The 56205-nt window shown below is 60.8% G+C and carries 54 protein-coding genes, 1 other RNA gene and 1 pseudogene (2 of these 56 running past the window's edge); 33 read left to right on the top strand and 23 right to left on the bottom strand.

Annotated elements, in window-relative coordinates; translation table 11 throughout:
• Together GOB85_RS06615 and GOB85_RS06610 are read left to right on the top strand one after the other, a co-directional pair.
• On the top strand, positions 1-239 hold the 3' end of the coding sequence (locus GOB85_RS06615) for a glutathione S-transferase N-terminal domain-containing protein (RefSeq protein WP_173576686.1). It extends 385 nt beyond the left edge of the window; only the last 239 of its 624 coding nucleotides appear in the window; its start codon lies off the left edge, out of view; the stop codon is at positions 237-239.
• Between the two features lie 88 nt (positions 240-327).
• Positions 328-1959 carry a M28 family metallopeptidase gene (locus GOB85_RS06610; RefSeq protein ID WP_242011330.1) on the top strand — a complete coding sequence of 544 codons (1632 nt, stop codon included), beginning with the start codon at positions 328-330 and terminating at the stop codon, positions 1957-1959.
• 28 nt (positions 1960-1987) lie between these two features.
• Here GOB85_RS06610 and GOB85_RS06605 read toward each other — a convergent pair whose 3' ends face one another.
• Both GOB85_RS06605 and GOB85_RS06600 read right to left on the bottom strand, forming a co-directional pair.
• Positions 1988-2776: a fumarylacetoacetate hydrolase family protein gene (locus tag GOB85_RS06605; RefSeq protein WP_242011323.1), complete on the bottom strand. Its 789-nt coding sequence runs from the start codon at positions 2774-2776 to the stop codon at positions 1988-1990.
• 153 nt (positions 2777-2929) lie between these two features.
• Positions 2930-3952: an AraC family transcriptional regulator gene (locus GOB85_RS06600; protein WP_242011322.1), complete on the bottom strand. Its 1023-nt coding sequence runs from the start codon at positions 3950-3952 to the stop codon at positions 2930-2932.
• A gap of 269 nt (positions 3953-4221) precedes the next feature.
• Between GOB85_RS06600 and GOB85_RS06595 the strand changes: the two genes are divergently transcribed.
• The 5 genes from GOB85_RS06595 to GOB85_RS06575 all read left to right on the top strand — a co-directional run bounded on the left by GOB85_RS06595 (position 4222) and on the right by GOB85_RS06575 (position 9355).
• The gene (locus GOB85_RS06595) at positions 4222-5277 is read left to right on the top strand and encodes an aldo/keto reductase (RefSeq protein WP_173576688.1); all 1056 of its coding nucleotides are present in this window, start codon (positions 4222-4224) and stop codon (positions 5275-5277) included.
• 23 nt (positions 5278-5300) lie between these two features.
• Entirely contained in the window at positions 5301-6356 is a 1056-nt protein-coding gene (locus GOB85_RS06590; protein WP_173576765.1) for an NAD(P)-dependent alcohol dehydrogenase, read from the top strand.
• 182 nt (positions 6357-6538) lie between these two features.
• Positions 6539-6970, top strand: a complete 432-nt coding sequence (locus GOB85_RS06585; protein ID WP_338421662.1) for an MGMT family protein — start codon at positions 6539-6541, stop codon at positions 6968-6970.
• A gap of 154 nt (positions 6971-7124) precedes the next feature.
• Complete coding sequence (locus GOB85_RS06580; RefSeq protein ID WP_173576689.1) at positions 7125-8378, top strand: hypothetical protein; 1254 nt, start codon at positions 7125-7127, stop codon at positions 8376-8378.
• A 71-nt stretch (positions 8379-8449) separates the two neighbouring features.
• A complete protein-coding gene (locus GOB85_RS06575; protein ID WP_173576690.1) occupies positions 8450-9355 on the top strand; it encodes a LysR substrate-binding domain-containing protein in 906 nt (301 codons plus the stop codon).
• A gap of 222 nt (positions 9356-9577) precedes the next feature.
• On the opposite strand, the gene GOB85_RS06570 is transcribed toward GOB85_RS06575, so the two are convergent.
• Genes GOB85_RS06570 through GOB85_RS06565 form a run of 3 tightly spaced genes read right to left on the bottom strand, consistent with a single transcriptional unit; the run spans position 9578 to position 11576 of the window.
• Positions 9578-10888 (bottom strand): DHA2 family efflux MFS transporter permease subunit, encoded by a 1311-nt coding sequence (locus tag GOB85_RS06570; RefSeq protein WP_198912198.1) that lies wholly within the window; start codon positions 10886-10888, stop codon positions 9578-9580.
• Positions 10849-11061, bottom strand: a complete 213-nt coding sequence (locus GOB85_RS19020; RefSeq protein WP_198912197.1) for a hypothetical protein — start codon at positions 11059-11061, stop codon at positions 10849-10851. Before GOB85_RS19020 ends, GOB85_RS06570 begins: the two co-directional genes overlap by 40 nt.
• Entirely contained in the window at positions 11058-11576 is a 519-nt protein-coding gene (locus GOB85_RS06565) for a MarR family winged helix-turn-helix transcriptional regulator (RefSeq protein WP_173576691.1), read from the bottom strand. Before GOB85_RS06565 ends, GOB85_RS19020 begins: the two co-directional genes overlap by 4 nt.
• Positions 11577-11962: 386 nt before the next feature.
• Here GOB85_RS06565 and GOB85_RS06560 point away from each other — a divergent pair, with 386 nt between their 5' ends.
• Positions 11963-13849, top strand: coding sequence for an FUSC family protein (locus GOB85_RS06560; protein ID WP_173576692.1), 1887 nt, complete (start codon positions 11963-11965; stop codon positions 13847-13849).
• 226 nt (positions 13850-14075) lie between these two features.
• Here GOB85_RS06560 and GOB85_RS06555 read toward each other — a convergent pair whose 3' ends face one another.
• Positions 14076-15134: an MIP/aquaporin family protein gene (locus tag GOB85_RS06555; protein WP_173576693.1), complete on the bottom strand. Its 1059-nt coding sequence runs from the start codon at positions 15132-15134 to the stop codon at positions 14076-14078.
• Positions 15135-15781: 647 nt separating this feature from the next.
• Between GOB85_RS06555 and GOB85_RS06550 the strand changes: the two genes are divergently transcribed.
• The gene (locus GOB85_RS06550) at positions 15782-16012 is read left to right on the top strand and encodes a hypothetical protein (RefSeq protein WP_173576694.1); all 231 of its coding nucleotides are present in this window, start codon (positions 15782-15784) and stop codon (positions 16010-16012) included.
• 654 nt (positions 16013-16666) lie between these two features.
• The gene (locus GOB85_RS06545; RefSeq protein ID WP_173576695.1) at positions 16667-17182 is read left to right on the top strand and encodes a phosphatase PAP2 family protein; all 516 of its coding nucleotides are present in this window, start codon (positions 16667-16669) and stop codon (positions 17180-17182) included.
• A 227-nt stretch (positions 17183-17409) separates the two neighbouring features.
• Here the strand turns inward: GOB85_RS06545 and exaC are convergent, their stop codons facing one another.
• On the bottom strand, positions 17410-18918 hold the full coding sequence (gene exaC, locus GOB85_RS06540) for an acetaldehyde dehydrogenase ExaC (RefSeq protein WP_173576696.1): 1509 nt from the start codon (positions 18916-18918) through the stop codon (positions 17410-17412).
• Between the two features lie 365 nt (positions 18919-19283).
• Here exaC and GOB85_RS06535 point away from each other — a divergent pair, with 365 nt between their 5' ends.
• The gene (locus GOB85_RS06535; RefSeq protein ID WP_173576697.1) at positions 19284-20171 is read left to right on the top strand and encodes an amidohydrolase family protein; all 888 of its coding nucleotides are present in this window, start codon (positions 19284-19286) and stop codon (positions 20169-20171) included.
• A gap of 195 nt (positions 20172-20366) precedes the next feature.
• On the opposite strand, the gene GOB85_RS06530 is transcribed toward GOB85_RS06535, so the two are convergent.
• The 10 genes and pseudogenes from GOB85_RS06530 to GOB85_RS06485 all read right to left on the bottom strand — a co-directional run bounded on the left by GOB85_RS06530 (position 20367) and on the right by GOB85_RS06485 (position 29370).
• Positions 20367-21542: an acyltransferase family protein gene (locus GOB85_RS06530; protein WP_173576698.1), complete on the bottom strand. Its 1176-nt coding sequence runs from the start codon at positions 21540-21542 to the stop codon at positions 20367-20369.
• A 508-nt stretch (positions 21543-22050) separates the two neighbouring features.
• A complete protein-coding gene (locus GOB85_RS06525; protein ID WP_173576699.1) occupies positions 22051-22506 on the bottom strand; it encodes a 23S rRNA (pseudouridine(1915)-N(3))-methyltransferase RlmH in 456 nt (151 codons plus the stop codon).
• A 179-nt stretch (positions 22507-22685) separates the two neighbouring features.
• Positions 22686-23264 (bottom strand): ribosome silencing factor, encoded by a 579-nt coding sequence (rsfS, locus tag GOB85_RS06520; RefSeq protein WP_173576767.1) that lies wholly within the window; start codon positions 23262-23264, stop codon positions 22686-22688.
• A gap of 49 nt (positions 23265-23313) precedes the next feature.
• Positions 23314-23994 (bottom strand): nicotinate-nucleotide adenylyltransferase, encoded by a 681-nt coding sequence (locus tag GOB85_RS06515; RefSeq protein ID WP_173576700.1) that lies wholly within the window; start codon positions 23992-23994, stop codon positions 23314-23316.
• A gap of 20 nt (positions 23995-24014) precedes the next feature.
• Positions 24015-25286 (bottom strand): glutamate-5-semialdehyde dehydrogenase, encoded by a 1272-nt coding sequence (locus tag GOB85_RS06510; RefSeq protein WP_173576701.1) that lies wholly within the window; start codon positions 25284-25286, stop codon positions 24015-24017.
• Between the two features lie 51 nt (positions 25287-25337).
• Complete coding sequence (gene ychF / locus GOB85_RS06505) at positions 25338-26432, bottom strand: redox-regulated ATPase YchF (RefSeq protein WP_173576702.1); 1095 nt, start codon at positions 26430-26432, stop codon at positions 25338-25340.
• Positions 26433-26542: 110 nt separating this feature from the next.
• A pseudogene (gene pth, locus GOB85_RS06500) lies at positions 26543-27106 on the bottom strand (aminoacyl-tRNA hydrolase); the annotation flags it as partial.
• Positions 27107-27172: 66 nt separating this feature from the next.
• Positions 27173-27799 carry a 50S ribosomal protein L25/general stress protein Ctc gene (locus GOB85_RS06495; protein WP_173576703.1) on the bottom strand — a complete coding sequence of 209 codons (627 nt, stop codon included), beginning with the start codon at positions 27797-27799 and terminating at the stop codon, positions 27173-27175.
• Between the two features lie 176 nt (positions 27800-27975).
• A complete protein-coding gene (locus tag GOB85_RS06490; RefSeq protein ID WP_173576704.1) occupies positions 27976-28446 on the bottom strand; it encodes a hypothetical protein in 471 nt (156 codons plus the stop codon).
• Positions 28447-29055: 609 nt separating this feature from the next.
• Positions 29056-29370 carry a hypothetical protein gene (locus GOB85_RS06485; protein WP_194298693.1) on the bottom strand — a complete coding sequence of 105 codons (315 nt, stop codon included), beginning with the start codon at positions 29368-29370 and terminating at the stop codon, positions 29056-29058.
• Between the two features lie 518 nt (positions 29371-29888).
• Here GOB85_RS06485 and GOB85_RS06480 point away from each other — a divergent pair.
• From GOB85_RS06480 to GOB85_RS06455, 7 genes are all read left to right on the top strand, one after another.
• Positions 29889-30935: a rod shape-determining protein gene (locus GOB85_RS06480; protein ID WP_173576705.1), complete on the top strand. Its 1047-nt coding sequence runs from the start codon at positions 29889-29891 to the stop codon at positions 30933-30935.
• Positions 30936-31245: 310 nt separating this feature from the next.
• Positions 31246-32376, top strand: coding sequence for a rod shape-determining protein MreC (gene mreC / locus GOB85_RS06475; RefSeq protein ID WP_173576706.1), 1131 nt, complete (start codon positions 31246-31248; stop codon positions 32374-32376).
• 12 nt (positions 32377-32388) lie between these two features.
• On the top strand, positions 32389-32955 hold the full coding sequence (locus GOB85_RS06470) for a rod shape-determining protein MreD (RefSeq protein WP_173576707.1): 567 nt from the start codon (positions 32389-32391) through the stop codon (positions 32953-32955).
• Positions 32952-33080, top strand: coding sequence for a hypothetical protein (locus tag GOB85_RS19580; RefSeq protein WP_277875867.1), 129 nt, complete (start codon positions 32952-32954; stop codon positions 33078-33080). The genes GOB85_RS06470 and GOB85_RS19580 overlap by 4 nt, the downstream gene beginning before the upstream one ends.
• Positions 33080-34990, top strand: coding sequence for a penicillin-binding protein 2 (gene mrdA, locus GOB85_RS06465; protein ID WP_173576770.1), 1911 nt, complete (start codon positions 33080-33082; stop codon positions 34988-34990). Before GOB85_RS19580 ends, mrdA begins: the two co-directional genes overlap by 1 nt.
• 106 nt (positions 34991-35096) lie before the next feature.
• Positions 35097-36287, top strand: coding sequence for a rod shape-determining protein RodA (rodA, locus tag GOB85_RS06460; RefSeq protein ID WP_173576708.1), 1191 nt, complete (start codon positions 35097-35099; stop codon positions 36285-36287).
• Positions 36288-36313: 26 nt separating this feature from the next.
• Positions 36314-36679 carry a DUF3293 domain-containing protein gene (locus GOB85_RS06455; RefSeq protein WP_338421663.1) on the top strand — a complete coding sequence of 122 codons (366 nt, stop codon included), beginning with the start codon at positions 36314-36316 and terminating at the stop codon, positions 36677-36679.
• 213 nt (positions 36680-36892) lie between these two features.
• Here GOB85_RS06455 and GOB85_RS06450 read toward each other — a convergent pair whose 3' ends face one another.
• Both GOB85_RS06450 and GOB85_RS06445 read right to left on the bottom strand, forming a co-directional pair.
• A complete protein-coding gene (locus tag GOB85_RS06450) occupies positions 36893-37270 on the bottom strand; it encodes a PRC-barrel domain-containing protein (RefSeq protein WP_173576709.1) in 378 nt (125 codons plus the stop codon).
• Positions 37271-37494: 224 nt separating this feature from the next.
• Entirely contained in the window at positions 37495-37662 is a 168-nt protein-coding gene (locus tag GOB85_RS06445; RefSeq protein WP_173576710.1) for a hypothetical protein, read from the bottom strand.
• A gap of 128 nt (positions 37663-37790) precedes the next feature.
• Between GOB85_RS06445 and GOB85_RS06440 the strand changes: the two genes are divergently transcribed.
• Positions 37791-38063 (top strand): putative hemolysin, encoded by a 273-nt coding sequence (locus GOB85_RS06440; protein ID WP_173576711.1) that lies wholly within the window; start codon positions 37791-37793, stop codon positions 38061-38063.
• 28 nt (positions 38064-38091) lie between these two features.
• Here the strand turns inward: GOB85_RS06440 and GOB85_RS06435 are convergent, their stop codons facing one another.
• Complete coding sequence (locus GOB85_RS06435) at positions 38092-38772, bottom strand: glutathione S-transferase (protein WP_173576712.1); 681 nt, start codon at positions 38770-38772, stop codon at positions 38092-38094.
• Between the two features lie 309 nt (positions 38773-39081).
• On the opposite strand from GOB85_RS06435, the gene GOB85_RS06430 reads away from it, so the two are divergent.
• Together GOB85_RS06430 and GOB85_RS06425 are read left to right on the top strand one after the other, a co-directional pair.
• Positions 39082-41325 carry a TonB-dependent receptor gene (locus GOB85_RS06430; protein WP_173576713.1) on the top strand — a complete coding sequence of 748 codons (2244 nt, stop codon included), beginning with the start codon at positions 39082-39084 and terminating at the stop codon, positions 41323-41325.
• Positions 41326-41436: 111 nt separating this feature from the next.
• Complete coding sequence (locus tag GOB85_RS06425; protein WP_173576714.1) at positions 41437-41637, top strand: hypothetical protein; 201 nt, start codon at positions 41437-41439, stop codon at positions 41635-41637.
• A 240-nt stretch (positions 41638-41877) separates the two neighbouring features.
• Here the strand turns inward: GOB85_RS06425 and GOB85_RS06420 are convergent, their stop codons facing one another.
• Positions 41878-42828, bottom strand: a complete 951-nt coding sequence (locus tag GOB85_RS06420) for a hypothetical protein (RefSeq protein ID WP_173576715.1) — start codon at positions 42826-42828, stop codon at positions 41878-41880.
• 474 nt (positions 42829-43302) lie between these two features.
• Between GOB85_RS06420 and GOB85_RS06415 the strand changes: the two genes are divergently transcribed.
• From GOB85_RS06415 to GOB85_RS06410, 3 genes are all read left to right on the top strand, one after another.
• Positions 43303-43941 carry a metallophosphoesterase family protein gene (locus GOB85_RS06415; protein ID WP_198912196.1) on the top strand — a complete coding sequence of 213 codons (639 nt, stop codon included), beginning with the start codon at positions 43303-43305 and terminating at the stop codon, positions 43939-43941.
• A 90-nt stretch (positions 43942-44031) separates the two neighbouring features.
• Positions 44032-44238, top strand: coding sequence for a hypothetical protein (locus tag GOB85_RS19015; protein ID WP_206752436.1), 207 nt, complete (start codon positions 44032-44034; stop codon positions 44236-44238).
• Between the two features lie 27 nt (positions 44239-44265).
• Positions 44266-44610: a cupredoxin domain-containing protein gene (locus GOB85_RS06410; RefSeq protein ID WP_198912194.1), complete on the top strand. Its 345-nt coding sequence runs from the start codon at positions 44266-44268 to the stop codon at positions 44608-44610.
• Positions 44611-44881: 271 nt separating this feature from the next.
• On the opposite strand, the gene GOB85_RS06405 is transcribed toward GOB85_RS06410, so the two are convergent.
• Positions 44882-45940, bottom strand: a complete 1059-nt coding sequence (locus GOB85_RS06405; protein ID WP_173576716.1) for an alpha/beta hydrolase — start codon at positions 45938-45940, stop codon at positions 44882-44884.
• A 153-nt stretch (positions 45941-46093) separates the two neighbouring features.
• Here GOB85_RS06405 and rnpB point away from each other — a divergent pair.
• Positions 46094-46491: RNase P RNA component class A (gene rnpB, locus GOB85_RS06400), an RNA gene on the top strand.
• A 356-nt stretch (positions 46492-46847) separates the two neighbouring features.
• Here the strand turns inward: rnpB and GOB85_RS06395 are convergent.
• On the bottom strand, positions 46848-47066 hold the full coding sequence (locus GOB85_RS06395; RefSeq protein ID WP_173576717.1) for a hypothetical protein: 219 nt from the start codon (positions 47064-47066) through the stop codon (positions 46848-46850).
• A 323-nt stretch (positions 47067-47389) separates the two neighbouring features.
• Here GOB85_RS06395 and mraZ point away from each other — a divergent pair, with 323 nt between their 5' ends.
• The 8 genes from mraZ to murD form a co-directional block, all read left to right on the top strand.
• Positions 47390-47881, top strand: coding sequence for a division/cell wall cluster transcriptional repressor MraZ (gene mraZ / locus GOB85_RS06390; RefSeq protein ID WP_173576718.1), 492 nt, complete (start codon positions 47390-47392; stop codon positions 47879-47881).
• A complete protein-coding gene (gene rsmH / locus GOB85_RS06385) occupies positions 47878-48966 on the top strand; it encodes a 16S rRNA (cytosine(1402)-N(4))-methyltransferase RsmH (protein WP_173576719.1) in 1089 nt (362 codons plus the stop codon). Before mraZ ends, rsmH begins: the two co-directional genes overlap by 4 nt.
• The gene (gene ftsL, locus GOB85_RS06380) at positions 48966-49892 is read left to right on the top strand and encodes a cell division protein FtsL (protein ID WP_173576720.1); all 927 of its coding nucleotides are present in this window, start codon (positions 48966-48968) and stop codon (positions 49890-49892) included. Before rsmH ends, ftsL begins: the two co-directional genes overlap by 1 nt.
• A gap of 202 nt (positions 49893-50094) precedes the next feature.
• Complete coding sequence (locus GOB85_RS06375; protein WP_242011327.1) at positions 50095-52116, top strand: peptidoglycan D,D-transpeptidase FtsI family protein; 2022 nt, start codon at positions 50095-50097, stop codon at positions 52114-52116.
• Positions 52117-52118: 2 nt separating this feature from the next.
• Complete coding sequence (locus GOB85_RS06370) at positions 52119-53597, top strand: UDP-N-acetylmuramoyl-L-alanyl-D-glutamate--2,6-diaminopimelate ligase (RefSeq protein ID WP_173576721.1); 1479 nt, start codon at positions 52119-52121, stop codon at positions 53595-53597.
• The gene (locus GOB85_RS06365; RefSeq protein ID WP_173576722.1) at positions 53594-55048 is read left to right on the top strand and encodes a UDP-N-acetylmuramoyl-tripeptide--D-alanyl-D-alanine ligase; all 1455 of its coding nucleotides are present in this window, start codon (positions 53594-53596) and stop codon (positions 55046-55048) included. The genes GOB85_RS06370 and GOB85_RS06365 overlap by 4 nt, the downstream gene beginning before the upstream one ends.
• The gene (gene mraY / locus GOB85_RS06360; protein WP_173576723.1) at positions 55048-56139 is read left to right on the top strand and encodes a phospho-N-acetylmuramoyl-pentapeptide-transferase; all 1092 of its coding nucleotides are present in this window, start codon (positions 55048-55050) and stop codon (positions 56137-56139) included. The genes GOB85_RS06365 and mraY overlap by 1 nt, the downstream gene beginning before the upstream one ends.
• Positions 56140-56152: 13 nt before the next feature.
• A protein-coding gene (gene murD / locus GOB85_RS06355; RefSeq protein WP_173576724.1) for a UDP-N-acetylmuramoyl-L-alanine--D-glutamate ligase crosses the window boundary here: on the top strand, positions 56153-56205 show its start. 1360 nt of this gene lie beyond the right edge of the window; 53 of the gene's 1413 nt are visible here — the first part of the coding sequence; its start codon is at positions 56153-56155; its stop codon lies beyond the right edge, outside the window.

Raw genomic sequence — 56205 nt, 5'->3', positions numbered from 1 at the left:
AACTGGAGGGGCGGTTTTCGGGTGGTTTTTTGTGTGGGGAGCGTTTTGGGCTGACGGATGCGGCGGTTGCGCCGTTTGTGCGGCAATTTGCGGCGGTGGAGCCGGAGTGGTTTGATGGGCTGGCTTTGCCTTGTGTACGAGGGTGGCTTGAGGGCTTTGTTGCGTCGTCATTATTTAGGCGGGCGATGAGGCGGTTTGAGCCGTGGCGGGCCGGGGATGTGCCGGTTTTACTGTGCTGATGCCGACGCTTTGGGGTGCGGCCCTGGCTGAGTGAGGAGAGGGTTTATGGTTTTTCGTCGTCCGCTGATGGCCGTGCTGCCGTTTGTGATGTGTGCGGTGCCGGGGGTTGTGCGGGCGGCGGAGCCGTGGGCGCCGATTGATCCGGCGCGGATGTCGGCGGCGATTAAGGTTCTGGCGTCGCCTGCTTTTGAGGGGCGATCGCCGGCGACGGCGGGCGAGGAGAAGTCGGTTGCGTGGATTATTGCGCAGTATCAGGCGATCGGGCTGGAGCCGGGCGGAGAGAACGGCGGCTGGACGCAGGCGGTTCCGTTACTGCGGACGCGGGTTGGGGCGCCGTCACGGCTTGAGGTGACCATGGATGGCTCATCGACGGCGCTGATTCCGGGGAAAGACATTTATCTTTCGACGCTTTTACCGAATGAGCGGATTCAGATCGAGGGAGTGCCGCTGGTATTTGTCGGGTATGGGGTTCATGCGCCGGAGCGGAAGTGGGATGACTATAAGGGCGTTGATCTGAAGGGAAAAGTTGCTGTTTTTCTCGTCAATGATCCGGATTTCGATGCTCAGCCGGGAGAGGCTGTCGCCGGTCGGTTTGGCGGCAGGACGATGACGTATTATGGCCGCTGGACCTATAAATATGAAGAGGCGGCGCGTCGGGGGGCGGTGGCGGCGCTGATTGTTCATGACACGCCGGGGGCGTCTTATCCGTGGTCGACGGTGATTGCGCCGGGTCAGGAGGCGTTTGACATTGTTCGCGATGATAGCGCGGAGAAACCGGTTTCGGTGCAGGGGTGGCTTGAGGGCGATGCGGCGGCGCGGCTGTTTGCCCGGGCGGGGCTTGATCTGGCTACGTTGCGGGTGAAGGCGCGTGATCCCGGATTTAAGCCTGTTGTGCTGAAGGGCATGGGGCTGACGGTGGATGTGCCGGTTTCGGTGGCCCGGTTGCAGAGTCATAACGTGATCGGGAAGATCACGGGTGCGAAATATCCTGATGAGACTGTGATGTATGGGGCGCACTGGGATGCGTTCGGGGTGAGCCGGGATGCGTCTGGCAGGACGGTGATGCGGCCGGGCGCGATTGATGACGGATCGGGGATTGCGGCGGTTCTGGAGATTGCGCGGGCGTATCGGGCGGGACCGGTGCCGGAGCGGACGGTGATGTTTGCGGCGTGGACGGCGGAGGAGCGCGGGCTACTGGGCTCGACGTGGTATGTGGCGCATCCGCTGGCGCCGCTTGCGAAAACGGCTGCCAATTTCACGATCGATGTGTTGCAGATGGCGGGACCGGCACATAATGCGTTTGTGATCGGGGCTGGCCAGGACACGTTACAGGATGATCTGGTGACCGGAGCGCGGGATCAGGGGCGCGTTATGCAGCCTGAGGCGAAGCCGGAGCGCGGGGCGTTTTACCGGGCGGATCATCTGCCGTTTGCACGGGCCGGGGTTCCGGTTGTGGCGGTGATGGACATGGCGGGGGCGTATGATCTTGTGACGGGCGGTGTTCCGGCGGGGGATGCGTGGTTGCAGGCTTACATGAAATGCTATCACCAGGCGTGTGATTCCTGGAGCGCGTCATGGGATCTGCGTGGAGCGGCCGAGGATGCGGCGCTGGTTTATGCGGTGGGACGCAGGATGGCGTTTTCGCATGACTGGCCGCAGTGGAAGACGGGATCGGAGTTTGCCGGGGTTCGGGCGGAGACGGAGCAGGAGCGGAAGTGATCCGATGGGATCATGATGTTTCGGGGGATCAGGACAGGATGCTGATCCGGAGGGAAGGCAGACCGTCGATATGGGCGGCCAGCTTATCGCCGGGGCTGACTTTTCCGACGGCGCGTGGGGTGCCGGTATAGATCAGGTCACCTGCCGCGATCTCAAATGCTGTGGAGAGGTGGGCGATGATCTCCGCCGGGCTCCAGATCATATCCTCCAGGTTGCCGTCGGCGGCGGTCTGTCCGTTCAGTTCAAGATGGATACGGCCTTTGTTCAGGTGACCTGACTTCGTCACGGGGACAATGCTGCCACATGGCGCGGCGTTGTCGAACGATTTTCCGGCTTCCCATGGCTGGCGCTTTTCCTGGGCCTGTTTCTGGAGATCGCGTCGGGTCATATCCAGGCCGACTGCGTAGCCATAGATGTGATTCTCCGCGTCTGATACGGGAATGTTCATTCCGCCGGATTTCATGGCGAGCACGAGTTCGATTTCGTGCTCGTAATCATGAGTGAGCGTCGGATATGGGATGGCGGCGTTATTCTGAACCAGCATGTCCCGTGCTTTCTGGAAGAAAAACGGGGGTTCTCGTGTGTCGTGATTCAGTTCTTTGATATGCGCGAGGTAGTTCCGCCCGACGCAGTAAACTCTCCGCACGGGGAAGATGGCGTTTTGTCCGGCTACAGGCAGGGCGGGCACGGGAAGCGGGGGGATGACGGATGCCGGCGAAGCGGCCTGTGCTGCCTGGAGGCGCCCGGAGCCCATTGCGAGACTGGTCAGTCCGGCTATGCCGAGACCGGAGGACAGGACAAAGCGTCGTGAGGTCATGACATGGTCCTTCAGGCTGTGTGCATCACCTTCCGGTTTGTGACGTGTGCCTGTTTGTTGTTTTTATAGTTTGAAGAACTACGTAATAATCAGGTTTTTTATCAATCATATTTCGCATCGGGTGTGTCGCAATTTTTTGTGATGCGCCGATGGTTACAGATCTGCCGGGATGCCTGACAGTTCCGGTGCTGTGGTTGCTCTCAGTCTGGCGGCATCACGGGCGGGAGGTGAGCCGAAGAGGCGGCGGTAATCGCGGCTGAACTGGGAGGGGCTTTCGTAGCCGACGGCGAAGCCGGCTTCGGCGGCGTCTTCTCCGTCTGTCAGCAGGCGTTTTCTGGCTTCCTGCAGACGGATTCGGGTTCGGTATTGCAGGGGGCTCATCATGGTGACGGCGCGGAAGTGGCGGTAGAAAGAGGGTGTGCTCATGCCAGCGATTTTTGCGACGGTGTCGATATCGAAGGCTCTGGCGTAGTGATCGCGTATCCAGGCGATGGCGCGGCTTATTTGTGAAAGATAGCTGTCGGCGAGAGCGATTTGTCGCAGCAGGGCGCCCTGTTCTCCCTGCAGGAGGCGGTAGGCCACTTCCTTTTTGATCAGAGGCGCGAGGACGGGGATGTCGTCCGGGGTATCAAGCAGGGTGGTTAGCCGGGCCATCGGGCAGAGGAGATCTTCCGTGAGGGTGCTGACGGCGAGACCGGGGGCTGTGTGGGTTTCCGGTGGTGTGGCACCTGTGGAGAGAAGGAGCGAGGCGATGTCGGCGGGATCGAGATCGAGGCTCAGGGAGAGGTAAGGGCTTTCGGGAGTTGCCTGGGTAACGCAGCCGGTGACGGGGAGATCAACGGTGGCGATCAGGTATTTTTCGGCATCGTAGGTGAAAATGCGATCACCGACGACGACCTGTTTGCTGCCCTGGACGATGATGCAGAGGCGGGGCTTGTAAATGCAGTCAACGGGCTGGGTCTGGCATTCGGTGCGAAACAGAGAGAGACCGGGGAGCGTGGTTTGTGTGTGCGCTTCACTGGCGTGGCGGAGGATGGTTTCGCGGAGGGTGGAGAGGGCTGACGGCATCTCGGGAGATCTCTCACTTGTGGCGCGAAAGGACGAGTGACAGGCAGGTCTCTGCGTCTTCGCGATTGTCGCGGAAATGACTGGCATCGGGTAGGCGCGACGGGGCATCGGGATGGAGCGCCCGGGGTTGTGTCCCTGTCTGTCTGGCGGGCTCTTTCATGGTCAGCAGGGAGACCATGTGTCCGGGCGGGTGTAAAGCATGGAACGGGCCTGTTATCGTCTCTGTGATTGAATCGGGCAAGAACGGGATTGGATTTCGCTACCCCGACCGAGGATATGGCGGCACTCTGTGGCAGGCAGAGTTGATTCGCTGTGATGTGTGCTGACCGGATTGTTCAGGTTCGCATGTCCGGCGATTTCTGACGGAGGAGCGATCCATGAAATACAATCCTTTAGGCCAGACGGGGCTGCTGGTTTCCGAGCTGTGTCTCGGCACCATGACGTTTGGCGGTGGCGCCGGCATCTGGGCGCAGATTGGTGATCTGCAGCAGCAGGCGGCGGATGATCTGGTTCGCACGGCGCTTGATGCGGGCATCAATTTTATTGACACGGCGAATGTTTATTCCGGCGGTCTGTCCGAGCAGATTACCGGGCAGGCTTTGCGGAATCTTGGTGTTGCACGCGACGATGTTGTTGTGGCGACGAAGGTTCTGGGGCCGATGGGCGACGGGGTGAATGCGCGGGGAGCGTCACGGGCGCATATTCTGGCGCAGGCGCGGGCCAGTCTGAAACGGTTGCAGCTTGACCACATCGATCTTTATCAGATTCACGGGGTTGATCCGCTGACACCGGTTGAGGAGACGATGGAAGCGCTTGATACACTCGTTCGCAGCGGGGACGTCCGGTATGTGGGCGTGTCGAACTGGGCGGCGTGGCAGATTGCGAAGGCACTCGGGATTGCGGAGAGGAAGAATCTGGCGCCGCTGCGGTCTTTGCAGGCGTATTACACGATTGCGGGACGGGATCTGGAGCGGGAGCTGGTGCCGATGCTGCTGTCCGAACAGGTCGGGCTGATGGTGTGGAGCCCGCTGGCGGGCGGGTTGCTGTCGGGGAAGTATCATCGGGACGGGACATCTGTTTCGGGAGACGGACGGCGGGCGAATTTCGATTTTCCACCGGTGGATCGCGATCGGGCGTTTGATGTGATTGAGGCAATGCGTCCGGTTGCGGAGGCGCATGGGTGCAGCGTGGCGCAGGTTGCTCTGGCGTGGCTGCTGCATCAGAAGGTTGTGACGAGTGTGATTGTCGGGGCGCGGAATCCTGAGCAGCTTTCTGATAATATCGCGGCGGCGACAGTGAGTTTATCGGATGACGAGATGGCGGCGCTGGATAAGGTCAGCGCTTTGCCCGCGGAATATCCGGGGTGGATGATTGAGCGTCAGACCGCTTATCGTGCCGGAGCCGTGGCGGGTGCCCCGCCGAAAACTTCCTGAACGGATTAAGAAGGAATCGAATGATGTTTTCATGTTCTGGTTATGCCGCGACGGCGGCTGATGCTTCTCTGAAACCGTTTTTTTTTGAGCGTCGGGATACTGGCCCGGAAGATGTGCGGATCGATATTCTCTATTGTGGCGTCTGTCATTCTGATCTGCATCAGGCGCGTAATGAGTGGCGGAACACGGTTTATCCCTGCGTGCCGGGGCACGAGATTGTTGGCCGGGTTGCCGGGGTCGGGTCTTCGGTGACGCGGTTTGGCAAGGGCGATCTGGTCGGGGTGGGGTGTCTGGTTGATTCCTGTCGCGACTGTGCGAGCTGTAAGGGCGGGTTGGAGCAATATTGCGAAGTCGGCTTTGTCGGCACGTATAACGGCGAGGACCGGCACGGGCGCGGGATCACGTTTGGCGGGTATTCGCAGGCAGTTGTTGTCGATCAGGGCTTTGTTCTGAAGGTTCCGGAGACGCTTGATCCGGCTGCTGCGGCACCGTTACTGTGTGCGGGGATTACGACGTGGTCACCGTTGCGGCACTGGAAGGTTGGGCCGGGGCAGCGGGTTGGTGTTGTCGGGCTGGGCGGTCTTGGCCATATGGGCGTGAAGTTTGCACGGGCGCTTGGGGCTGAGGTGGTGCTGTTCACGACGTCTCCTGGGAAGATTGCTGACGGAATCAGGCTGGGGGCGCATGAGGTTGTGCTCTCGAAAGACCCTGATGCGATGGCGAAGGAGCGCGGGCGGTTTGACTTTATTCTCGATGCTGTCGCGGCAAATCATGACATCAATGCGTATCTCGATCTGCTGAAGCTGGACGGGACGCTGGTGCAGGTCGGGGCGCCGGAGGATCCGCTGCCGGTTTCGGTGTTCAGTCTGCTGATGAAGCGGCGAAATTTTGCCGGATCGATTATCGGGGGGATTCCGGAAACGCAGGAGATGCTGGATTTCTGTGGGGAGCACGGGATTACGGCGGATATCGAGATGATCCGGATGGAGGAGATCGAGGGCGCTTACGAGCGGATGCTCCGGTCGGATGTGAAGTATCGGTTTGTGATCGATATGGCATCCATGCCGGCGGCTGCGTGAAGGGCCTGTGTTCGGTGTGTTTTTTGCTGGCAGCGCCGACGTTTTTTAGCACTGTCAGCCTCTTTTTCCCGGAATTTCATCCTGAAATCAGCGGAGGAACGCAGTTCCTCTGGCCCTGATTTGTTCACTTAAAGCGAGGCGCAGGAGGCCATGCCTCCTGCCGGGGGACGGGGCAGAGCCCCGTGAATGATCCGAACCGGTGGCATTCCCTGATTTTGAAAGAGATTCTAAACTCGGAAACGCCACAAAGCTCTGGGAACATTTCCATCATTCCACCTGGATATTCTCGTCACCGTGAAGAGGCCGCAGAGGCGATCCGCGCCGCTGTGGCCTGCATTCCTGCCGGCTGGGTGGCCACATACGGACAGATCGCCGCCATGGCCGGGCTGCCAGGTCGCGCCCGCCTGGTTGGTCATGTTCTTCGCAATACTGACCCCATGGCAAAAATCCCATGGCACCGCATCGTCAACGCGAAAGGTGAGGTGTCCTGTGCGTCATCAAGACAAGGTCAGGACGCCGTTCAGCGGCGCTTGCTGGAACAGGAAGGTGTGGTGTTCGACGATAAAAACCGCATCAGTCTGGATCGCTGCCGCTGGCCTGCGTCGCTGATCTGATAAGGTCGGCTGGCGAAAGGGCATGATCCGGGGCGACCGTTCACTACCGTATTTCCGTCGGGGGGATTATGGGTTGAAGACCGGCTTCGGGAATGAGGCGTCTGGCGGTCATGCATCTGGTTATGCACCGTGACGAGGTCGTGCCGGGTGTGTCATGATCTGGGAACGTTATTTCGGTTTCATCTTTGCTCTGAACTGCTCCGGGTTTGTTTTGATGTCCCCTCCCCTGTCTTCGCGTGCGCTTTATCTTTATCCATGGGATCTGGCTGAGCAGGCTGATCCGGCGGAGTTTGGCGCGTTTGCGCGTGATCTCGGGCTGAATGATCTGACGATTGCGGGGGCGTATCATACGGGGAAGTTTCTCCGTCCGCAGGCGCGCGGGGCGCGTGTGTATTTTCCTGAGGACGGGGTTGTTTATACGCGGGCGGATGCGAAAGCGTTTGGCCGGATCAGGCCTCTTATGAGCCGCCTGGCGGCTGAGACGGATGTGTTTGAGACATATGCCTCCGTCGGGCTGGATGTGACGGCGTGGATGGTGTTGCTGCACAATACGGCGCAGGGGGTGGCGCATCCTGAGGCGTGCTGCCGCAATCTTTTCGGCGACCGGTATCCTTACAGTCTGTGTCCGGCGAATCCGGATGTACGGGAGTATGCGATTGCACTTTGTCGGGACACGAGTTTTCGGTATCCGGTGAAGGGACTTGTGATTGAGACGCCGGGGTGGCTGCCTTATCAGCATGGGTATCATCATGAGATGGCGCTGATCGGATCGACGCAATGGCTGGATGCGCTGCTGGGGCTCTGTTTTTGTGAGTCGTGTCAGGTTTCGGCGCGGGAGGCCGGGGTTGATATTGAGGCGGTGCAGCGGCGGCTTCAGGGGCTTGTTTCGGGATATCTTGAGCGGCCCTGTGATGCGCCGGCGGGATCGGGTCTGTCGTGGCTCACGCTGATGCTTGTGCGGGATGACGATTTCCGGTCGTTCGTTCGCTGGCGGTGTGATGTTGTGACCGGACTGGTGGCGGAAATCCGGGCGGCGATGCGGGAGGATGCGTCGTTGCGGGTGATTCCTTCGGTGCAGGCTGATCCGGCGCTGTCCTGGCTTGAGGGGAGCGATTTCGCGGCATTCTCAGGTGTGTGTGACGGGCTGGAGGTCTGTTTGTATGACCGTGATCCGGCGGCGAATATCTCGACGGCCCTGTCAGTTATGGAGATGGCGGGCGGGGCTGAGCAGTTTGGTGGGGTTTTGCGGCCTGCGGGGATTGATTATGCCTCGGAGGGGGCGTTTTGCGGAATGGTGGCGGCGCTTGCGGAGCTTCGGCCGGAGCGGATCGGGTTTTACAATTACGGGCATTTGCGGCGGCGGAATCTGGAGTGGATCGGGGCGGCGCTGGCTGGTGTGGCTGCCTGATCTGATGGTTTTCCGCTATGAAGACGGAATGACCGGCCGGGATCGGTGGCGGGGTTCGGGAAGGGTCCGACGTGTTTTTACGGCAACTGACATATTTGATTGCGCTCGATCAGTACAGGCATTTTTCACGGGCGGCGGAGCATTGCGGGGTGTCGCAGCCAGCGTTGTCGGCGGCGATCCGGCAGCTGGAGCATGAGCTGGGAGTAACGATTGTGCGTCGTAACCGGCGGATGTTCGGTCTGACGCCGGAGGGGGAGCGGGTTCTGGCCTGGGCGCGGCAGACGGTGGCTGATCTGGACAGTCTGCGGCAGGAGGCGGCGTTTGCGCAGGATGTGGCGGGCGGGTCGATTTCGCTGGGGGTGATGCCGCCGGCGATTCAGGTTGTTCCGCTGTTGCTGGAGAGTTTGCGGGCGGCGATTCCGGCGCTGCATGTTGAGGTCACGGTTTTTGCGAGCGGGGATATTCTGCGGGATCTGCGGGAACATCGGGTTCAGCTCGGGCTGATGTATCTCGACCAGGTGCCGGTGGACGGGGCATTTGAGACGCGGGAAATGTATGCCGAGCAGCATGTTCTGGCGGCGGCGGGCGGGATGACGCTGCCGGGGCGCGGTGTCTGCGGGTGGGCGGAGGCGGCTTCGGTGCCGCTGTGTCTGCTGAGCCGGTCGATGCGGAGCCGGCAGATTGTTGATGCATGCTTTCGGGAGGCCGGGGTTTCGCCTTCGGTGATGCTGGAGACGAATGCGCTGGAGCTGCTTCATTCGGAGGTGTTGTCGGGGCGCCTGGCGACGATTTTACCGGTGGCGGCGCTGCCTGCGGAGTTGCCGGACGGGGGGCCGTTGCAGGTGCGGCGGCTGGAGCCCTCCCCTGCCCCGGGTGTGGGACTCGTGCGGGTGAAGCAGACTGTTGCGACGGCGCTGATGGTGCGTGCCTGGGAGATTGTGTCCGGGCTGTCGCTGACGGAGGCGTATCGGGTTTAGGGAGCGGGGCTGGTTGCGGTTAAGTTACGGACGGGTGGCGGCGGTGGACATTTGAAGAAGATGGGAAGGTGCTGCGTTGAGTCCGATCCTGAGCCGGCTGCCTGGGTTTTCCGGGCGGACGCGATCTGATGGTCCGCATGTTTATGGGCGGGGATCTGATCCCGGGCACTGGCTCTGGCGAATGGCTCGCCAGGCTGCCGGGGTGAGAGGCAGGGCCGGAGGTCATTCGGACGCAGGTCTGGACGGGGCTGTGCGGTGAGCGGGGGCGCTGTTTGTTCGTGGCAGGAACAGGGCGGCGCAGACGGCCAGCAGGGTGATGAGGAACGCCCAGAGAAAGGTGTTTCCGAAGGCGTGGCTGAGGTCTGAGAGGCGGGTTTGTTGCAGGGCGTCGGTGACGGCGGGGCCGGCTGGCAACGGGGCGACGCGGGACATCTGGTGGGTCAGCACGACGGCGAGCAGTGTGGTGCCGATTGAGCCTCCGACGCGCTGGACGACGTTTAGTCCGCTGGTGGCGCGGGCGACCTGGTGACGTTGCAGGGTGCGCATGGCGGCGCTCATGGCGGGCATCATGGTTGCGCCCATTCCGAGGCCGAGCAGGAACAGCATCGGTTCGATGATCACGAAGGGTGTTGTGCTTTCGATCCGGCTCAGGAACAGCGTTCCGACGGCGATACAGGCGAGGCCTGCGAGCACGACCTTCCCTGCCCCGATGCGGTCTGTCAGGCGGGCGGCCAGCGGCATGGAGATCATCGCGCCGAGGCCCTGGGCTGCCTGGAGGAGACCTGCGCCGAAGGCTGTTTCCCCGCGCACGAGCTGAAAATAGAGTGGCAGGAGCAGGGATATTCCGAAGAAGGCGCTTGCGAACAGGAAGGTTGTCAGGGCGGAGGCGCCGACGGTGCGGCCTGTGAACAGCCGCACGTCGATCAGCGGGTCATGGTGTCGGGCGGCATGGAAGAGGAAGGCTGCGGTCAGCAGGAGACCGGCGATGGCGCAGGCGTCTCCGCTCGTGGAGCTGAAGTTGCCGGCGGCGGCGATTCTGGCGAGGCCGAAGACGAAGATTGCGAGGCCTGGGGAGAGCAGGAGCAGGCCGGTCAGGTCGAGCCGGCGGTGGGGGCCTGGTTCGTCCCGTTCGAACACTTTCCAGGCAGCGGCGAGGGCGATGGCGCCGACGGGCAGGTTCACGAAGAAGATCCAGCGCCATGAGACGTTATCGACCAGCCAGCCGCCGAGGACGGGACCGCAGATCGGTGCGAGGAGCATGGGCACGCCGATGATGCCCATGAGTCTGCCGATGCGGCGGGGGCCTGCGGCGTGATTGAGGATGATCATTCCGGCGGGCATGATCATGCCGCCGCCGAGGCCCTGAATGATGCGGAACAGGATGAGCGAGGGCATCGACCAGGCGGCGCCGGAGAGGGCGGAGCCTGCGAGGAACAGGATGATGGATGTCATGTAGAGGCGTTTTGTGCCGAAGCGGTCGGCGGCCCATCCGGTCAGGGGAATGACGGTAGCATGTAGCCCGTTGAGATCCATTGTGTGGTGGCCAATGAGACATGGAAGTCTTTTGACAGTTCGCGGATGGCGACGTTGATGATTGTGGTGTCGAGGATTGACATGAAGGTGCCGAGGACGACGACGGCGGCGATGCGTAGCAGGCGTGGGTCGAGCTTGTCGGAGGCTGGGTGTGACTCGCTGATGGCGTTCATGCGCGGGGTTCCCGGAAAGAGGACATGCTGGTGTCAGGGTCTGCGGGCCAGCGGGTTGCGGTGAGGGTTGCGATCGTGTTCACGGCGGCGTCCAGCGCTGTGCGTTCATCGCTGCTGAGGGCGGCGATGAAGCGTTCGACGGAGCGACGTTTGATCTCCATGATTGCGCTGATGATGGCGCGGCCCTGGTTTGTGAGTCCGATCCTTTTGATGCGGCGGTCGGCTTCGTCTTCGCGGCGTGTGACCAGGCCGGATCTGTAGAGGGCATCGACTGCGCGCGTGGTGGCGGCCACAGAGAGTGTGATCCGGGTGGCGATGTCGGTATTCGCCAGATCTTCTTCCGCTTTTGAGAGTTCGAGGAGAATTCGTCCCTGAGAGAGGGTCAGGTCGAGTTCGGCTGTGAGGGCCATGATTTCGGCCTGGTTGTTTCTCACCAGGGGTTTGAGGGCATCCATCAGGCGGGTGGCGAGGGTCTCGTCGGGGGGCGCTGAGGGGCCAGGGGTCTCGTTTTTCATGGACGCAACAATAGCGCCTACGCGATGTTTGCATAGACGCAAATATTTTGTCTGTGAATTCCGGCAGTATTACGCCGAAGGGTCGCGTCTTTGATCTGCATGAAACAGGCGGGGCTCTGCCCTGAAATCCAGGCAAAGGCTTGCTTTGGCTGTTGATCAACAGATCGGGGTGCAGGAGCCAGCGGTCCCTGCCGGGTGCGCTCCTCTCATCCGTAGTTCGATCTTTACAGCCTCTGGTACCAGCAGGTGTGACGACAGCTTTTCCAGGCCGGCGCCTGAAAAATCGGGGGCGTCATAAGTTTTCTTTATGATGTGATCATGACAAACATTTGGACGGCAGCCGTGGCGTGGCTCAGCGTGTCTGCTCTTTCAAAAAGGGAGCGATAATGGGCACGGGGCAGCGTTCGGTGGGGCATTCTGTTCCGGGGGGGAGCGGTGCCTTGCCGTGGCTCGTGTGGTTTCGGCGTCCTGGCGGGGAGCGGCTGCGGTGGTTGCTGGCGCCTTCCGTCGGTGATCTGGCGTTTGCGGTGCGGTCTTCCCTGGCGGCGGCTTTGTCGCTGCTGATTGCGATGTGGATGGAGCTGGACAGTCCGCAATGGGCGCCGCTGACGGTATGGGTTGTGGCGCAGTCCTCGCGAGGAGAGTCTCTTTCGAAGGCCCGGTGGCGCATTGCGGGGACGGTTGCGGGGTGTTTCGCGGCGATTGCGCTGGTGGCGGCATTTCCGCAGGCATCAGGACTGTTTTTTGTTTCGCTGGCGCTGTGGATCGGCCTGTGCTGCGGCTTTGCGACATTTTTTGACGGTTATCGATCTTACGGGCTGCTGGTGGCGAGTTTTACGTCGACGATTGTGGCGACGGGAGCGATCATTCAGCCGGATGAGGTGTTTGACGTGGCGATGTCGCGCGGCACTTACATCATTCTTGGCATTGTGTGTGAGGCGACGCTGGCGATGCTGTTTATGCCGGGGTTGCAGGACAAGGCGCGGGCGCGGCTGCTGGGGCGACTGGAGGCTGTTTGTGCGTCGGTTTCCGTCGGGGTGACGCGGCTGGTTGACGGGCGGGCTGACCCGGAAGCGGACGGGCGGTTGCTGGCGGAGCTGATGGCGGCGAACGGGCGGATTGAGTTCGATGTGCTGGAGATGGCGCCTCAGACGCCGCGGCTTGCGGATCATGCACGGGCGGCGATTGCGGATCTGCTGATGATGCTGGCGCGGGCGCGGGGTGTGGCGGCGTCCGGGCGGCCTGCGGGGGTGGCGCTGGAGCGGGATTTTGAGGCGGCGCGGGTACATGTTCAGGCGTGTCTTGAGCCGGTTCGGGGAGATCGGTTCCGGTTTCGGTTGCGGTCGCGACGGCATGCTGTGGAAGCTGTTCAGAACGGATTGCGGGCCTGCGCGGGGATTATCGGAGCGTGGCTTGTGTGGGAGGTGACGGCGTGGCCGGCCGGGGTGACGTTCGTGTCGATGGTGTCGCTGGTTTACGGGCTGCTGGCGACGCGGGAGGTTCCGTTGCTGGCCTCGGCGCCGTTTTTTCGCGGAGCGGTATGGTGCGCTGTTGTGGCGGGGGTGTTTGCGTTCCTGGTGATTCCGGCTGTGACGGCGCCGGAATGTCTGGTTCTGGCGTTGCTGGTTCCGATGACGATTGGCGGGCTGGCGGCGCGGAATACGGCGACGGCGGGGTATGCTTTTTCGTTCAACATGTTTCTGCCGGTTCTGATCGGGCCTTCCAATATGGGACGGTTTGACGAGATTTCGTTTCTGAACGGGGCTTCGGCGTTTCTGGCGGCGGTGCTGTTTGCGCGGCTGACGTTCGGGATTGTGCTGCCGTTTCGGGCGGATGCGCATGTGCGGCGGACGCGGGTGTGGACGGAGACGCGGCTGCGGGCTGTTGCGGATTTAGGGAGCCGGGTTTCGGCGTATCAGTGGTTGTCGGACAACGCGGACAGCATGGTGCGGACGGTCCGGACGGCGCAGGGCGTTCCGCGGGAGGAACTGATCGTGGCGATGCGGCGGCATCTGGAGGCGATGACACTGGGGATGCAGGTGATCGCGGTTCGGCAGGCGGTGCAGGACGGGCGGGTGCCGGCGGGGTTTGAGGCGCGGGTGCGGGTGTTTTTGCGGGCGTGGGAGCGGGCCGGTGATGTCGGTGCGCGACCAGTGGCGCGGGCGTTGTTGCGGGGGCTGGAACGGCGCGGAGGTGCTGAGCCGGGGCTGGTGGGGGCGCTGGCGGGGATTGTGGGAAGCGGGGGTTCAGATCTGCCCTTCCATTCGGGATAGGCCTGCGAGCCGGCTTCAACGATGAATTCACCGTTTTCAGGCACGGCGCGAGCGTGGATATCGTGTTGAGGGTAGTTCAGGACGAAATGGGCGGTCGGGTTTGTGGCTTCGGGTGTATCGGGGATCTTTATTCCGGGATGGCTCCTGCTGTTCGTAGTTTTTGTGATTACAGCCAGTTTTCAGGGGCGCCTGCGCTGTGCGGGCCTCATGCACCTGTTCCGGAATATTACTCCGGGACCGACGCGGCGGGATTTGTCTGCAATCCGGCCTTGTTAACGATGTGATTTTCCAGGTGATCCCTGTAGGCGTCGTAATGTTCGGGGGCGGCGTGTTTGAAGTCGGGGTCTTCGAGGTGGGGGACGCGGCCGTGGTGGCCGAAATTGACGAGGCGGGCTTCGATGAGGTGGAGTTTGCCGAAGAGGTCAGCCTGGATGGCGAGCACGGCGAGGGATGAGCCGATGAAGGGGCCGAAGAGATAGATCCAGAGGCCGCTCCAGTTGCCGGCGAAGAGGTCTGGTCCGAAGGTTCGGGCGAAATTGGCGCTGTTTCCTGAGAGCCACGCTGTGATGGGGTTCATGATGAGGAAGAAGATGCCGCCGATCCAGGGGGTAATCCATTTGTGGCGCGGGTGGGCGGCGAGCCAGTAGAGGGTGACGATCAGCAGGCCGGTGACGAGGATTTCGGAAGCCAGGGCGTACCAGATTGAGATGTTGGTGTAGGGGATGGTCGCGCCGTAATTCACTTCTGTTGAGAACAGGTGCCAGGGCGCGAAGAGGTCACCGACGGCGTAGACGGCGGCGGTTCCGAGTATGGCGCCGAGGATTTGCGCGATGATGTAGCCGAGGGCGTCGATCCAGACGATTTTTTTCGACAGCATGAAGGCCAGGGTGACGGAGGGATTGAGGTGGGCGCCGCTGACTTTTCCGAATGGAGTCATGGCGGCGAGGGTTCCGGCAAGGCCGAAACAGAGGCCGCAGAGGGCGGTCTGGATGATCGGGTGGGGCGCGAGGAGGCTGGCGAAATATGTCCCCGGGGCCGAGAGGAGGATGACGCAGGTGAGACCGGCGATCATCAGCACGGCTGTGGCGAGGGCTTCGCACCAGTAGAGGCGCCAGTGGAAGGGACGATCGGGGTGGGGCTCGCCGGACAGGGGGCGATCATGGAAGTGGACGTGGAAATGGGGCCAGTGGATGTGGGGAATTTTGACGTGCGGGAGGTGGAAGTGAGGCAGATGAAGGTGACTGTGTTGCTGGTCTGTCTTCCGGGTGTTTTTTTGATCTGACATCGCCCTGCCCATTGTCTTCGCTGCGCGTTTGCGATCAGGACTTCACAATGGCCATTGGGGTCGGGATCGCGGATTAGTCTGTTAATGTAGGGTCGGACGGACGCGATGCGCATCACGAGAGCGCGAGTATGGGCTGGTATGTTGTGACCGGCCATTGCAGGGCTGGTGGGTGCCGGGGGCTATTTACATCTGGAAATTGTTGAAATGGTGGGGATGCGCCGGGTTTCAGGGGGGTGTGCGCATCGGGGCAGCGTGTGACGGGGTGGTGGATGGCACAGGGGATTCTGTTCGGCATGAATTTTGATATATACTTTTAATATCGATATAATTTCGTAGTCGTTTTATTTTTATGTGCTGCCTTATATTAACAACGATAATGTGTCGTATATTTTTTTGTCATACACCTGTCATAGTTGAATGGTTGACGGCGGCGCGTGGTTATGGCTTTCTCCGTCCTGTCCTGGCGCCGGTATGGCGCACTGATTTGAACAGGTTTCGATGACTGCCAGAGCAAAGCGAATGTGGAGCGTGACGCGATGTTGGTTTGCCTCGGCAAATTCCGTTGTGTGTGTTCTTCCCCACCAGACCCGCCGGCAGTGATTCTGCCGGCCAGACTCCGCTGATGCGGATCAGGTAAGGCAAAAATCATGTTTGCATCTCACGCTATTGATATTGATGGTATTTTTCTCGGTGCTGTGATCGTTGATCGTGACAGCAGGAAACACCGTTTTTATGCGGCTCATGACAGTGTCAGGTCTCTTCACAACCGGGTTGTGGCAGAGGCCGATGAGCTTCGCCGGCAGGCTGTGTCACAGTTTCGCAAGGGTCTGGCTGGCAAAACGAACGATGCGGTTACGCAGTTGTTCTCCTATACCTGATGGTGAATGACCGGGATAGTTCCCTGCCCTGCCGGCCTGCTTCCCTGTCGTTTCTGATCTCGCGTCCGCCTGTCATTGAACGGGCGGATCGCTGACGTTCGCGCACTGAAGAAGCTCCGGATAAAACCGTTCTTACTTCCGGGGGAATGCACGAGCCTCACACTTCATATATTTATACCAGAGGTTTCGGAGATTCATCTGTGGATGAGAACATCCGGAATGAGCCTGGATCTGGCAGAGGCAGCAAAACTTTCGGGTATTATTTAGTCCTGAGAAGAAATTCGGCCAATCCTGATACTCGCGATAGCCACAGAATCATCGGGCTATTACTCTCTGAATATCTGTCTTTCCGTACCTTACATGTCAGTCGCAGCCATTTCAAATAAGTAATTATCTGGATGAAGATTCAGGTTCATCTGATAAAAAACAGTATTTTGTGATATTTTTTGGAATAATTTTTGTTTATTAATATCATCACTTAATACAAGGTGGCTAGATTATTTTATATTAATATCTCTGGATAATTTTGCCAAAAAACATGAATTTCTCAATGCTGTATTTCATGAAATAATAGATCGGAATACTTTCTCAAATATTCTCCTGATTACAATCAGAGTCTTTTGCTGGTTCTGCACAAAAGATGCCACGAAAAAAATGACTCTTCTGGCCGGCATGGTTGCTGCTGTCGGGGCCAGTATCCTGAGCAGAGTTATGCAGCTTAGTCTGCCGATACATGTTCGACCACTGCATGATCCTGCGCTACATTTTCGTGTGCCATCAGGCATTGATCCTGAGGCGCTCAATCACTGGTCGTCGTTTCCAGGTGACCATGCCGCTATCCTTTTTGGTCTTGCCTGCGCGATCAGTGGTGTCTCGCCAGTCGCAGGACGGGCTGCCTATGCCGTGGCGATCGTTCTTAATTTCGGTCGGATCTATTCAGGCTATCACTCGCCATCCGATATCCTGTCGGGCGCCCTGCTCGGTATTCTGGCCGTGAAACTGTCACGTTCCTTAGCCTGCTCGGATCTGTCAAAAAATTTCTATGCCGTTCTGATGACGAAGAAGCCACTGTTCTACGCCTGCGCATTCTATCTCTCTGTCTGTATCGGCACGATGTTTGACGATTACAGAGCGGCTGCCGCTCACCTGGTCCATGCCCTGCGTCACTGATGTGCATGACAGCCCCCGACCGCTCTGCTCCGGAAAACTGACTTATGGAATACGGATTTTTCCTGATGTGGTCAGCATGATCGGGTGCCGGCCACGGGCTGCATTCTGAGGGCAGCCTCCTGGTTGTTCGTTGGGTTTACGGGTGTCGCCCTGAGATCCGGCAGGGGCCAGCGGCCCCTGCATCCTGATTTGTTAAGGAAAATGTCTTTGATTTTTACTTGTCTTTCTCAGAAGAAGCCGAGTTTCTTTTCACTGTAGCTGACAAGAAGGTTTTTGGTCTGCTGGTAGTGCTCCAGGACCATTTTGTGGGTTTCGCGGCCTATGCCGGATTTTTTGTAGCCGCCGAAAGCGGCATGGGCCGGATAGGCGTGGTAGCAATTGATCCAGACGCGACCGGCTTCCAGGCCACGGCCCATGCGGTAGCAGGTGTTGGCGTTGCGCGACCAGACGCCGGCGCCGAGGCCGTATTCGGTATCGTTGGCGATCGTGAGGGCTTCTTCTTCGGTTTTGAAGGTTGTGACCGCGAGGACCGGGCCGAAAATTTCCTCCTGGAAAATGCGCATGCGGTTGTCACCACGGAAGACGGTGGGCTGAATATAGAATCCTTCTCTGAAGGTCTCGCCGAGATCGGGTTTGCCGCCGCCGGTGAGGAGTTCGGCGCCTTCGTTTTTGCCGATGTCGATATAAGCCAGGATTTTATCTTCCTGCATCTGTGAGTTTTGTGCGCCCATCATGGTTTCCAGGTCGAGCGGATTTCCCTGGCGAATGGCTTTGACGCGCGGGAGGGCACGTTCCATGAAGGCTTCGTAGATGTCTTCGTGGATCAGGGCGCGGCTTGGACAGGAGCAGACCTGTCCCTGGTTGAGGGCGAAGAGAGCGAACCCTTCGATGGCTTTGTCGAGATAGTCGTCGTCATGATCCATGACGTCGGCGAAGAAAACATTGGGGGATTTGCCACCGAGTTCCAGGGTTGAGGGGATAAGGTTTTCGGCAGCGGCATGGGCGATGGTTTTGCCTGTCGCGGTGGAGCCGGTGAAGGCTATTTTTGCGATACGGGTGTTGCTGGCCAGCGCGGAGCCCACTTCACGGCCGAGGCCGTTGACGATGTTGAGGGTTCCGGGCGGGAAGAGGTCACCGATGATGTCCATCAGCACGAGGATGCTGGCGGGGGTGGTTTCGGCGGGTTTCATCACGATGCAGTTGCCGGCGGCCAGGGCTGGCGCGAGTTTCCAGGACGCCATGAGGATCGGGAAGTTCCACGGGATGATCTGGCCGACGACGCCGAGTGGTTCGTGGAAGTGGTAGGCGATGGTGCTGTCGGTGATTTCGCTGAGCGCGCCTTCCTGGGCACGGAGGCATCCGGCGAAATAGCGGAAATGGTCGATGGCCAGAGGGATGTCCGCGTTCAGGGTTTCGCGGACAGGCTTGCCGTTATCCCAGGTTTCGGCGCGGGCCAGGAGGTCGAGATTTGCCTCCATGCGGTCGGCTGCTTTGAGAAGGATGTTCGAGCGGGCTTCGACGGAGGTATGCGCCCAGCTTTTGAAGGCCTTGTGAGCGGCGTCGAGGGCGAGTTCGATATCTTCCGGGGAGGAGCGTGCCACTTCGCAAAGAGTTCGCCCGTCGATAGGGGACGGGTTTTTCATGTACTGGCCCTTTACGGGGGCTGTCCATTCACCGCCGATATAGTTTCCGTAGCGGGGTTTGAACGGGGGTTCCTGAGTGATCGTGGACGCCATTATTTTTATTCCTGCTGAGAGGTTTGTTGAGGCGATCGGTGAACGTGTGTTCGATGGTCAGGTTTAGCTGAGACAGGTCTTACGGTTTTGTTATTTTTTATGCCGTTCCGGCTGGTACCGATCCTGCTGGCGGTATCTTTTCATAGACAGCACGCGGGTTCAAGATGTCGGGGAGGAAGGGTCTGATCACTATGACCGGAGCTGGTTCACCGAAGACCGGGCACGGCAATCAGATTGGAACGAGATCGAAATTACTGTTTTGTTATCATTGCTTTTCAGCTTTCAGTTGACGGTTTCCGGTCGTGGCGCTCATGGTTCCTGCCCGGACACGAGGAAAACCGGTTTTCTCCTGAGGAACTGAAAGTATGTCATCTTTTCCGGCTGACTGCCCTGCTCCGCATGCTGTTGTGAGGCGCCCCGGGTTTGAGCTTCCCGTGGGAGCATGTGACACGCATGCGCATGTCATTTCCGATGATGTGGCGGCATATCCTTTTGTTTCCGACCGTAGTTACACTCCGCCTCCGGCGCCGGAGAGCGCGTATCTGGCGTTACTGGATGGGCTGGGGCTGACGCGGGGTGTTCTTGTGCAGCCGAGTATTTACGGGACGGATAATCGATACATGCTGGATGTGCTGTCCCGGCATGGGGGACGGCTGCGTGGTGTGGCGGTGGTTGATCCGGCGACGATCGGGGCGGATGCGCTGACGACGATGGATCAGGCCGGTGTCCGGGGTGTGCGGATTAATGTGCTGTTTCGGGGCGGGATCGGTCTGGAGCAGATTGAGGCACTGGCGCAGCATGTGGCGCATCTCGGCTGGCATATTCAGCTGCTGATTGATCTGACGAAAGTGCTGGATGTTCTGCCGTATCTGGGGCGGCTGAGTTGTCCGGTGGTGGTTGATCACATGGGGCGGGTGCCGGTTGTGCCGCATCCTGACGCACAGGCCGCTGATGCGCTGGAGCGGATGGCTGTCGAGTATGGCTGGTGGGTGAAACTGTCTGGCGCTTACAGGCTGGTTTCGGATTTATCGGAGATCGGTCATGTAGCGCCTCTGGCGCGGCGGCTGGTGGCGGCGCGGCCTGACCGGATGCTCTGGGGGAGTGACTGGCCACATGTTGCGGTGCGGGAGATGCCCGACACGTCCACGCTGCTTGATCTGCTGGCGGAGTGGGTTCCGGATGTTGTGATCCGCAATCATATTCTCGTGGAAAACCCGGCGCGGCTTTACGGGTTTGGATCGGCGACTGTCTGAGATTTCGGGGGATTGTCTGAAATGCAGGTAATGCGCGGACAGGGTGGTTGCTCCGCGAGCGGGAACGTTTCGGTGGCAGGCCACATGTGGCCTTGCCGGAGAAGATCATGCGGAGCAGGGATGCAGCTGAAGGAAAGAAACACCTGAAGCAGATCGCGATCTGAGCAACCAGCGTTCATCTGTCACAGGGCGTCATTACGTCCTGTTCCGTGCCATTTGCTCGATTGTGACGGGCATTTTGCTTTTGCGAGTTGTGAGAAACCGCCCCGCCTGCTGGCCTGGACGCTCGATCAGACGATGAAACTGCGGCGCGACGGCGAAACTGACAACGGCGCCCAGGAAGATGCTCGCGAACAAAGGCAGCCGGCCGAACGCCACAAATGCCGTGATGATCGGCACATGAATCAGATACAGGCTGAAAGAGATCTTCCCTGCCCACCGCGCTACAGGCAGCATCAGAAACCGGTTCAGTGGCCCTTCACTGATCGCTGCACAAATCAGGAACATCGAGCCGAGTCCAAGAGGCAGAAACGCTATCAGCGGGCGGTCAGACCAGGTCCTGGCCAATAAAAGGACGCCGATGATCCCGAGGGCGCTGCCAAACGAACGATGCAAGGCGAAAAATCCCTGCGCCCGGTCCGCAATGATGGCCAGGCCGGCTCCCATAAGGAAAAGCAGAATGTAGGCGCAGGCCGATCGTCCGACTTCGGCCGCTACCGGACCTGTTACGCGCAACACAAAGCCGATCAGGATGGCCAGGGCAGCACTTACGGCCAGACCTCTCGCTCCATAACGCGCCACAGGCATCATGAGCAGCGGAAAAACCAGTCCGATACCCAGCTCCCAGCTGACAGTCCAGACCGGGAAATCCATGAACGCATTACGTGTGTCCATCATGCCTATCGCCAGCAGACAGCGGCCATCGAAGGGACCGGACCAGATTTGAGAATACCAGTAACTTGTTTCGCCGACGGGCGGATGTCCTGCCAGAGCGAGCAGACCAAAAGACAGAATAATAGCTGCGATATAGGGCGGATAGATGCGGAAGAATCGCCGGATGACGAAAGTGGCATAAGTTTGCGATCTGCCACGCACCCATGGCAGGGACAGCACGAAGCCGCTGAGAACAAAGAACAGATAGACAGCGTTCACACCCTGAAACAGGACGGCCAGCGGTGTCCTGAACAAGAGCACGCCAGCAATCCCGGTTGGCTGTGCTCCGTGCCACCAGATGCGGTTACCCTGATCTGACATGATGAGCATGTGATTCGCGACTACTGTCAGCGCAGCAATGCCCCGGAGCGAATCGAGCGTGTAGTAATGTCTGGGCTCGCTTCCGAGCAACTCACCGGCCACATCACAGCGCACCATATCTTTGGCAACCCGTTAACAAAATCTGTTAGCAATCTGCCGGATCAGTATAATTATGTATATGAAAAATAAATTAATTATTCGCAATTCAGGCGAAAAATGAATAGTTACTATAGCTCTAAGATATGTTATCAATTAAGTAATAGGCGCTTTAGATTATGCTTGTCTAACCGTTTGTTTGTGGAGGCGTTACTTTGTCGTCACCAGGCCGACATCCCATAGCGTGACCTTCCGGCCCGTTCCGGTAACGGGAAAAATTGCGCCTGCGTCGCCGGGGTGAAAGTCGCGTGACTGAGAGATTTTTTCGTCATCTGGCGGATACTCGCCGGAGGGGCTGACCACCAACATTCATCTGCAAATATCGTGAAATCCTGTGGACTCGCCACTGGTCCGGGACAGGACGCGGACATCAGACGGGTGGGACCGATGCCGGGAAAATTGAGCCAGCGGGAGCTTTCTTGCCGACAAGGATGCCCGTAATATTAAACCAACATTCGGACGTCAGTTATCAGGGACGGCCGGAGCGATGATAGGGGTGGCCGGCGGCGATGGCGCGGGCGCGCCAGAGCTGTTCGGTGAGCATGATGCGGGCGAGCATGTGGGGCCAGGTGAATGTCCCCAGTGACAGGGTGACATCGGCGCGGGCGATGACGGGGGTATCGAGGCCTTCGGCGCCGCCAATGAGGAAGCAGAGCGGACGGGCGAGTTCGAGCCAGCCGGTGAGCATGGTGGCGAAGGTTTCGCTGGTGGGGGTTTTGCCGGCGAGGTCGAGGGCGGCGACGAAGGCGCGGTCTGGCAGGGCGCTGAGGAGAGCTTCGCCTTCGCGGCGTTTGATCTCGGCTGGCGAGCCTTTGCCGTCGGGGAGTTCGGTGATGGTGAGGGCGGGGCTGAGGCGCTTTGTATAGCGGTCGATGAGGGCGCGTTCGTGAGCGTCTTTCATGCGGCCTATGGCGATGAGGCGCATCCTGCGATCCTGCGGCTGTGTGGCGGGCGTTTCTGGCGCGGACGGCCGGGGATCGGGATCTGAGTCGTCTGATTGGTCAACTCAGCCGATCGGGGTGGCGGACTCTGCGCCCTTTGCCGGGTCTGGCAAAGGGCGCAGATCGCCGCGTCTCGTCTGTGGGAATCTCTCCCCTGCCCTTTTCAGAGCGAAGTGATGGAGGCTTCTTCGTCCGGCTCGTCGAGTTCGGCGCCCCACATGCGTTCGAGGCCGTAGAGCTCGCGGGCTTCAGCTTTGAAAAGGTGGATGACGATGTCGCCGGCGTCGATCAGCACCCAGTCGGAACCGTTGGCGCCTTCGACGAGGATGCGTTTGAGGCCTTCTTCACGGAGCTTGCGGTCGATGTGCTGTGCCATGGCGCTGATCTGGCGGTCGGCGACGCCGGTGGCGACGATCATGCGATCAGCAAAGGAGGCGCGGCCCGTGAGATCGATGACGACGATGTCTTCGCCTTTATCGTCATCGATACTTCCAGTGATGAGTTTCACATAGCGTTCGATGTCTTCCGCCGGGGCGTGGGGGCGTTTTTTCGCACCTTTGGCCGGACCGGCGGCGGCGGCTTTTTTGCGCGGCGTGCCGGGAGCTTTAGCGGCTTCGGCGAGGCGGGCATCGACAGGCTTTACGACGGCTTTTGCCTTCGCCGCGGGTTTGGTCGCGCCGGGCGTCGCGGCACTGGCGCTGCGGCGTTTTGGCTCCGTATCGGAGGGGGGCTTCCTGGCTATGACCGTATCTCCTGTCCGGGTGGTCGCCCGCACTATCTGGCTTTGGTGTTTATTGCTCCGCGTTACGCAGGGCTGTTGACGATATACCGTTCTGTGGGCCTGGAAGAAAAGCCCACACAGGAGGGGTTTTTTCGGGAAGTTGCCTGATTTTGCCGGTTGGGAGGCGATAATGTCTCAGAAAAGAGGCTGCCTGCCCCCGCAGAGCGGCGGCATTGCTGCCAGGACGGGGCATGACGGCGATCGGCACGGTCCGGATGACATCTTTCCAGCGTCGCCAGCGGGGAAGCTGTGTGAACACATCCGCGCCCATGATCCAGACGAAGCGGGCATTGGGAAAGCGGGTTTTCAGGGTTCTGATGGTATCGACGGTGTAGCGGGTACCGAGCCGGGTTTCGATGGTGGTCGGGATGAGCGTTCGACCTCTGACGAGGCGCCTGACGGAGGCGAGGCGCTGTGTGAGCGGGGCCATGCCGTGGCGGGGTTTGAGGGGGTTTCCCGGGGAGACCATGAGCCAGACCTGATCGAGGCTGAGGGCGCGGGCGGCGCGGCTGGCGATCAGGATATGGCCAGGATGGGCGGGATTGAAGGAGCCGCCAAGGAGGCCGATGCGGAGGCGGCGGTTGTCGCCTCTGGCCGGGAGCGGGTCTCCGGAGTGCGGTGCGGGGGCCTGTGGTTCCTGCCGGGTTCGGGCAGAGTCCGGGAGCCTCTGTCCGGTTACGATATCCGACATCCCGGAGCGAGCCGACCGGATCAGGGGCGGGTCTGGCCGCTGCCGAGCACCTCGTAGCGGAAGGTGGTGAGCTGTTCGAGGCCGATGGGGCCCCGGGCGTGGACACGGCCGGTGGCGATGCCGATTTCGGCACCGAAGCCAAACTCGCCGCCGTCACAGAACTGAGTGGAGGCATTCCACATCACCACGGCGCTGTCGGTGCCGTTGAGGAAGCGGGTGGCGATGACTTCGTCCGAGGTGACGATGGCTTCGGTGTGGCCGCTGCCGTAGCGGGCGATGTGTTCGAGAGCGCTGTCCACGCCATCGACTATGGCGATGGACAGGGTGGCGTCCAGCCATTCGGTGTCGAAATCCGCTGCTGTCGCGGGTTTCAGCCCCGGCACGATGGCGCGGGCGCGGTCATCGGCGCGGAAGTCGCAGCCGAGTTCTTTCAGGTCTGAGACGATGAGGGGCAGGAGTGACGGGGCGATGGCGGCGTCGATCAGCAGGGTTTCGGTGGCGCCGCAGATGCCGGGGCGGCGCATTTTGGCGTTGGCGATGATGCTGCGGGCCATTTTCGGCTCGGCGGCGGCGTGGATATAGGTGTGGCAGAGGCCTTCGGCATGCGCGAGGACGGGCACGCGGGCTTCGTTCTGCACGCGCTCGACGAGGGTGCGTCCGCCGCGGGGAATGATGAGGTCGATGAGACCGGCGGCGGTGAGCATGTCCGCGACGTGCTTGCGGTCGGTGCCGGGGGCGACCTGGACGGCTTCTTCGGGCAGGCCGGCGGCGCGGAGGCCGGCGGCCATGGCGGCGTGGATGGCCTGAGCGCTGTGGAAGCTCTCGGAGCCGCCGCGCAGGATGACGGCGTTACCCGATTTGATGCAGAGGCCGGCGGCGTCCGCGCCGACGTTGGGGCGGCTTTCGTAGATGACGCCGAGGACGCCGACGGGAGTGGCGACGCGACGGATTTTCAGGCCGTTGGGACGGGACCATTCGGCGAGGATACGACCGACGGGATCGGGGAGATCGGCCATATCCTCAAGCCCGGTCGCCATGGCTTCGATGCGCTCGGGCGTGAGGGTCAGGCGGTCACGGAAAGCGGGCGTGCCGGTGAAGGTTTCCAGGTCGCGGGCATTGGCGGCGAGGATATCGGCCCGTGTTTCGCGCAGGGCGCTGGCGGCGGCCCAGAGGGCTTTGTCGCGGACGGAGGTCGGGCTTTGCGCCAGAGTTCGGGATGCGACCCGTGCGGCGCGGGCCATCGTCCCGATCGCGCTGAGTCCGGTCGCTTCCGCCTGAATACTGGCGCTCATTATGGTTACCCCTGCCCTTTTCTTCTCGTGTTCAAACTGTTTTGTCGTTTGTCAGACGTTGAAGCGGAACAGGAGGACATCACCATCCTGCACCACGTAGTCACGGCCTTCGATGCGCATTTTGCCAGCTTCTTTGGCGCCTGCCTCACCGTTGTATTTCACATAATCGTCATACGCCACTGTTTCGCAGGCGATGAAACCGCGTTCGAAGTCATTATGGATGACGGCGGCGGCCTGCGGCGCTTTGGTTCCGGCTGTGATGGTCCAGGCGCGGGTCTCTTTCGGGCCGACGGTGAAATAGGTGCGCAGTCCGAGCAGGCCGTAACCGGCGGCGATGACGCGGTCGAGTCCGCTGTCTTCAAGACCGAGGCCATCGAGGAATTCCTTTGCGTCGGCGGCGTCGAGCTGGCTGACTTCGGCTTCGATGGCGGCGGAGACGACGACGCAGGCGGCGCCTTCAGCGTCAGCGCGGGCTTTCACCGCGTTTGAGAACGCGTTGCCGGTTGCGGCGGCGGCTTCCTCGACATTGCAGACATAGAGCACCGGCTTGGTGGTCATCAGTTGCAGGCGGGCGGCAGCGGCTTCGTCGCCTTTCGGCACGGCGGTGCGGCCTGGCCGGCCTTCGCGGAGGGCTTCGATCAGGGGCTCCATGAGCGCGACCTGTGCCTGGGCGTCGCGGTCGTTGCCACGGGCTTTTTTCTGCAGCGGGATGATGCGTTTTTCGAGCGAGTCGAGATCGGCGAGCATCAGTTCGGTTTCGATAATCTCGGCGTCGCGCACGGGATCGACGCCGCCTTCGACATGGGTGATGTCGTCATCCTCGAAGCAGCGGAGGACGTGGATGATGGCGTCCACTTCGCGGATGTTGGCGAGGAACTGGTTGCCCAGGCCTTCACCGCGTGAAGCGCCGCGCACGAGACCGGCGATATCGACGAACTCCAGGCTCGTCGGCACGATTTTCTGCGACTTGCCGGCTTTGGCCAGGACGCCGAGGCGTGGATCGGGCACGGCGACGCGGCCGACATTCGGCTCGATGGTGCAAAACGGATAATTGGCGGCCTGGGCTGACGCGGTGGCGGTCAGCGCGTTGAACAGGGTGGATTTGCCGACATTGGGCAGTCCGACGATGCCGCAGTTAAAGCCCATCAGTCTTTCACTCCTGTCTGGCCGGTCTTGTTCCCGTCGATCGGGCGGCCTGTTTTTGCGGGGTCTGATTTTGAAGCCTGTGGCTTCTCTGGTGGTTCTGGCTGGCTGCCCGTGAGCAGCGCGATTTTTGACATGAACGGCGCGGGTGTCTGAGCCGCGAGCAGCGGGGCGGCATCTGACACGGCGGCGAGGAGGTCTTCGAGCCAGGGCTGGTCGGCTTTGGCGAAATCACCGAGCACCCAGCCGTGGACGCGCTCTTTTGAGCCGGGGTGGTCGATGCCGAGGCGGACGCGCCAGTAATCGGGCGTGCCGAGTTGCCGATTTGTCGAGCGCAGGCCGTTATGGCCGGCGGCGCCTCCGCCTTTTTTCACGCGAACCTTGCCGGGGGCGAGATCGAGTTCATCGTGAAAGACGGTGATGGCGTCGGGAGGAATCTTGTAGAACGTTGCGGCTTCGCGGATGGAATCGCCGGAGGCGTTCATATAGGTCATGGGTTTGAGCAGCAGGATTTTCGAACTGCCGATGCGACCTTCGGCGACTTCTCCGCGAAAGCGCTTCCGCCAGGGCGAGAAGCCATGGCGGTGCGCGATGGCGTCGACAGCCATGAAACCGATATTGTGACGCTGGCGGCTCATGGAAGGCTCGGGGTTTCCGAGGCCCGCCCAGAGCTGGATCGCCGGTTGCATGGCTGTCTGTCCCAAAGTCCGGAGAACCGGAGTTCCCCGAACTGTCGGGCCTCCTTACTTCTCTGCGACTGCTGCGACGATGGCTTCGTCGGTCGTCTCTGTTTCCTCAACGTCCACAGTTGGCGCGGCAACCGTGACGATGACGAAATTCGGGGTCTGCAGCACGGGGGTGACTTTCTCCGTGCCCTTCAGGTCATCCCAGCGAACATTGTCATGGATGTCGAGGGCGGACACATCGGCCGTGAAGAATTCAGGGATGCTTTCCGGGTCGGCTGTGACTTCGACCGTGTGACGGACGACGTTCAGAACACCACCGCGCTTGATTCCCGGGGAAGCATCTTCACCCGCGATGTGCACCGAGATCTCCACATGGATGCGTTCGCCGGCCTTGAGGCGCTGGAAATCCACATGGATCGGCGCATCGCTGACCGGATGGAACTGGATATCACGCAGCAGAGCACGCTCAGTGACACCTTCCGCCTTGATTTCGTAGACGCGCGAGCGCCAGCCGGACTTCGTCAGTTCGCGCGTGATGATGCGCGGGTCGAGCGCGATGAGGGTTGCGTCCTTGCCTGCGCCGTAGACTACGGCCGGCACGAGTCCGCCGCGTCGGGTTGCGCGCGCTGCCCCCTTACCAGCCTTCGCGCGCAGTGACGCTTCGATCGGGTTAATTTTAGCCACGTTAAAGCTCCTGAAATACGAATGCGCGCCAGCCTCCAGGGGTGCCGGCGCGAAGGCGGGCTCTTTAGCGGAAAAGGGCGGCAGAGGCAATCAGGAAGTCGTGACGCCCGCCGTGGCGGGCGTGGGGCCGAAGTTTCCCGGCTGCAACCAGGCCGGCTGTAACCAGGTATGAGGGATCAGTAGCCCTGATAACCCTGCTGCGACTGTTGCTGCGGATAATAGTTTCCCTGCTGGGTGTAGCCTGGCGGGTAGCAGTTTGTCTGGCCCTGCTGTGAGCAGACGGGCATGCGCTGCGGGACGTTGCCCTGCTGGTAATTTCCCTGCTGATAGTTGCCTTGCGGATAATTTCCCTGAGGGTAATTGCCCTGATAGTAATTTCCCTGCGGGTAACCGTTATAGCCCTGAGCCGGGCGGGCGGGTGTTGTCAGGGCGCCGGTTCCGGCTCCGAGGAGGCCACCGGCGAGAGCGCCGATGGCGGCGCCCCGTCCACCGCCTGCGAGGGCACCGATGGCGGCACCGGTGCCGCCGCCGATCAGAGCGCCGCTGCCGGCACGGGTGCCCGGATTGTAGGGATCGCCACATCCTGAAAGGAGAGTCAGCAGCCCGAGGGCTGCGAAGGCGGGAGCGTGTCGGGGCGAAAGCTTCATAGGGTCACCGTATCAGGTCTGTCATCGGCTGGCGACAGAGCCGGAGCGCCGGTTCTGTCGCCGGAGCATGAACCATCGGCACAGGCTGATGGTCCGTAAACTCCTTGTTTTTCAGGCGTCTTTACCTGTTCATCTGAACAGGGTCCGGGATTGATATGGGCGTCCTCTCCGGTTCGCGGGAGGGGGCCGTGCGTGGTTTATGGTCACGGGGACATGGCGGAAAAATGTCCGCTACGGTTACGGAATGTGGTTGGTTCTTTTTCCGGCGCCTGAGGCGACGGCGGGCAGGTAGATCTGACGGATACCTTAAATACCAGAGGGTCTGGCCTTACGACCTGCGTGATGCTGGCCGGATATGAGCCTGGAACCCGGCAGGGACCGCAGGCCCCTGCACCCCTATTGATTAATAATAAAATGGTTTCCAAAGGTCTGTGGCCTTTGGTGGGTTCCAGGGCAAAGCCCTGAGAAGGAGCCAGCACTTAATGACAACAGAGCTTTTGCAAACCGTTTATCTGTCAGCAAACCGGAGTGCAGGGGTTTGTGGTCCCTGCCGGGTCCGGGCGAGCCCGGATTCTCTCATCTACAGGTCAGCCTTCACTGCTGCGGGTGTTAATATCCGTTGCGTACTCCGCTTCGGCTTGCGGGACGGCTGGGTGTGGTCGCGGCGCCGACGGCAGCTCCGGTGGCACCTCCCGCGAGGGCGCCGATCGCGGCTCCCCCGCCACCGCCTGCGATAGCTCCGATGGCGGCGCCTCCGCCTGCTCCGATCAGAGCGCCGCTGCCGGCACGGGAGCCTGCGTTATAGGGACTGCCGCACCCTGCGAGCAGCAATACCGGGAGAAAGCCGATTGCCAGCATGAGACGCGGCGTGGCGGAGGAAAGGCGGCGCGGCGTGGCATGGGTCCGGGATACGTCTGACAGCATAACCTTAAAGTCCTGTTTGTTGCTCCTGTCCGGCAAGTGGGGGCGACTCTACCCGGTTTTTATCGGGCGGACGCTGACCGGCAGGCGGGGCGGCTTCTTATGAGCACGCGTTTTACAAACGCCAGACGGGTGCGGCGGGTTTTGTGACGAAGGTTGCGGCGGCGACCGCTTTCCGGTCGGGGCGGGTTATGTTGCCGGACTCGCGGAAGGGTTTGTTCCGTTTGGGTATCTTTAACCCGCAGAGTGTATCGTCAGGGCTGGCGGGCACAGACTGCCCGGAAGTGCCGGAGAGATCGGGGAAAGCGATCAACCGGCGAAAAATTCGCGGCAGGAGGCCGTTTCCCGTTCATGGGCCTTGCGGTCGGGGGGCTGCGTCGGTAAGCCCTCGGTCCAGCGTTCGGGCGGAGAAGATCGCTGGCCTTTGCCATGCGCTCTGGCCCCGACTGGGCTGAACGGCGCCTTACGCGTCTGTTTCCGTGTGTTTTGTGCACGTTTTTGAAGCTGGCCAGGAGTTGTGGATGTTTTCTCGCCTGCTGGGTCTCATGTCGGCTGACATGGCAATCGACCTCGGCACCGCCAATACGCTGGTGTATGTCAAGGGACGCGGCATCGTGCTCAACGAGCCGTCTGTTGTCGCGATTGCGGAGACGCGCGGTAAGAAGCAGGTTCTTGCGGTTGGCGAGGAAGCGAAGCAGATGGTCGGGCGCACGCCTGGCAATATCACGGCTATTCGTCCGATGCGCGATGGCGTGATTGCTGACTTTGAAGTTGCTGAAGAGATGATCAAGCACTTCATTCGCCGGGTTCATAACCGGCGGGCGTTTGCGAGTCCGCAGGTGATCATCTGCGTGCCGTCCGGCTCGACGGCGGTTGAGCGGCGGGCGATTCAGGAGAGCGCCGAGAGTGCCGGGGCGCGGCGGGTGTTTCTGATCGAGGAGCCGATGGCGGCGGCGATCGGGGCCGGGCTGCCGGTGACGGAGCCTTCGGGCAGCATGATCGTCGATATTGGCGGCGGCACGACCGAGGTTGCGGTGATCTCGCTGGGCGGCATTGTTTATGCGCGCTCGGTTCGTGTTGGCGGCGACAAGATGGATGAGGCGATCATCTCCTACATCCGGCGGATGCATAATCTGCTGATTGGTGAGAGTTCGGCGGAGCGGATCAAGATTTCTCTGGGTTCGGCGATGATGCCGGATGATCCGAACGATCCGGGGCCGTTGCAGAATGTGAAGGGGCGTGACCTGATTACCGGGGCGCCGCGTGAGATTATCGTGTCTCAGGCGCAGATTGCCGAAAGTCTGGCTGAGCCGATTTCGCAGATTATCGAAGCGGTGAAGACGACGCTGGAGAACACGCCGCCTGAGCTGGCGGCGGACATTGTTGACAAGGGAATCGTGCTGACGGGTGGTGGAGCGCTGCTGTACCGGCTGGACGAGGTTTTGCGGTATTCGACAGGATTACCGGTGACGGTCGCGGAAGACCCGCTCTCCTGCGTGGCGCTGGGCACGGGCCGGGCGCTTGAGGAGATGAAGCGTCTGCGCGATGTGCTGACAACGATGTATTAACGAAAAAGATCAATGCATTCGGTGACTTTCTTTGGCAATATACCGTTACTTTCTGCCTGAGAACTTTGCCTCAATTTTCAGGGGCCAGTATGAGGACGGCGTGAGCCGGAACAACGGGAGGTCCGGCACGACGCGGACTCTCCCGGTTTGAGGATGACGCCATGAGAACGGGCCTGGGTGCCGGAATGAGACGAGCGGCTGGCAGGGCTGCTGGTTTCGGCATGATCTCCGGCCTGGTCTGTGCTCCCCTCACTTCCCCTGCTTTTTCTCCTGCTGTTTTTGCGTCTGTCTGCGAACGGGGGCGCGCTGCGTGATTCCTGTTTCGATTCAGATCCGGCAGGCCCTGGAGCGGGTCTGGCTGCCTGCGATGCTGCTGCTTTCCATTGCGACGATTCTGCTGGGCTGGGCGAATCAGCGGCTGACGAATGCGGCACGGATGGCGGTGGCGGATGTTCTGTCGCCGGTCTGGGCGGTGATCGCGGAGCCGGGCGAGCAGCTTTCGGCGGCGCTGTCGGAGTTGCGCGGCATCGGGCATCTGGCGCAGGAGAATGCGCGGCTGCGGAGTGAGAACGAAACTCTGCGCGGCTGGTATGATGTTGCTGTCTCTCTGACCGAGGAAAACCAGACTCTGAAAACCAACCTGCACTGGATGCCTGATCCGGTGCCGTCCTTTGTGACGGGTCGGGTCGTGGGGGATGTGGGGGGGCTGTATTCGCATGCGGTGCTGATCGGGGCCGGGCCTCAGAGCGGTGTGCGGGTGGGCAATGTGGCGCTGGCGGCGAGCGGATTTGTCGGGCGCGTGACGGAGACCGGAGTTCATTCGGCCCGGATTCTGCTGATTGACGATGTGGCCAGCCGGATTCCGGTCACGCTGGAGACGAGTCATGGCACCGCGATCATGGCGGGCGATAATTCCATGATACCGCGCCTTATGTATTATGCGCAGGACAATCATCCGATCGAGGGCGAGCGCGTGGTGACATCCGGGCAGGCCGAGCTGCTGCCGGCGGGCCTGCCGGTGGGGACGGTTCACTACGTCCGGGCGTCGACGCCGGCGGTTGTGCCTTATGCGCGCCTTGATCACCTGACACTGCTGCGGGTGTTCGATTTCGACTCCGGGACGATCGACTCGCCGGATGCGCCGGGACGCGTGCCCGTCGCGCCGCTTCGTATGCCGGATGCGGCGTCGGGGCGTGGCAATCCGATGGACGGGATGACGCTGGGGGGCGTTGTGGATGGCATTAGCGGGCATATGTCATCGGGGGCGAACGGCGGGAACGGGAAAGGGCAGTCCCCTTCGGCTTCCGAAGGGACAAACGGAGACGCGGATAAAAAGCGGGAGGATGGCGACGGGCAATCCGGGATGTCTGATGAGGGTTCCGCCGGAGGAACACCGGGAGGAACACCGGCGATCGCGCAGCCTGTTCCGGGTCGCGGGTGAGAAAGCATTCTGATGTCTGTCGATCCTTATTCCCACTGGCGTCCGGACCAGTCCTCCGGGCCTGCGCTGGCGCAGCGGCTCGACCGGCTGGCGCGCCGGCTGCTGCCGGGTGGCGTAACGGCGCTGGTGATTGTGATTCTGGCGGCGCCGAGCGGAATTCCTGGCGCGACGGCGCTGTTGCCAGGGCTGGTGATGGCGTCGGTGTTTTTCTGGTCTGTGTGGCGACCGGCCTCGATGTCCGCGCCGGTGGTGTTTCTGGTCGGATTGCTGATGGACCTGATCGGCTTTGCGCCGCCGGGAGTGGATGCGTTTGTGCTTCTGCTTCTGCACGGGATTGCGGCCCATACGCGCTTTGGCCTGATGGGGCTAAGCTTTCTGATGGTCTGGGTGGTGTTTTCGGTGCTTGCGACGGCAGCGTGCTGGTTGTTGTGGCTGCTGATTTCCGTCTTGTCGCTGAATGCGATGCCGATGGCGCCGACGGTGTTCGAGGTTCTGCTGGCGGTGGGTATTTATCCTCCGCTGGCGGCTGCCGGGACGTGGGCGCACCGGCGGATTTCGAACCCGGAGCCGCAGTCATGAGCGGGTCTTTCGACAGTGGCCGGCGTATCCGGGCTCAGGGTGTGGCGGCGCGGACGCGGCAGGGGCTGATGACGGATCGGGCAGCGGGATGCCGTGGCGCCGTGCGGACGGGGATGCGGGGCTGATGCGGTTCCGTCGCAAAAGGGAAAAGATCAGGCGGCTGATGCCCGCGCGGGAGCAGAAAGACCCCGGACGCGGCGTCTTTACGCGGCGGGCGCTTCTGCTGATGGCTGTGCAGACGGCAGCGCTGGGCACTCTGGGGCGGCGGCTTTATGATCTGCAGATCAGCAATGGCGATCATTTTGCGAAGCTGGCGGATCGGAACCGGACGAGCAAACGTCTGCTGGCGCCCCCACGCGGGCTGATTGTCGATCGGTTCGGCGTGGTGGTGGCGGCGAACAAGACGAACTGGCGGGCGTTGCTGCTGCCGGAAGAAACGACGGATGTGCAGGGGACGATCGAGCGGTTTTCGGCGATTGTTCCGCTGGATGACCGGGACCGCTCGCGGCTGGGGCGGGAGATCCGTCACAAGCGGAAGTTTGTTCCGGTAATGCTGCGTGAGTTTCTGTCCTGGGACGAGATGGCGCGGATTGAGGTGAACGCCCCGTCTCTTCCTGGTGTGCTGATTGATGTGGGCACGACGCGGTCTTATCCGTTCGGGCCGTTGCTGGCGCATTCGGTGGGCTATGTGGCGCCGTCGAATGAGCAGGATGTCGCGAAATCGACCTTGCTGGCGCTGCCTGGGATGCGGATCGGGCGTGCGGGGCTTGAGCAGAGTCAGGACGTGCTGCTGCGCGGGCAGGCCGGATCTGTTGAGATGGAGGTCAACGCGGTCGGGCGTGTGATGGCGGAGCTGGATCGCCAGGAGGGCACGCCGGGTGACGAGATCGGGCTGACGCTGGACGTTGGTTTGCAGCAGACGATCCAGAACCGGATCGGGGATATGGCGGCCTCGGCTGTTGTGATGGACTGTCGCAACGGCGAGGTGCTGGCGATGTGCAGCACGCCGTCTTTCGACCCGTCGCTGTTTGACAGCGGTGTGAGCCGGGCGCAGTGGGCGGAGTGGACGAATGACCAGCGGACGCCGCTGATCGACAAGACGGTGGCGGGTGTTTATCCGCCGGGATCGACGTTCAAGCCGGCGGTGGCGATGGCGGCGCTGAATTCCGGGCTGATTTCAGCGACGGACCGGTTTTTCTGTCCGGGGCATTTCGATCTTGGCGGGGCGCGGTTCCATTGCTGGGCGAAGCATGGGCATGGGTCGGTCGATCTGCATCTGGCGCTGAAATATTCCTGCGACGTGTATTTCTATGAGGCGGCGTTGCGGATCGGGATGGACCGGATTGCCGAGGCGTCTCATGCGCTGGGTCTGGGCACGGATCTCGGGATTGAGCTGCCGCATCAGCGACCGGGGCTGATTCCGACGCCGGAATGGCGACAGAAGCATAAGCATCACTGGAATGGTGGTGACACGGTGGTGAGTGGCATCGGGCAGGGTTTCGTTCAGGTGACACCGTTGCAGCTTGCGACCTATGCATCCCGCATCGCGACGGGGCGGGCGGTTGATCCGCATCTCGTCCGGGCGGTGAATGGTGACATTGGTGGTCAGGTTGATCCGCAGCACTCGCCTGAGATACCGATGGACCCGAAATATTTTCAGGCGCTCCGCGAAGGGATGTTCGCGGTTGTTAACGAAAAGCACGGGACGGCGCCAAAAGCGCAGCTGACCATTCCTGGCGTGCAGATGGCGGGCAAGACGGGATCGGCGCAGGTTCGGCGTGTGTCACGGGCGATGCGTGAAAGCGGGCATTTCAATTCGGCCCAGCTTCCCTGGGAGTACCGGCCGCATGCGCTGTTTATCTGTTTTGCGCCATATGACGCGCCGCGTTATGCGGTATCGCTGGTGATTGAGCATGGCAATGCGGGTGCGGATGTGGCGGCGCCACTGGCGCGGGACATCATGACGGACACATTGCTGCGTGATCCGGTCAATCATCGGACGCTGCCTGGGCAGACGGTGGCGGACGCGGGGTAATCTCGCGGAGGGGCTTTCCCTGGAGGGGAACCTGGGGGGCCACTTTCCCGGGGCATCTCCCCTGCCCTGCGCTGGGGACGCGGGCATTTGTGAGCGGGATTTTCTGATGGAGGGTTTGGCTTTGGACTCGCGCAAGCCGTTGAGGCGTTTCCGCAAGCGGTTGCTGCGGGCCGAGCCGAGTTTCCGCATTCTGTCGAAGCTGTGGCGGGTGAGCTGGATATATGTCCTGCTGATCTGCGGGCTCGCCGGCGTTGGATATATCGCGCTTTATTCTGCGGGTGGCGGGTCGGCGAAGCCGTTCGCGGGACCGCAGGCGATGCGGTTTGGCTTTGGTCTGGTGCTGATGATTACGGTGGCGATGCTGCCGCCGAAGGCGCTGGTCCGGATTTCGGTGCCGCTTTATGTGGTCTCTCTGGCCTTGCTGGTTGTGGTGTTGCGGGCCGGGCATGTTGGCAAGGGTGCGGAACGCTGGGTGATGATCGGGGGGACGCAGGTTCAGCCCTCGGAATATGCCAAGGTGGCGCTGGCGCTGATGCTGGCGACGTGGTTTTCGCGGGTTTCCTATGCGCGGATGAGCAATCCGCTGTGGCTGATTCCGCCGGCGGTGATGGTGCTGGTTCCCGTCGGGCTTGTGCTGAAGGAGCCCAATCTGGGGACGGCGGTGATTATTGGCGGGATCGGGGCGGCGATCTTTTTCGCGGCCGGGATGCGGCTCTGGCAGATCGCGCTGCTGGTGCTGCCTCTGCCGATGCTGGCGAAGATCGCTTACGCGCATCTGCATGACTATCAGAAAGCCCGGATCACGACCTTTCTGCATCCGGAGAGCGATCCGCTTGGCGCCGGTTACAACATCATTCAGTCGAAGATCGCGCTTGGATCGGGTGGGATGTGGGGTCAGGGCTATCTGCACGGGACGCAGGGGCAACTGAACTTTCTGCCTGAAAAGCAGACGGATTTTATCTTCACGACGATTGCCGAGGAGTGGGGCTATGTCGGCGGGGCGGCGGTGATTGTTCTGCTGCTGATTCTGATTCTGGGCGGAATGATGATGGCGATCCGCAGCCGGAACCGTTTCGGGCGGCTGCTGGCGCTGGGGATTTCGGTGAATTTCTTTCTCTACTGTCTGGTCAATCTGTCGATGGTGATGGGGGCCATCCCCGTGGGTGGGGTACCGCTGCCGCTGGTGTCTTATGGCGGGTCGGCGATGCTGAATGTGATGCTGGGGTTTGGCCTGCTGATGTCTGTGTGGGTGCATCGGAACTCGCGGTTTGGCGAGGAGCCGGACGAGCAGGCGTGACGGTTATGTGCACCGGATTGAGGCCTGTGACGCCGCAGGTGTTGCGGGCGTATCGGCTGAGTGTTTATCGCGCGGGTAGCCTGGTGGTGCGGGTCGGGGAGCGGGTTTCGGGTGTGACCGGGCGTGGGGATATTGTGCTTGTCAGTGCCTGTAATCCGGGCGGGCGGCGGTATCCCGACGGGTGGAACGCGCGGATGATGGAGCGACTGTTCGGGCAACTGCACGGGATTTCGTTCAGTGCTGGTGAAGGACGGCTGGGGCGCTGGGGAGAGCCACTGGTGGCGGCGCGGATGCCGTTGGCACGGGGACTTCGTCTGGCGCGGCTGTACCGGCAGAATGCCGTGGTTCTGGTGCGACGGGATCAGGTTGCACGCCTGGTGCTGGTCCGGTGATGCGGGGCCAGGACGTGTTTTCTTGCTGTTGTGATGCCGGACAAGAGGGCGGCTTTTCAGGATCTTTCGGGTGATGGGACTAACGCCCCGGCCTGCGACGGTATCAGGGTCGTGAGACGAGGCGTGTGCCAGAGGAACGTGCCAGAAGAACATGCCAGAGGAACGTTTCGCCGACGGGGCGCCTGATAGCGGCCCGCCGGTTCCGCGGTGCGGTCAGAGTGGGGGCATCCGGCTGTAGTAATCGTCTATTCCCGCTCTGTAACTGGGGTTTGTCCAGTTAGGGAGATCGTCATCGCTGTAGGCCGGAGCAGATTCGAGTTGTTCGGGGGTAACGTCGACGACGTAGCCTCCGCGTTCCTGATCGTAGGTCAGGGTTTTCCATGGCAGAGGGTGGTATTTATTCCCCATACCGAGGAAGCCTCCGAAGCTCATGACGGCGTAACTGACCTGGCCTGTGAGCTTGTTGACCATGAAGTTTGCTATTGTTCCGAGCCGCTCTCCTGAGTGTGAGTAAACGGCTGTTCCTTCGACCTTATCGGAGGCGATGAGGCCGGAGGTTTCTTTGACGTGGGTTGTCATTGTATCGGACATGATGATCTCCGCATGACAGGAAAAATGTGAGGCCCGGGATATGCCTCGGTCGCGGCTCCCATGAGAATGGAATTTAAACCTTTTTATTCGTTTTAGGCATTTCATTTATTTAATTCGTTAGACACGTCGTGATGGAAGAAGCCCGGCGCCGGATCAGGGATAGTGAACAGGCGGTTTTGATGACCGAAATCTTCCATGGTTCGGGGGCTGGATGTCGGCAATGCTCATTTCCCGATGTCGCGTGCATCGGAAGGGTCATTGATCAGGGCCTGAGCCGCGCGTCTGATCCGGGGATCGCGTGGCAAAGGGGGGCCGAAAACCTCCGCAGGGAGCGTTGAGATTTCGTCGAGGGTTATGCGCGCCTGACGGGCTGTCGGGGAGGTGTCGCGCATGGTGCTTCCGGCGGGCCGGATCATGACGGTGCGGACGGGTGTGGAGTGAGCGTTATTTTGACGCAGGCGGGCCGATCCGGTTGATAGTGTTTCCGACGTCATCGACGAATGGTGACGAGGAGAAAGCGATGATGAGAAAGCCGGCTGTTCTGGGTACGTTGTGTTTGCTGTTGCCTGCCTGTTCAGGGAGTGCGGCGGTGTCGCCTTCGGGAGACGGGGCTCCTCCGCACAGGATCGGGATGCCGAACCCGGCTTCGGCGTATTGCATCAAAGTGGGCGGGACGCTGGAGATTCGCAAGGAGGCTGATGGCAGCCGGGGCTATTGCCATCTGCCGGACGGGCGCGTGATTGAGGAATGGACGCTTTACCGGAGTGCGGCGAAGGCTGGTCAGGGAAACTGATCTGAACTGACGGATGGCGGGAGGTGTTTCACTTCCCGCCGGTTGCGGAATAGGCGTAGGTGCCGCCTTTTTCGATTGCCCGCCGGTAGGCTGGTCTTGCGTGGATGCGCTGCAGGAAGGCGCTGATATTGGGCTGGCTTTGCATCGATTTTGAGCGGGCGGACATTGCTTCCAGCGGGAAGCTCATCTGGATATCGGCTGCGGTAAATTCGGGGGCGGCGAACCATCCGGTTGAGTCGAGACTTTGTTCCCAGTAATCGACATGCCTTTTGAGTTCCGGGTTGATCAGGCTCGTCTCCACGCCCTTTGAGATCAGCGCGGCGAAGGGGCGAAGGAAAAATGGCACGCGGGACGGCAGCATTCCGAAGATGAGTTTGAGCACGATCGGGGGCATGGCCGATCCTTCGGCGTAATGCAGCCAGTAGACGAAGCTGCGGTATTCCAGGGTTCCCTGTGGCGGCCGGAGCCGTCCTTCTCCGTACTGATCGAGAATGTATTCGATGATGGCGCCGCTTTCGGCGAGCGTGACATCTCCGTCGGTGATGATGGGTGATTTTCCGAGCGGGTGGATTTTGCGGAGTGCTGGCGGGGCCAGCATGGTTTTGGGATCGCGCTGATAGAACCGGATCTCGTAAGGCAGGCCGAGTTCTTCGAGCAGCCAGAGCACCCGTTGTGAGCGGGAATTATTGAGATGATGCACGATGATCATGGTCTGGCGTCCTTACTCTCCGATCGGAGCTTCGATGCGGTAGTCATGTAACGTCCGGGAAGGGGATTTCGTTTTGCCCGGGAGTGTTGCCTGTGACACTTCCGGAGCGACGCGGGAAGTGGCTCCTGTTTCTTCTGGTCATATTTTTGTTCAGGCATATTTATATAGCATATTGCATATTTTTATCTGATACAGTTTGATGGCTGCGAAGACGGATTGCTGTCGGGATATGCTGGAGGGCTGAAAGCTCATGTTTTATGGCGACGCTCTATATAGCATTTGCTATATTTCTTTGCTTTTACGATGACAATGTCAGGGCGACGGATCATCCTGTGCGCCGGACTGGTCGCCGCGTTTGAAGCACAGGGTGCGCGGGCCGCTGATGATCAATGTGACAGGGTTGCGGCGCGTGGCGGGGGCCATGCCATTCCGTGCGGCAGCGGGATCGGCCATCGGTCGGGAAAAGAGACGGGCGGACCGGAACGACGGCGTGCGCAGCGGGGTGCGGCGGCCGTGAAGCCCGGAGACGGGACCGAACATGTGCGGGTTATTGCCCGTCTGGACCAGGAACGGGCGCGGATTTTCCCCGGACTTGGGGCTGTATCTTACGGAATTGACCAGCGACAGATTCAGGCGACACCGGGAGGAGAGAACGCGACGTTCAGTCAGATCATGTTACGGATGCCGGGTGTTGTGCAGGACAGCTATGGCGAAGTTCATGTTCGCGGCGAGCACGGGGGTCTGACGTATCGGGTGAACGGCGTGTTGCTTCCGGAGGGGCTGAACGGGTTTGGGCAGGAGCTGGATACGCGGATTATCCGGTCGGTCAATCTGCTGACGGGCACCCTGCCCGCGCAGTTCGGGTTCCGGACCGCTGGTGTGGTCGATGTGAACACGAAATCCGGAGACAGCCTGAAACATAACCAGTTTTCGCTTTATGGCGGCAGTTACAACACGTTTGCGCCATCATTGCAGGTTGGCGGGCAGAAGGGAAAGTTTGAGTATTTCACGACGCTTTCATTCAACAGAAACAATATCGGAATTGAGAATCCGACGAACTCTTTTCGTCCTGTGCATGATGTGACCGAACAGGAGAAGGCGTTTGGATATTTTTCGTGGCGACTCAATGATGCGAACAGGCTTTCTTTACTGACGAGTGCGTCTTATTCCTCATTCGAACTGCCGAACACGCCTGGTCTGGAGCCGGCTTACCGGCTGGCCGGAGCGGAGTGGACTGACCCGTCTGTCCGGTCCCGTCTTCTGGATGACAGTCAGACGGAGCAGAATTATTACGCTGTCATTTCTTATCAGTACAGTCAGGATAAGCTTAATTTTCAGGTCTCGCCCTATTTCCGGTATGGCCGGATCGACTATACGCCCGATCCTGCCCGTGATCTGGTCTTTCAGGGGGTGGCTGAACACGAGGTCAATGATTTTACGACCGGGGGCATCCAGTACGATCTTTCATGGGATATAGCGCGACATCATACCCTGCGCGCGGGGCTTCTCGGGCAATATACGGAGGAGCGGCTCGATACGAATTCGCTGGCGTTTCCTGTCGACGACAATGACGCACAGATTTCAGACCGTGCACGACGGCTGATTGATAATACCGGGAACTGGTCTGTTGAGGCGGGGGCCTATCTTCAGGACGAATACAAAATCACAAGGAATCTGACTTTTAATTACGGTATTCGCTATGACCGGTTTGCGTCATCTTTCGATAATGAAGGGCAGTTGAGCCCGCGGGCGAATATGGTGTGGAAACCGACGCGGACGACGACACTCCATATCGGGTATTCGCGGTATTTCGCGCCGCCTTCGCCGCAGAATATTTATGCGTCCACGCTGGAGCATTTCGCAGGGACGACGAACGCGGCGGCGTCGCCATCAGGCGATGCGACGAAGGTGGAGACGTCGAATTATGCTGATATTGGCATTTTGCAGAAGGTGACACCGGATTTTCAGGTTACTGTTGATGCGTTCAGCAAATGGGCACATCACCTGACGGATCTGGGGCAGTTTGGACGGGCGGTTATTCTGGCCCCATTCAGCTATCGGCGGGGGCATGTGTATGGTGCGGAGTTTGGCAGTTCCTGGCGAACGAAACACTGGTCTGTGTTTGGTAATTTTTCATATGTGAAGACATCGGCACGTGAGATCGATTCGGCGCAGTATCAGTTTGATCAGACGGAGCTGAATTACATTGCGCGGCATGACATTCAGCTTGATCATCAGGGGGAATACACCGCGAGTGCGGGGGTATCGTGGCATAATATTCATCACATGGGGTATATTGACTTCATTTACGGCAACGGGCTTCGCAGCGGGTTTGCAAACCTGACGAAGGAGCCGCAATACGACGTCTTTAATATTGGCTATCAATATACGCTTACTGAAGTTCCGTTCGGGCAGGATGTGAAATTTCGGGCGGATGTCGTGAATCTGTTCGACAAGCGCTATCAGTTACGGGATGGCAGCGGGGTTGGCGTCTATCAGGCACAGTTCGGACAACGCCGTGGCACTTATTTTGCGATGGTTCTGGATTTCTGACGCAACCGATATTTGCTGCGCGGCGGTTTTGCTGTTCTTTCTTTGTCACACTGTTGCCGTGCCGGAATCGTGATTCCGGTGGTAATCCTGTCTTCAGGGTCAATGGAGGATATGATGCGAAAAGTTCTTGCGCTGTGTCTGGTGATCGGGCTGGGGGCGTCGCTGTCGGCCTGCTCTCATGACCACTATCACCATCGGATGCACAACGGAGCCGGATGGGGTGGGCCTGGAAAGCCGCATTATATGGACAGTCCGAGTAATCCGGGCTGGCAGTATCGTGGCGGGCGCGGGCCGACGGGGCCGTCTGATTGAGAGTGACGGGCGGGTGCTGTGACTGCGACCCGCCCGGGCGTGATGATCGTCCGTTCGTATGAGACGGCCGGCCATTTCGGGGCGTTATACCGACCTGCATAAAGACTGACCGTTATAACGAAAGCCCGGACCAGGAAGGGGCCGCAGGTGTTTCACCCGATTAGTGGAGTAACAAAACCGGAGTCCGGAGGTCTGCGGCCTTTGGCACGGGGCGAAAGCCCCGAAGCCATTTTGCAGTGATTACTGGAATTGCGGAGCCTGACCATCCCAGGTCGCCACTTTTCCGGGGCCGCACACGGCGCCCTGCGTTCCGCCGAACCCGTAAAGGGTTGCCGGGACCAGAACACGGTTCCACGCAAGTTTTGTGTCGACGTAGCAGGGCTGCTGCGGGGATGAAGCATCCCACCCGTCCACGGTAATGGTGGAGCCTGCGCTCATGTAAATGGAACCGGCCGGAACGCCCACAAGTGCATTCAGAACGATTTCAGGCTTCCCTGTCTGGCGGTTTTCGATATGGCCTGTGAATGAAGTCGGGCCGTTGAGAAGCATCTGCTGTTCGTTGAAGTCGAAACTGGTGCCTTCGAAATCGATTTCAGCGCTGGATTCCTCATCAATCCCCGCGATAGCGTTGTTGTAGATGGTCCCTCCGACAAAAGAAGAGCGTTCGCCAGCATCCTGCGTGCCAGGAGGCACGTAAATGCCGGTGTTGCCATTACCGATAAGGACGTTGACCATGTCTGCGCCCCAGACGCCACTGCCAAGCGTGATCCCATGGTTGAAGCCCTGAATGGAGACATTGAACAGGGGCATGGCGGCGTTTGTGACGTAATCGTTGGGGACGGCATAATTCATGGTGATGCCGTCGATGGATTTATTGCCGAAAAGCGTGACTCTTTCGAGACGGGTGATGCTTGTGTTGTCCCGATGGCCGTATCCTTCTTCTGAAACATAGAGACAGGTGCCTGATGTCATCTGACATTCAAACGTCACATTGCGGATAGTCACGAGTTCGGGATCGATTTTCAGAGATGTGCCGAGAACCTTGTGAGCGCCCTGAAAATCGATATCGCAGGTTTGCTGACCGGCGTAGCACGCGTCGAGCATGGTCTGGATGGGCGCGCTGTCATCCGCAGAGGCACCCTGAATGAAAGTCATCAGTCCAAGAACGGACAGGAGGGAGGTATATTTCAAGATCTCTTTTCGTCCGTATGATTTTTCCGGCTTGCCGGATTTTCGGGTTTAAGAGGGCCAGTCGGGGCGCCTCTGACGAGATGGCTCATATCGTATCTGTTTCGTAACGGTCTGGCCGGTGCATATCGGGTATTTTCAGAGAACCCGTCATGACCATGGCAGCCGTGTGATCGCTTTATGCCTGTCTCCGGGGATTGCCGGGAAAGAGAGTTTTTTTCAAAAGTCCGGCACCTTTGAGGTGCTCAGGGCTCTGCGATGAAGACTCGGGAACCAGTACCGGCGTGGTGCGTAATCAGTGCCCAATGGACGGCGCCTGATCTTCCGTGCGTTGCCCGGTGTCAGCGGGTGATACGCTGAACAGCGACTGACGAATGACTTCATTCTTTTTGTTTTTTTATTACCAGGCATCTGCCTGGAATTCAGAAATCCTGTCTTTGCGTCTGGCGGTTATCGGTGGATCAGGAGGAATTTCTTATGAAATCAGCGGATGATGACGGCCTGATGCGCCGGCCGTTTCTTAAATGCATGCTCTGGGCGGGCACGGGTGTCGTCTGGACCATGGCTGGCGGAGTGCCGCGATCGTCAATACCGGGCGTGAACGAAGCGGAAGCAGCGAGCGGTAATCTGACTTTTGTTCAGATCAGTGACAGCCATATCGGATTTTCCTCATCTCCCAACACGGACGCCACGGGCACGCTCAGCGAGGCGGTTGCTAATGTGAAGAAGCTCGCGTCAGAGTCATCTCTTCTGATTCATACCGGAGATGTCAGTCATCTTTCACGGTCCGGTCAGTTCGACTCAGCTGAGCAGATCATTCAGGGAGCAGGGCTTGATACGCATTATGTTCCTGGTGAGCATGATGTGCCTGAGGATGATGGCAAGGCATTTTTTGCCCGTTTCACGAAGGGTTCTGCCTCCGGATATTACTGTTTCGATCAGCAGGGAGTGCATTTCGTCGGGCTGAACAATGTGCAGGATCTTCGCGCGGGCGGGATGGGCACGCTTGGGAGTACGCAGCTTGAATGGCTGCGAAAGGATCTGCTCGGTCGTCCGGCCAGTCAGCCGATTGTCGTGTTCGCGCATATTCCGCTGTGGACGGTTTATGAGGCGTAGGGCTGGGGTACGCAGGATTCGGCTCAGGCGCTTTCATATCTTGCCCGGTTTGGATCGGTCACCGTTCTGAACGGGCATATTCATCAGGTGATGCAGAAGGTTGAGGGCAACGTGGCGTTTCATACGGCCATGTCCACGGCGTTTCCCCAGCCGGCTCCGGGAACAGCACCAGGTCCAGGGCCGATTAAAGATCTGCCGGCGGGAAAGCTGCGCTCCGTCCTGGGCATTACGAGTGTCAGGCAGGTTCGTGGCAGCGCGCGTCTGGCGATTGTGGATACAGCGCTCGCCGCTGTCTGAACGAGCCCGGCGAAAAGGACAGGCATCATGCACAGACGCGAAATAATGATGAGTCTTGCCGGATTAGCGATGTTTTGCATCGGATCCGGCGCACATGCGGGGGAACCCGCATCTTCGGAGGGGAAGACTGTCACGATCGATAACTTTACGTTTTCGCCGGCGGTGCTGACAATTTCCGCCGGGACGAAGGTCACCTGGACCAATCGCGATGATATTCCTCATACGGTGACGGATGCGGCGAGACCTCCGGGATTCAAATCCGCGGCGCTTGATACGGGAGACATGTTCTCATGGGTTTTTCCGGGGCCGGGAATGTATCATTATTTCTGCTCGCTGCATCCGCGCATGGAGGGGACGGTGGTTGTTAAGTGATGACAGAAGGTGATCGGAGTTGCTGTCCGCTATGAGACAGCACGGAACGTTCCAGGCCGTGCCGGTGTCGGCTGTTCCCCGCTTCCAGTGAAAGCCTTCGATTAAAAAAGCTTTGCTGGCGAGTGAGCGCACGTCGCGAGGGGCTGCCGGCGTGTGTTTTTAAGCATCGAAGCTGAGCGGCCATGAGTTGCGGAGGCTGAAAGACTGGAAGGCTGGCGTCAAGGCACAGGCGGATCGGCTGGCACAGGGACTTCCGAAACAGTTTCCGCTCTTAATGGGCGAAAGCTTTCCGCAGGGCTTGTCCCGCGAGGCGCAGGACGCGTTTTCCTTTCCACATGACGGGATAGAAATTGAGGAAGGCGTGAACGGTGCCGGGGATGCAGGCATAGGTGACCGGGACGCCTGCCTGACGAAGGGCCTTAGCATATGCGGCGGCTTCGTCGCGGAGGGGATCAAATCCGGCTGTGATGATGACGGCGGGGGCGAGGTCTTTCAGGTCAGGTTCGAGGCCGGGGGAGAATTGCGGGCTGGCGACGTCGGCGACGGTTCTGGCGTATTGCAGGGCGTACCATTCGAGCATGCCCATTGTCAGGAAATAGCCGCGACCAAAGGCTTTTCGGGAGGGGAAGTCCTGGAGGCCGTGGGTTGCGGGGTAGAACATGACCTGGAGGGCGAGGTCGATTTTCGGTTTTTCTGTTGCGGGGATGCTGCGGTTCTGATCGCGGACGCGCTGGGCGAGGGCGGCGGAAAGCGAGCCTCCGGCGCTGTCGCCGGCGACGGCGACTTTTCCACCCCAGCGCCAGGCTTCCGAGGCGAGCCAGTTGAGGGCGGCCCATGAGTCTTCGAAGGCGGCGGGGAATTTTGCTTCCGGGGCGAGGCGGTAATCGAAGGACAGGACGGCGGCGCCTGAGGCGTGGGCCAGGCGGCAGCAGATTCCGTGATGGGAGTTCAGGCCGCAATGCACATAGCCGCCGCCGTGGAGAAAGAGGACGGCTCCCCTCACCTCTCCATGCGGGATGTAGAGTCTGGCGGGGCGGAGTTCGGTGGCACCGGGGATGCGGAGGGAGAGAACCCGGCGGAGCGGCAGGGCGGACAGCTTCATTGGAAAAGACGGGCGATTTGCGATCCTGCGGAGTTGGGCGAGGGTCTCGAGATGATCGCGGCTGGTGGGTTTGCGGGGCGGGTGTTTTGAGCCGCGTGCGGTGAGTCGGGTGGCGCGGCGGTTGATGAGTGCGAGAAAGAGACGGGTGATGAGGTCCGGGCGCGGGCATACGGGCGACGGGATCGGGGTCGGGACAGGTGTGATTTCGGCTGTGCTGATCTGGGGCATTCCGGGACAGGCTTTGCTTGTGGGACCGGGTGGCCGGGGGACGGCCGGGCGGCGGAGAGGGCGCTATCGTGACAGGGCCGGGGCGCATCTCCTATGCCGGACCTGAATACCGGACTTGACGGTCGGGGTTACGTGGAGCAGGTTCCGCGCCTGCCAGACGGTCGGGCGACCGCTGTTGCGTTTACGTGATGGAGGAAAGTCCGGGCTCCACGGGAGAACGGTGCCGGCTAACGGCCGGCGAGGGTGACCTCAGGGAAAGTGCCACAGAAAACAGACCGCCTTCCGGGCTCGTTCGCGGGCTGGAGGTAAGGGTGAAACGGTGCGGTAAGAGCGCACCGCGCTTCCGGTAACGGCGGCGGCAGGGCAAACCCCACCGGGAGCAAGACCGAATAGGGACGACGGGCAGCGCGGCAACGTGGTTGCCGGAGGTTCTCCCGCCTTGTCGTCCGGGTTGGTCGCGTGAGGCATGTTGCGAGACGTGTCCCAGAGGAATGGTCGTCACGGCCCCGTTTTCGGGCCGACAGAACCCGGCTTACAGACCGTCTGGCAGATTCTTTTTTAGCGGGTCGTTTCAGGGCTTTTCTTTCTGATGAGAATGCTCTGAGGAGGCGAGTCCGGTGCGTGTCCTGGGGCATCGGCACGAGGTGACTGTGTTTGCCGCGGGTCTCGCGGAGCCGGGAAGACATGCGGGGTGCCGGCAGAGGGGTTTGTGACGCCGCCTCTGACTCGTTTCGATGCGTGATGGCGGCTTTGACGTGTGCTCGCTTTGAGCGGGTTACCGGGGTCGGGGCTTCTGTGGTGCTGTCTTATTTATGACGGGGCCGGTTTTTGCCGGTTGCTGAAGCGCTGAGGAGCGGGATCGGCAGGGTCAGGTTACGATCTCCGTTCCGGCATGGATTGCGGGCGCTTACTCAGCCGGGGAGCGGGCATTACTGGCCGGGGCGGGCCAGTAATTTTCAGGTATTTCGGAAAACCGCATGGCTACACTGAACATGGCGAGACATGCCGAAGTGTCGCGAACGCGCTGACCGGTATTCTTTTTCGTCTCGCCTGCGGCACGTTTTCCGGACGGGCAGTATTCAGTACGACGTTTCGCGCCCGATGCTGTGATGCGGGTTTTTTTCATGAAGATATTCGTTGTGGTCCGGTTTCGTTCTGAAACCGGAGATGCCTCTAAAATAAGACGGTTTTCATGCGTCATCGACCATTCAATTGCCGTAAAAGAACATTAAGAGAACAGAAAATAGAACGTTTGTTCTCTTAACGAATGTTATACGAATTGATCTTGACGCCGCATAAAGACCACAAATGGGTGTTTTTTAGCAGAATTCTGCGGTTTTTTATTATACTTTCATTTGACGTCCCATAAAATCCCATGGTATCCCACAGACAGGACATCACAGCCCAAAATGGACCCGGATCGTCTCCCAATGAAGGATCAGAACCTCTGTGAGCGTGTTTCTCGGCACACATCAGAATCGGATCGACGCCAAGGGGCGTGTTTCGATTCCTGCCGGGTTTCGCACGGTTCTGCGGGCAAAGGCGGTCGAGGGTGACACGCTGATGGTGCTTCGCCCTTCTCATACGCAGCCCTGCATCGAAGCGTGGCCTTCGTCGGTGTTCTCGGCGCTGGGTCAGCCGCTGGATCGTCTCGATATGTTTTCGGACGAGCATGACGATCTTGCAGCGGCGCTTTACGCTGATGCGTATCCGATCGATTCGGATCGTGAAGGTCGGATCATCATTCCTGAGTTTCTGCGTGAACATGCGGGAATTGGCGATGAAGTTTCGTTTATGGGGCTGGGCAGGATTTTCCAGATCTGGGAACCTGCCGCTGCGGCGCAGCGTCGGTCGGAAGCGCGACTCCGCTCACGACAGGTAACGCTGCCGGGCAATCGTCCGGGGACCGATGGTGGCGACCGGTCCGGAGGTGGCGCATGAATGCCATGACGCCCCTGCCGCCTGTTGCGATACCGGATCATGATCCGGGCCATATTCCGGTCATGCGCGATGATGTCGTTCGGATTCTCGCGCCTTGCGACGGCGAAGTTTACGTTGACGGAACATTTGGCGGCGGTGGTTACGCCAATGCGGTTCTGGCGGCGGCGGCATGCCGGGTGTGGGGCATTGACCGGGATCCTGACGCGATTGCGCGGGGTGAGGTTCTGGCCGCGAAATGGGGCGCGGATGCTCAGGGTTTACCCCGGCTTGCGCTGCTGCATGGTGGTTTTGGAACGATGGCGGCGATGCTTGAATCTGCCGGCGTGTCTGCTGTTGATGGCGTGATGCTGGATCTTGGCGTGTCTTCCTTTCAGATCAACGAAGCGGAGCGCGGGTTTTCGTTTCGTCTGGACGGGCCGCTGGATATGCGGATGGGCCAGGCGGGGCGGTCTGCGGCGGATGTGGTGAATACGGCATCCGAGGCCGAACTGGCAGACATTTTTCATTTCTATGGTGAAGAACGTCATGCGCGGCGGGTCGCGAAGACGCTGGTGACGGCGCGGGCTGAAGAACCGTTTCGTACGACATCGCAGCTTGCGGCGGCGATCCGGGCGGTTGTGCCGTCGGACCGGTCGGGGATTGATGCGGCGACACGCAGTTTTCAGGGGTTGCGCATCGCGGTGAATGACGAACTCGGCGAGATCGAGCGGGGCCTGGCGCAGGCGCTTGAGATTCTGGCGCCCGGCGGACGTCTTGTTGTGGTGTCATTTCATTCACTTGAAGATCGTATCGTGAAGCGTGCGATGGCGGCGGCGGCGGGTCAGGAGCCTGGCGCGTCCCGGTATGATCCGCGTTCGATAGCACGTGGCCGGGAAGAAGCGCCGTTCAGGCTGGCTTTTCGCAAGGCGATGCGCCCCTCGGATGCGGAGTGTCTTCGTAATCCCCGTGCCCGCAGCGCGAAGTTACGCGCTCTTATTCGTACAGAATTATCACAGGATGGTTCCGGCATCGATTCCAGCAAAGCAGGGCGTGCAGCGAATGCCGGCGTTCCCCCTGCCCCGTCTTCCAGTGAAGGAACAGCTTGATGATCAGGCCTTTTACTCTTGGCTGCGCTTTGCTTGCAGGTCTGTCCGGGCTTTTTCTTTATTCCAAGAAACATCAGACGACGGTTCTGGATCAGCAGATTTCGGGGATTGTCGCGGATACGCAGCACATTCGCCAGCAGACGGCGATGTTGCAGACTCAGTGGGCATTGCTGAACCAGCCTGATCGCCTGTCGCATCTGGCCGGGCGGTTTGATCAGCAGATTCAGCCGATGGCCCCGAAGCAGTTCGTGCGGATGGCGGATCTGGGGCAGCATCTGCCGGCGGCGGGATCGATCCATACGCCGAACCCGCGTGAGGCGATCCGGGCGACTCTGGCGGCAGCTGATGTGAAGGATATTCCGGCCGCGACCGGGCCTGCGCTGGTTGCGTCCTTGCATCATGACACGCCACGCACTGAAGTGGCGGCCGTGGAGCGGAAACAGGCTGTTCTGGTCGCGAAGAATGATGTGGAGGCGCCGAGGATTCACGCGGCTGACGCGCATGTGGCGGATAACCGGCGCGGAGTGGTGCTGGCATCGGCTCAGACCGAGGCGCGGCACGAGCTTGTAAAGCCTGCGCATCATGCGCCGGCGACGGATGATCTGGCCCTGGCGCTGGGTGAGAAGCCGGCGACGACGGAGCATCATGCGCCTGCGCGCACGCTGGTGGCGGACAGCACGCCTGTTCGGCATGCCGTGACGGTTTCCGACAGTGATCGCCCTGCCCTGCATACGGGCGTAACGCGGGTTGCGGCGTATCAGCACGTGTCGCCCCGGTCTGCTTCTGCGGTGACGGTGGCTTCCTGGCATCCGACGGCTATGCCGGCTCCGCGTTATGTTGAAGCGCGGGCGACGTATAACGGGTCTCTGCTTGGCCGGTCCGCGATGGGCGGGGGGCTGCCGCCGCCGATGCCTGTCTCGAACTGAGAGCCTGAGTCTGCTACGGGGTCCATGCTTTCGTAAACGGTTCCGGTCTGACCGGGACTGTTCTGTGTAAAACCTTCGTTCTGCTCCGTTTTGCCGGACGGGACTGATCTTCGGGTGACGATCCCGAGCCTTCGAGGAGACGCCGCCCCTCATGACTCGCCAGACGCCTCCGCCTGACATTCAGGGTCTTGCTGAGGGGCATATGCCCCGTGATGTTCATGTGACCGGAAATGAGATGCGCGAGCGGGCGCATCTTGAGAAGATGCATATCCGGCTTCTGGCGGTTGCGGCGGGGTTCGGCGTTCTGTTTGGCGCTGTGGCGGTCCGGCTGAGTTTTGCGACGATTTTTTCGCCGATGGCGCCGGAGCAGCGGCAGATTGCGCCTCAGGTTCCTGAAATCCCGAAGATCGATCCGAAGGGGTCGCTGGCGAGTGCGCTGAGTCTGCCGCAGGTTCACCGGGCGATGATTGTGGATCGCAATGGTCAGGCGCTGGCGGTGTCGCTGCCTGTGGCGCAGATTTACGCCAACCCGCGCGAGCTGATGGACCCTGAGGATGTTGCGAAGAAGCTGAAATCGGTTCTGCCGCAGCTTGATGAGGCGGAGACGGTGCGTCGTCTGTCGATGCAGAAGCAGTTTGTTTATCTGGCGCGCAACATCACGTTGCAGCAGGAACTGGCGATCAACAATTTCGGTATTCCGGGGATTTATTTCGAAGCGGGTGAGCGGCGTCATTATCCGCTTGGGATCGTGGCCTCACAGATCATGGGGGGCGTGGATATTGATGACCATGGCATTGCCGGTGTCGAGCGGTATTTCGACAAGCGTCTGAACAGTGAGCGGATTCCGCTGAAGCTGTCGCTTGATGTGCGGGTGCAGTCGGTTGTCCGCGAGGAGCTGGCGAAGGCGAAGGACGAGTTTCAGGCGATCGGGGCGTGCGCGATTGTGATGGACGTGCGGACGGGCGAGCTGGTGGCGATGGTCAGTCTGCCTGATTATGACGCCAACGATTTTGCTCATGCCTCGGCGGATGCGCGGTTCAACCGTGCGGTGACGGGCATGTACGAGCCGGGCTCGACGTTCAAGCTCCAGACGGCGGCGATGGCGTTGCAGCTTGGCGTGGCGCATCCGTGGGACCGGTTTTCCTCCATTCCGATCCATATCGGGCGGTTCACGATTGCGGATATGAAGTCCGACCATTTCACGCCCTGGCTGACGCTGACGGAGGTGATGGCGTATTCCTCCAACCCGGCGGCGGCGCATATGGCGCTGGATGTGGGTGCAGTGCGCCAGCGGGACTGGCTGCGGAACATGGGGTTCTTTGCGCCGGTTCCTGTTGAATTGCCGGAGGCGGGGCGTCCGATTGTGCCGGCGCAGCGCAACTGGGGCATTTCCACGGTGATGACGGTGGGGTTCGGGCATGGCGTGGCCGAGCCGCCGCTGGCGATTGTTCGCGGCACGGCGGCGACGGTGAATGGCGGCGTTCTGGTGAAGCCGACGCTGCTGGACCGGGACGATCCTTCGGATGAGGCGTCAACGGCGCGGGACGCGGCGCCGGCCTCTTTGGTGCGGGTTGCCGATGATGGCGGCACGGGTGACGGGACGGCGGAGGCGCCAAAGGTGGTGACACCTGAGGGGACGCAGGTTCTGTCGCCGGAGACCTCGGCGCTGCTGCGGCGCATTCTGCGGCTGGACGTGACGCTGGGCACGGGCAAGACGGCGGAATCTCCGGGTTATTTCGTGGGCGGCAAGACGGGCACGGCAGAGAAGATCGGGCCGCATGGCGGCTATTTGAAACATGTGAACATTGCGGCTTTCACCAGCATTTTTCCGATGAATGCGCCCCGTTATGCGGTTTATGTGATGCTGGACAGCCCGAAGGCGACGCCGGCGACGCATGGCTGGACGACGGCGGCGTGGAATGCGGCGCCGACGGTGTCGAAGATTATTACCCGTGTCGGGCCGATGTTGCAGATCTTCCCGGATACGGAGCATACGGCTCAGATCGACGCGCAGATGGAGATTCCGCTGCGGCCGGCGGTGCCGCGTGGCATGCGGGCGCTTGGGCCGGGGAATGATCCTGGTGATCCGCGCAGGCTCGTCGAGGAGGAAAAAGCGCAGAAAAAGCATGCGGCGGAGGCGGCCCGTGAGGGTGGACGCACGGCTGTGCTGCCTGCATCGGCGGAGCAGCCGCTGCGTCCTTCAAGCTCCGTTCGGCGAGGCTGAGTATGAAACTGTCTTCTCTTCTTTCGGCCGCTGGCCTTGCTCTGCCTGAGGGGGTGCGAAACGATCCTGAGATTATCGGGGTGACGGCTGACAGCCGGACTGCCGGGCCCGGGATGCTGTTCGTGGCGGTGCCGGGGGCGAAACAGGACGGGCGGGCTTTTATTCCGGCGGCTGTCGGGGCCGGGGTGGCGGCGGTTCTGGTGCCTGACGGGACTGCACCTGACAGGACGGGGCCGGATGACGGGACGCTGATGATTGAGTCGGCTGACCCGCGGCGGGCGCTGGCGCTGATGGCGGCGGTTCTGGCGGGACCGCAGCCGGAGCGGATCGTAGCGGTGACCGGCACGAACGGCAAGACGAGCACGGTGGATTTCCTGCGCCAGATCTGGTCGGGGATGGACCGGAAGGCGGCGAGTTTTGGCACACTGGGGCTGATTGCGCCGGTGGAGCTGCCGTTTGAGATTCCGGCGCTGACGACGCCTGATCCGGTGACGCTGGCGCGTGGGCTTGCGGCGCTGCGGAGCGTGGGCGTGACGGATGTGGCGCTTGAGGCGTCGTCGCACGGGCTGGATCAGCGGCGGCTGGACGGGGTACGGATCACGGCGGCGGGGTTCACCAATCTGACACGGGATCATCTCGATTATCACGGTGATATCGGGACGTATCGCGCGGCGAAGATGCGGCTGTTTGACACGCTGCTTCCTGAGGGGGGCGTTGCGGCGGCGAATGCGGATATGGATCGCGACACGCTGGAAATGTTGCAGGAGATCGCGCGGCGGCGGGGGCTGGAAGTGCGGCTGACTGGCGAGCAGGGTGATGCGATCCGGCTGGTGGCGCAGAAATTCATGCCGGAAGGTCAGCGGCTGATGCTGGAGGCCTGGGGGAAGTCGTTTGATGTGACGATCGCCCTGCCCGGCCGGTTTCAGGCGGATAATGTGATGCTGGCCGCGGCTCTGGTCACGGCGGAGTGCGACGGAATTGACGCGGTGATGGCGCAGTTGCCGCATCTGCGCGGAGTGCGCGGGCGGATGGAGCGGGCGGTGACGCTGTCGTCGGGGGCGACGGTGTATGTCGATTACGCGCATACGCCGGATGCGCTGGCGCGGGTTCTGGACAGTTTGCGGCCTCATGCGAAGGGGCGGCTGATTGTGGTGTTCGGGGCGGGTGGCGACAGGGATCGGGGCAAGCGGCCTCTGATGGCGCATGAAGCGGCCTTGCGGGCGGATGTTGTGATTGTGACTGACGACAACCCGCGAAATGAAGATGCGGCGGCCATCCGCAGGGATGTTCTGGACGGGGCGCCGGAGGCTCTGGAGATCGGGGACCGGCGGGCGGCGATTGCGGCCGGGCTGGAGATGCTGAAGGCGGGTGATGTTCTGCTGGTGGCTGGCAAGGGGCATGAGCAGGGGCAGACGATCGCGGGGGTTGTGCATCCGTTTGACGATGTCGGTGTGGTGCAGAGCCTGGCGGGAGCGGCATGAGCGTATTGTGGACAGGGCGGGAGCTGGCTGAGGCGACGGGCGGGCGGTTCGGGGCTTCGGGTGATGGCGCCGGGATTGTGGTGACGGGGGTGTCGATTGACACGCGGACGTTGCAGCCGGGCGATCTGTTCATCGCGCTGGCGGGCGAGAATTCGGACGGGCACGGGCATCTGGCGGTGGCGTTTGAAAAGGGTGCGGCGGCGGCGCTGGTGCATCGGGAGTCTGCGTTCGGTGATGATCCGCGCCTGCTTTCTGTGGCGGACACGATGCGCGGGCTGTGGGATCTGGGCCGGGTGGCGCGGGCGCGGTTTGACGGGCGGGTTGTCGCGGTGACGGGGAGCGTCGGCAAGACGACGACGAAAGAGATGCTGCGTGTGGCGCTCGGGGCGCTGGGTGAGACGCATGCGGCGGTGGCGTCTTACAACAATCACTGGGGCGTGCCTCTGACGCTGGCGCGGCTGCCGCGCGGGGCGGCGTTCTGTGTCAGTGAGATCGGAATGAACCATCCGGGCGAAATCGCGCCGCTGGCGGAGCTGGTGCGGCCGGATGTTGCGGTGATCACGACGATCGGGTCGGCGCATCTGGGTCATATGGGGTCGCTGGAAGCGATTGCGCGGGAGAAGGCATCGCTGATCGAGGCGCTGGCGCCGGGATCGGTGGCCGTTGTTCCGGATGATGCTGTCGGGCAGGAGGCTTTTTCGGATGCGGCGCGGCGGGCCAGTGTGACGCTGTGGCATTGTGGGCTGGCGGCGGGAAGCGAGGTTCGACTGAGCGGGCTGACGCTTTCCGGCGAGGGCAGCCGGTTTGTGGCGCATGTGGCGGGCCATGCCGTTCCGGTGACAATTCATGCGCCGGGAGAGCATCTGGCGCGGAATGCGCTGGCGGCGCTGGGGGTTGTCGGGGCGCCGGGGATTGCCGGAACGGTGGGGACAGGGTCTGGTGCGCGGACTTCGGAGTCGGGTCCGGCCGGCTCTGTCGGTTCTGATCTGGCGCGGGCGGCTGAGGCACTTTCGGGATTTGTTCCGGGGGCGGGCCGGGGTGCTGCGGTGCCGGTTCATGGTGGCCGGGTGATGTTGCTTGATGAGAGCTACAACGCCTCGGTGCTGTCGATCCGCGCGGCGCTGGGTGTTCTGACGCTGCTGCCGGCGCGGCGGCGGGTTGTTGTTCTGGGTGACATTCGTGAGCTGGGCGAGTTTGCCCGCGACGAGCATCTTTCTCTCGCGCGGCCTGTCTCTGAGGCTGCTGATCTCGTTTTCTGTTGCGGACCACATATGAAAGACCTGTTTGACGCCCTGCCCTCCTCCCGTCGCGGTGCGTGGACTGCTGACTCAGCGGTGCTGGCGCCACTTGTGAGCAGGAGCATTGAGGAAGGCGACGTTGTGCTCGTCAAAGGCAGTCTCGGGAGCCGCATGAAGGTGGTTGTCGATGCGCTGAAGGCGGGGCGCGTCTGATGCTTTATACGCTCGTTGCGCATCATGTTCATGGTCACATCAGTTTTTTCAATCTGTTTCGCTACATCACCTTTCGGGCGGGCGGGGCCTGTCTGACGGCGCTGGTGATTGCGCTGGTGCTGGGCAATCCGGTGATCCGGGAACTGAAGCGGATTCAGCGCGAGGGGCAGCCGATCCGCGCTCTCGGGCCGGAGCGGCATATTCTGGAGAAGGCCGGTACGCCGACGATGGGCGGCATTCTGATCCTAATTGCGCTGTTTACGTCCACGCTGCTCTGGGCGGATCTGCAGAACGGGTTTGTCTGGGCGGTTCTGTTTGTGACGGGTGCGTTTGGCGCGGTTGGATTTGCTGATGATTATCTGAAGCTGTCACGGCGGAACACGGATGGCGTGTCGAAGACGACGCGTTTGTCGGCGGAATTCGGGACGTCGCTGATTGCGGGCTGGTGGATGCAGCACATGATGCCGCCTGAGCTGGCCAATCATCTTGCGTTTCCGTTTGTGAAGGATCTGCTGATCCCGCTGGGGTTTGCGTTTCCGATCTTTGCGATGATCACGATTTCCGGGTTTGGCAACGCGGTGAATTTCACTGACGGGCTGGACGGGCTGGCGACGGTTCCGGTTGTGATCGCGGCGTTTGTGTTCGCGCTGATTTCCTATCTCGTCGGCAACCATGTTTTTGCGGATTATCTCCAGCTTCATGCGGTTCCGGGGACGGGCGAACTGGCGGTGTTCTGCGCGGCGCTGGTGGGCGCGGGGCTGGGATTCCTATGGTTCAACGCGCCTCCGGCGGCGGTGTTCATGGGCGATACGGGCTCGCTGTCTCTGGGTGGCGCGCTCGGGGCGGTGGCGGTGGCGGTCAAGCATGAGCTGGTGCTGTGCATTGTTGGCGGTCTGTTCGTGATTGAGACGCTGTCCGTGATCATTCAGGTATTCTGGTACAAGCGGACGAAGAAGCGGGTGTTTCTGATGGCGCCTCTGCACCATCACTTTGAGAAGAAGGGATGGCAGGAGCCGAAGATTGTCATCCGGTTCTGGATTGTCTCGGTGGTGCTCGGGCTGTTTGGCCTGGCGACGCTGAAGCTGCGGTGAAAGGGATGCGCTCATGCTGACATTCGCGCCTGATCTGTTTGCCGGACACCGCTTTGTGGTGCTCGG

The sequence above is a fragment of the Acetobacter fallax genome (assembly GCF_011516735.1).
GTDB classification, from domain to species: domain Bacteria; phylum Pseudomonadota; class Alphaproteobacteria; order Acetobacterales; family Acetobacteraceae; genus Acetobacter; species Acetobacter fallax.
Note: the sequence above shows the minus strand (reverse complement) of the source record. Positions and strands in the feature narration are given on the sequence as shown.

Bases quoted from the DNA above. Each gene is read 5' to 3' on its own strand.
- GOB85_RS06610 (WP_242011330.1), top strand. From the start codon at position 328: ATGTGTGCGGTGCCGGGGGTTGTGCGGGCGGCGGAGCCGTGGGCGCCG.
- GOB85_RS06605 (WP_242011323.1), bottom strand. From the start codon at position 2,776: ATGACCTCACGACGCTTTGTCCTGTCCTCCGGTCTCGGCATAGCCGGA.
- GOB85_RS06600 (WP_242011322.1), bottom strand. From the start codon at position 3,952: ATGCCCCGTCGCGCCTACCCGATGCCAGTCATTTCCGCGACAATCGCG.
- GOB85_RS06595 (WP_173576688.1), top strand. From the start codon at position 4,222: ATGAAATACAATCCTTTAGGCCAGACGGGGCTGCTGGTTTCCGAGCTG.
- GOB85_RS06590 (WP_173576765.1), top strand. From the start codon at position 5,301: ATGTTTTCATGTTCTGGTTATGCCGCGACGGCGGCTGATGCTTCTCTG.
- GOB85_RS06580 (WP_173576689.1), top strand. From the start codon at position 7,125: ATGATCTGGGAACGTTATTTCGGTTTCATCTTTGCTCTGAACTGCTCC.
- GOB85_RS06570 (WP_198912198.1), bottom strand. From the start codon at position 10,888: ATGGATCTCAACGGGCTACATGCTACCGTCATTCCCCTGACCGGATGG.
- GOB85_RS19020 (WP_198912197.1), bottom strand. From the start codon at position 11,061: ATGAACGCCATCAGCGAGTCACACCCAGCCTCCGACAAGCTCGACCCA.
- GOB85_RS06565 (WP_173576691.1), bottom strand. From the start codon at position 11,576: ATGAAAAACGAGACCCCTGGCCCCTCAGCGCCCCCCGACGAGACCCTC.
- GOB85_RS06560 (WP_173576692.1), top strand. From the start codon at position 11,963: ATGGGCACGGGGCAGCGTTCGGTGGGGCATTCTGTTCCGGGGGGGAGC.
- GOB85_RS06555 (WP_173576693.1), bottom strand. From the start codon at position 15,134: ATGTCAGATCAAAAAAACACCCGGAAGACAGACCAGCAACACAGTCAC.
- GOB85_RS06550 (WP_173576694.1), top strand. From the start codon at position 15,782: ATGTTTGCATCTCACGCTATTGATATTGATGGTATTTTTCTCGGTGCT.
- GOB85_RS06545 (WP_173576695.1), top strand. From the start codon at position 16,667: ATGACTCTTCTGGCCGGCATGGTTGCTGCTGTCGGGGCCAGTATCCTG.
- exaC (WP_173576696.1), bottom strand. From the start codon at position 18,918: ATGGCGTCCACGATCACTCAGGAACCCCCGTTCAAACCCCGCTACGGA.
- GOB85_RS06535 (WP_173576697.1), top strand. From the start codon at position 19,284: ATGTCATCTTTTCCGGCTGACTGCCCTGCTCCGCATGCTGTTGTGAGG.
- GOB85_RS06530 (WP_173576698.1), bottom strand. From the start codon at position 21,542: ATGGTGCGCTGTGATGTGGCCGGTGAGTTGCTCGGAAGCGAGCCCAGA.
- GOB85_RS06525 (WP_173576699.1), bottom strand. From the start codon at position 22,506: ATGCGCCTCATCGCCATAGGCCGCATGAAAGACGCTCACGAACGCGCC.
- GOB85_RS06515 (WP_173576700.1), bottom strand. From the start codon at position 23,994: ATGTCGGATATCGTAACCGGACAGAGGCTCCCGGACTCTGCCCGAACC.
- GOB85_RS06510 (WP_173576701.1), bottom strand. From the start codon at position 25,286: ATGAGCGCCAGTATTCAGGCGGAAGCGACCGGACTCAGCGCGATCGGG.
- ychF (WP_173576702.1), bottom strand. From the start codon at position 26,432: ATGGGCTTTAACTGCGGCATCGTCGGACTGCCCAATGTCGGCAAATCC.
- GOB85_RS06490 (WP_173576704.1), bottom strand. From the start codon at position 28,446: ATGAAGCTTTCGCCCCGACACGCTCCCGCCTTCGCAGCCCTCGGGCTG.
- GOB85_RS06485 (WP_194298693.1), bottom strand. From the start codon at position 29,370: ATGCTGTCAGACGTATCCCGGACCCATGCCACGCCGCGCCGCCTTTCC.
- GOB85_RS06480 (WP_173576705.1), top strand. From the start codon at position 29,889: ATGTTTTCTCGCCTGCTGGGTCTCATGTCGGCTGACATGGCAATCGAC.
- GOB85_RS06470 (WP_173576707.1), top strand. From the start codon at position 32,389: ATGTCTGTCGATCCTTATTCCCACTGGCGTCCGGACCAGTCCTCCGGG.
- GOB85_RS19580 (WP_277875867.1), top strand. From the start codon at position 32,952: ATGAGCGGGTCTTTCGACAGTGGCCGGCGTATCCGGGCTCAGGGTGTG.
- mrdA (WP_173576770.1), top strand. From the start codon at position 33,080: ATGCGGTTCCGTCGCAAAAGGGAAAAGATCAGGCGGCTGATGCCCGCG.
- rodA (WP_173576708.1), top strand. From the start codon at position 35,097: ATGGAGGGTTTGGCTTTGGACTCGCGCAAGCCGTTGAGGCGTTTCCGC.
- GOB85_RS06450 (WP_173576709.1), bottom strand. From the start codon at position 37,270: ATGTCCGATACAATGACAACCCACGTCAAAGAAACCTCCGGCCTCATC.
- GOB85_RS06445 (WP_173576710.1), bottom strand. From the start codon at position 37,662: ATGCGCGACACCTCCCCGACAGCCCGTCAGGCGCGCATAACCCTCGAC.
- GOB85_RS06440 (WP_173576711.1), top strand. From the start codon at position 37,791: ATGATGAGAAAGCCGGCTGTTCTGGGTACGTTGTGTTTGCTGTTGCCT.
- GOB85_RS06435 (WP_173576712.1), bottom strand. From the start codon at position 38,772: ATGATCATCGTGCATCATCTCAATAATTCCCGCTCACAACGGGTGCTC.
- GOB85_RS06430 (WP_173576713.1), top strand. From the start codon at position 39,082: ATGTCAGGGCGACGGATCATCCTGTGCGCCGGACTGGTCGCCGCGTTT.
- GOB85_RS06425 (WP_173576714.1), top strand. From the start codon at position 41,437: ATGATGCGAAAAGTTCTTGCGCTGTGTCTGGTGATCGGGCTGGGGGCG.
- GOB85_RS06415 (WP_198912196.1), top strand. From the start codon at position 43,303: ATGAAATCAGCGGATGATGACGGCCTGATGCGCCGGCCGTTTCTTAAA.
- GOB85_RS19015 (WP_206752436.1), top strand. From the start codon at position 44,032: ATGCAGAAGGTTGAGGGCAACGTGGCGTTTCATACGGCCATGTCCACG.
- GOB85_RS06410 (WP_198912194.1), top strand. From the start codon at position 44,266: ATGCACAGACGCGAAATAATGATGAGTCTTGCCGGATTAGCGATGTTT.
- GOB85_RS06405 (WP_173576716.1), bottom strand. From the start codon at position 45,940: ATGCCCCAGATCAGCACAGCCGAAATCACACCTGTCCCGACCCCGATC.
- GOB85_RS06395 (WP_173576717.1), bottom strand. From the start codon at position 47,066: ATGAAAAAAACCCGCATCACAGCATCGGGCGCGAAACGTCGTACTGAA.
- rsmH (WP_173576719.1), top strand. From the start codon at position 47,878: ATGAATGCCATGACGCCCCTGCCGCCTGTTGCGATACCGGATCATGAT.
- ftsL (WP_173576720.1), top strand. From the start codon at position 48,966: ATGATCAGGCCTTTTACTCTTGGCTGCGCTTTGCTTGCAGGTCTGTCC.
- GOB85_RS06375 (WP_242011327.1), top strand. From the start codon at position 50,095: ATGCCCCGTGATGTTCATGTGACCGGAAATGAGATGCGCGAGCGGGCG.
- GOB85_RS06370 (WP_173576721.1), top strand. From the start codon at position 52,119: ATGAAACTGTCTTCTCTTCTTTCGGCCGCTGGCCTTGCTCTGCCTGAG.
- GOB85_RS06365 (WP_173576722.1), top strand. From the start codon at position 53,594: ATGAGCGTATTGTGGACAGGGCGGGAGCTGGCTGAGGCGACGGGCGGG.
- mraY (WP_173576723.1), top strand. From the start codon at position 55,048: ATGCTTTATACGCTCGTTGCGCATCATGTTCATGGTCACATCAGTTTT.